The organism is Amycolatopsis sp. NPDC028719, assembly GCF_055565395.1.
On record NZ_JBVHUL010000001.1, the window covers coordinates 1362969 to 1420012 of the forward strand.

General features: G+C 70.6%; 48 protein-coding genes and 1 riboswitch (2 of these 49 cut by a window edge). Of the genes, 24 read left to right on the forward strand and 24 right to left on the reverse strand.

Going from position 1 to position 57044, the window contains the following annotated elements:
* The 6 genes from ACZ4TR_RS06810 to ACZ4TR_RS06835 all read right to left on the reverse strand — a co-directional run.
* Nucleotides 1–198: the 5' portion of a hypothetical protein gene (locus tag ACZ4TR_RS06810; RefSeq protein WP_465286084.1), read on the reverse strand. It extends 51 nt beyond the left edge of the window; 198 of the gene's 249 nt are visible here — the first part of the coding sequence; the start codon lies at nt 196–198; its stop codon lies beyond the left edge, outside the window.
* Nucleotides 195–536, reverse strand: a complete 342-nt coding sequence (locus ACZ4TR_RS06815; protein ID WP_465286085.1) for an ArsR/SmtB family transcription factor — start codon at nt 534–536, stop codon at nt 195–197. Before ACZ4TR_RS06815 ends, ACZ4TR_RS06810 begins: the two co-directional genes overlap by 4 nt.
* A 213-nt stretch (nt 537–749) precedes the next feature.
* Nucleotides 750–1469: a DUF2786 domain-containing protein gene (locus ACZ4TR_RS06820; protein WP_465286086.1), complete on the reverse strand. Its 720-nt coding sequence runs from the start codon at nt 1467–1469 to the stop codon at nt 750–752.
* Nucleotides 1470–1487: 18 nt separating this feature from the next.
* Nucleotides 1488–1622, reverse strand: coding sequence for a hypothetical protein (locus tag ACZ4TR_RS06825; RefSeq protein ID WP_465286318.1), 135 nt, complete (start codon nt 1620–1622; stop codon nt 1488–1490).
* Nucleotides 1623–1709: 87 nt separating this feature from the next.
* On the reverse strand, nt 1710–2267 hold the full coding sequence (locus ACZ4TR_RS06830; protein WP_465286087.1) for a TetR/AcrR family transcriptional regulator: 558 nt from the start codon (nt 2265–2267) through the stop codon (nt 1710–1712).
* The gene (locus ACZ4TR_RS06835) at nt 2246–3043 is read right to left on the reverse strand and encodes an SGNH/GDSL hydrolase family protein (RefSeq protein WP_465286088.1); all 798 of its coding nucleotides are present in this window, start codon (nt 3041–3043) and stop codon (nt 2246–2248) included. The genes ACZ4TR_RS06830 and ACZ4TR_RS06835 overlap by 22 nt, the downstream gene beginning before the upstream one ends.
* 138 nt (nt 3044–3181) lie before the next feature.
* On the opposite strand from ACZ4TR_RS06835, the gene ACZ4TR_RS06840 reads away from it, so the two are divergent.
* Complete coding sequence (locus ACZ4TR_RS06840) at nt 3182–4159, forward strand: NAD(P)H-dependent oxidoreductase (protein ID WP_465286089.1); 978 nt, start codon at nt 3182–3184, stop codon at nt 4157–4159.
* Between the two features lie 4 nt (nt 4160–4163).
* On the opposite strand, the gene ACZ4TR_RS06845 is transcribed toward ACZ4TR_RS06840, so the two are convergent.
* Nucleotides 4164–5636, reverse strand: coding sequence for a helix-turn-helix domain-containing protein (locus ACZ4TR_RS06845; protein WP_465286090.1), 1473 nt, complete (start codon nt 5634–5636; stop codon nt 4164–4166).
* Between the two features lie 112 nt (nt 5637–5748).
* On the opposite strand from ACZ4TR_RS06845, the gene exaC reads away from it, so the two are divergent.
* Nucleotides 5749–7272, forward strand: a complete 1524-nt coding sequence (gene exaC / locus ACZ4TR_RS06850) for an acetaldehyde dehydrogenase ExaC (RefSeq protein WP_465286091.1) — start codon at nt 5749–5751, stop codon at nt 7270–7272.
* Complete coding sequence (locus ACZ4TR_RS06855) at nt 7272–7640, forward strand: DUF779 domain-containing protein (protein ID WP_465286092.1); 369 nt, start codon at nt 7272–7274, stop codon at nt 7638–7640. Before exaC ends, ACZ4TR_RS06855 begins: the two co-directional genes overlap by 1 nt.
* Here the strand turns inward: ACZ4TR_RS06855 and ACZ4TR_RS06860 are convergent.
* Complete coding sequence (locus ACZ4TR_RS06860; RefSeq protein WP_465286093.1) at nt 7609–8985, reverse strand: M20 family metallopeptidase; 1377 nt, start codon at nt 8983–8985, stop codon at nt 7609–7611. The two genes, ACZ4TR_RS06855 and ACZ4TR_RS06860, sit on opposite strands and share 32 nt — an antisense overlap.
* A gap of 54 nt (nt 8986–9039) precedes the next feature.
* Here ACZ4TR_RS06860 and ACZ4TR_RS06865 point away from each other — a divergent pair, with 54 nt between their 5' ends.
* Nucleotides 9040–9723, forward strand: coding sequence for an MOSC domain-containing protein (locus ACZ4TR_RS06865; RefSeq protein WP_465286094.1), 684 nt, complete (start codon nt 9040–9042; stop codon nt 9721–9723).
* Nucleotides 9713–10303: a TetR/AcrR family transcriptional regulator gene (locus ACZ4TR_RS06870; protein WP_465286095.1), complete on the forward strand. Its 591-nt coding sequence runs from the start codon at nt 9713–9715 to the stop codon at nt 10301–10303. The genes ACZ4TR_RS06865 and ACZ4TR_RS06870 overlap by 11 nt, the downstream gene beginning before the upstream one ends.
* A gap of 62 nt (nt 10304–10365) precedes the next feature.
* On the opposite strand, the gene ACZ4TR_RS06875 is transcribed toward ACZ4TR_RS06870, so the two are convergent.
* Together ACZ4TR_RS06875 and ACZ4TR_RS06880 are read right to left on the reverse strand one after the other, a co-directional pair.
* The gene (locus ACZ4TR_RS06875) at nt 10366–11931 is read right to left on the reverse strand and encodes a beta-N-acetylhexosaminidase (protein WP_465286096.1); all 1566 of its coding nucleotides are present in this window, start codon (nt 11929–11931) and stop codon (nt 10366–10368) included.
* Between the two features lie 67 nt (nt 11932–11998).
* The gene (locus tag ACZ4TR_RS06880) at nt 11999–13876 is read right to left on the reverse strand and encodes a propionyl-CoA synthetase (protein ID WP_465286097.1); all 1878 of its coding nucleotides are present in this window, start codon (nt 13874–13876) and stop codon (nt 11999–12001) included.
* A 185-nt stretch (nt 13877–14061) separates the two neighbouring features.
* On the opposite strand from ACZ4TR_RS06880, the gene ACZ4TR_RS06885 reads away from it, so the two are divergent.
* Complete coding sequence (locus ACZ4TR_RS06885; protein ID WP_465286098.1) at nt 14062–15816, forward strand: serine/threonine-protein kinase; 1755 nt, start codon at nt 14062–14064, stop codon at nt 15814–15816.
* A gap of 38 nt (nt 15817–15854) precedes the next feature.
* On the opposite strand, the gene ACZ4TR_RS06890 is transcribed toward ACZ4TR_RS06885, so the two are convergent.
* Nucleotides 15855–16424, reverse strand: coding sequence for a class I SAM-dependent methyltransferase (locus ACZ4TR_RS06890; protein ID WP_465286099.1), 570 nt, complete (start codon nt 16422–16424; stop codon nt 15855–15857).
* 76 nt (nt 16425–16500) lie between these two features.
* Here ACZ4TR_RS06890 and ACZ4TR_RS06895 point away from each other — a divergent pair, with 76 nt between their 5' ends.
* Entirely contained in the window at nt 16501–17214 is a 714-nt protein-coding gene (locus ACZ4TR_RS06895) for an AraC family transcriptional regulator (protein WP_465286309.1), read from the forward strand.
* A 164-nt stretch (nt 17215–17378) separates the two neighbouring features.
* Here the strand turns inward: ACZ4TR_RS06895 and ACZ4TR_RS06900 are convergent, their stop codons facing one another.
* On the reverse strand, nt 17379–18947 hold the full coding sequence (locus tag ACZ4TR_RS06900) for a dolichyl-phosphate-mannose--protein mannosyltransferase (RefSeq protein ID WP_465286100.1): 1569 nt from the start codon (nt 18945–18947) through the stop codon (nt 17379–17381).
* Between the two features lie 67 nt (nt 18948–19014).
* On the opposite strand from ACZ4TR_RS06900, the gene rsmI reads away from it, so the two are divergent.
* The 4 genes from rsmI to ACZ4TR_RS06920 all read left to right on the forward strand — a co-directional run bounded on the left by rsmI (nt 19015) and on the right by ACZ4TR_RS06920 (nt 31539).
* Entirely contained in the window at nt 19015–19866 is an 852-nt protein-coding gene (rsmI, locus tag ACZ4TR_RS06905; RefSeq protein ID WP_364524595.1) for a 16S rRNA (cytidine(1402)-2'-O)-methyltransferase, read from the forward strand.
* 155 nt (nt 19867–20021) lie between these two features.
* The gene (locus ACZ4TR_RS06910) at nt 20022–24197 is read left to right on the forward strand and encodes a LamG-like jellyroll fold domain-containing protein (RefSeq protein WP_465286101.1); all 4176 of its coding nucleotides are present in this window, start codon (nt 20022–20024) and stop codon (nt 24195–24197) included.
* Nucleotides 24198–24232: 35 nt separating this feature from the next.
* Nucleotides 24233–31018, forward strand: coding sequence for an RHS repeat-associated core domain-containing protein (locus ACZ4TR_RS06915; RefSeq protein WP_465286102.1), 6786 nt, complete (start codon nt 24233–24235; stop codon nt 31016–31018).
* Entirely contained in the window at nt 31018–31539 is a 522-nt protein-coding gene (locus ACZ4TR_RS06920; RefSeq protein ID WP_465286103.1) for a hypothetical protein, read from the forward strand. The genes ACZ4TR_RS06915 and ACZ4TR_RS06920 overlap by 1 nt, the downstream gene beginning before the upstream one ends.
* On the opposite strand, the gene ACZ4TR_RS06925 is transcribed toward ACZ4TR_RS06920, so the two are convergent.
* Nucleotides 31540–31803 carry a QsdR family transcriptional regulator gene (locus ACZ4TR_RS06925; RefSeq protein ID WP_465286104.1) on the reverse strand — a complete coding sequence of 88 codons (264 nt, stop codon included), beginning with the start codon at nt 31801–31803 and terminating at the stop codon, nt 31540–31542.
* Here ACZ4TR_RS06925 and ACZ4TR_RS06930 point away from each other — a divergent pair.
* Nucleotides 31715–32278: a hypothetical protein gene (locus tag ACZ4TR_RS06930; protein WP_465286105.1), complete on the forward strand. Its 564-nt coding sequence runs from the start codon at nt 31715–31717 to the stop codon at nt 32276–32278. The two genes, ACZ4TR_RS06925 and ACZ4TR_RS06930, sit on opposite strands and share 89 nt — an antisense overlap.
* Nucleotides 32279–32283: 5 nt before the next feature.
* A complete protein-coding gene (locus ACZ4TR_RS06935) occupies nt 32284–32781 on the forward strand; it encodes an SUKH-3 domain-containing protein (RefSeq protein WP_465286106.1) in 498 nt (165 codons plus the stop codon).
* A 1-nt stretch (nt 32782) separates the two neighbouring features.
* Here ACZ4TR_RS06935 and ACZ4TR_RS06940 read toward each other — a convergent pair whose 3' ends face one another.
* Nucleotides 32783–33322, reverse strand: a complete 540-nt coding sequence (locus ACZ4TR_RS06940) for a QsdR family transcriptional regulator (protein WP_465286107.1) — start codon at nt 33320–33322, stop codon at nt 32783–32785.
* Nucleotides 33323–33378: 56 nt separating this feature from the next.
* Between ACZ4TR_RS06940 and ACZ4TR_RS06945 the strand changes: the two genes are divergently transcribed.
* Nucleotides 33379–34338, forward strand: a complete 960-nt coding sequence (locus tag ACZ4TR_RS06945; protein ID WP_465286108.1) for a quinone oxidoreductase family protein — start codon at nt 33379–33381, stop codon at nt 34336–34338.
* Here the strand turns inward: ACZ4TR_RS06945 and ACZ4TR_RS06950 are convergent.
* Complete coding sequence (locus ACZ4TR_RS06950; RefSeq protein WP_465286109.1) at nt 34315–35562, reverse strand: aminodeoxychorismate synthase component I; 1248 nt, start codon at nt 35560–35562, stop codon at nt 34315–34317. The genes ACZ4TR_RS06945 and ACZ4TR_RS06950 overlap by 24 nt on opposite strands.
* Before the next feature lie 19 nt (nt 35563–35581).
* Entirely contained in the window at nt 35582–36196 is a 615-nt protein-coding gene (locus tag ACZ4TR_RS06955; protein ID WP_465286110.1) for a glycoside hydrolase family 25 protein, read from the reverse strand.
* 244 nt (nt 36197–36440) lie between these two features.
* Here ACZ4TR_RS06955 and metG point away from each other — a divergent pair, with 244 nt between their 5' ends.
* The 8 genes from metG (at nt 36441) to ACZ4TR_RS06995 (ending at nt 47885) form a co-directional block, all read left to right on the forward strand.
* Complete coding sequence (gene metG, locus ACZ4TR_RS06960) at nt 36441–38237, forward strand: methionine--tRNA ligase (RefSeq protein ID WP_465286111.1); 1797 nt, start codon at nt 36441–36443, stop codon at nt 38235–38237.
* 10 nt (nt 38238–38247) lie between these two features.
* On the forward strand, nt 38248–39084 hold the full coding sequence (locus ACZ4TR_RS06965) for a TatD family hydrolase (RefSeq protein ID WP_364524569.1): 837 nt from the start codon (nt 38248–38250) through the stop codon (nt 39082–39084).
* A gap of 288 nt (nt 39085–39372) precedes the next feature.
* Nucleotides 39373–40797, forward strand: a complete 1425-nt coding sequence (locus ACZ4TR_RS06970) for a transglycosylase family protein (protein ID WP_465286112.1) — start codon at nt 39373–39375, stop codon at nt 40795–40797.
* Nucleotides 40798–40978: 181 nt separating this feature from the next.
* Nucleotides 40979–41815: a 16S rRNA (adenine(1518)-N(6)/adenine(1519)-N(6))-dimethyltransferase RsmA gene (gene rsmA, locus ACZ4TR_RS06975; protein ID WP_465286113.1), complete on the forward strand. Its 837-nt coding sequence runs from the start codon at nt 40979–40981 to the stop codon at nt 41813–41815.
* Nucleotides 41816–41952: 137 nt separating this feature from the next.
* Nucleotides 41953–42043, forward strand: a riboswitch (SAM riboswitch).
* A gap of 208 nt (nt 42044–42251) precedes the next feature.
* Nucleotides 42252–43265, forward strand: coding sequence for a methionine ABC transporter ATP-binding protein (locus tag ACZ4TR_RS06980; protein ID WP_465286114.1), 1014 nt, complete (start codon nt 42252–42254; stop codon nt 43263–43265).
* 115 nt (nt 43266–43380) lie between these two features.
* Nucleotides 43381–44343: a 4-(cytidine 5'-diphospho)-2-C-methyl-D-erythritol kinase gene (locus ACZ4TR_RS06985; protein ID WP_364523688.1), complete on the forward strand. Its 963-nt coding sequence runs from the start codon at nt 43381–43383 to the stop codon at nt 44341–44343.
* Between the two features lie 61 nt (nt 44344–44404).
* The gene (locus ACZ4TR_RS06990) at nt 44405–46171 is read left to right on the forward strand and encodes an ABC-F family ATP-binding cassette domain-containing protein (protein WP_465286115.1); all 1767 of its coding nucleotides are present in this window, start codon (nt 44405–44407) and stop codon (nt 46169–46171) included.
* Between the two features lie 25 nt (nt 46172–46196).
* Entirely contained in the window at nt 46197–47885 is a 1689-nt protein-coding gene (locus ACZ4TR_RS06995; protein WP_465286116.1) for a fatty acyl-AMP ligase, read from the forward strand.
* A gap of 105 nt (nt 47886–47990) precedes the next feature.
* On the opposite strand, the gene ACZ4TR_RS07000 is transcribed toward ACZ4TR_RS06995, so the two are convergent.
* The 4 genes from ACZ4TR_RS07000 to ACZ4TR_RS07015 all read right to left on the reverse strand — a co-directional run bounded on the left by ACZ4TR_RS07000 (nt 47991) and on the right by ACZ4TR_RS07015 (nt 50064).
* Nucleotides 47991–48347 (reverse strand): DivIVA domain-containing protein, encoded by a 357-nt coding sequence (locus ACZ4TR_RS07000; RefSeq protein ID WP_364523680.1) that lies wholly within the window; start codon nt 48345–48347, stop codon nt 47991–47993.
* 169 nt (nt 48348–48516) lie between these two features.
* Nucleotides 48517–48834 carry a DivIVA domain-containing protein gene (locus tag ACZ4TR_RS07005; RefSeq protein WP_465286117.1) on the reverse strand — a complete coding sequence of 106 codons (318 nt, stop codon included), beginning with the start codon at nt 48832–48834 and terminating at the stop codon, nt 48517–48519.
* Nucleotides 48835–48855: 21 nt separating this feature from the next.
* Entirely contained in the window at nt 48856–49449 is a 594-nt protein-coding gene (pth, locus tag ACZ4TR_RS07010; protein ID WP_364523676.1) for an aminoacyl-tRNA hydrolase, read from the reverse strand.
* Nucleotides 49450–49458: 9 nt separating this feature from the next.
* Nucleotides 49459–50064, reverse strand: a complete 606-nt coding sequence (locus ACZ4TR_RS07015; RefSeq protein ID WP_465286118.1) for a 50S ribosomal protein L25/general stress protein Ctc — start codon at nt 50062–50064, stop codon at nt 49459–49461.
* A gap of 351 nt (nt 50065–50415) precedes the next feature.
* Here ACZ4TR_RS07015 and ACZ4TR_RS07020 point away from each other — a divergent pair, with 351 nt between their 5' ends.
* Both ACZ4TR_RS07020 and ACZ4TR_RS07025 read left to right on the forward strand, forming a co-directional pair.
* On the forward strand, nt 50416–51531 hold the full coding sequence (locus ACZ4TR_RS07020) for a hypothetical protein (protein WP_465286119.1): 1116 nt from the start codon (nt 50416–50418) through the stop codon (nt 51529–51531).
* Nucleotides 51532–51630: 99 nt separating this feature from the next.
* A complete protein-coding gene (locus tag ACZ4TR_RS07025) occupies nt 51631–52272 on the forward strand; it encodes an NAD(P)-dependent oxidoreductase (protein ID WP_465286120.1) in 642 nt (213 codons plus the stop codon).
* Nucleotides 52273–52344: 72 nt separating this feature from the next.
* Here the strand turns inward: ACZ4TR_RS07025 and ACZ4TR_RS07030 are convergent, their stop codons facing one another.
* The 4 genes from ACZ4TR_RS07030 to ACZ4TR_RS07045 all read right to left on the reverse strand — a co-directional run.
* Nucleotides 52345–53220, reverse strand: coding sequence for a TIGR03621 family F420-dependent LLM class oxidoreductase (locus tag ACZ4TR_RS07030; protein WP_465286121.1), 876 nt, complete (start codon nt 53218–53220; stop codon nt 52345–52347).
* Nucleotides 53221–53281: 61 nt separating this feature from the next.
* Nucleotides 53282–54262, reverse strand: coding sequence for a ribose-phosphate diphosphokinase (locus tag ACZ4TR_RS07035; protein WP_465286122.1), 981 nt, complete (start codon nt 54260–54262; stop codon nt 53282–53284).
* The gene (gene glmU, locus ACZ4TR_RS07040; protein ID WP_465286123.1) at nt 54259–55731 is read right to left on the reverse strand and encodes a bifunctional UDP-N-acetylglucosamine diphosphorylase/glucosamine-1-phosphate N-acetyltransferase GlmU; all 1473 of its coding nucleotides are present in this window, start codon (nt 55729–55731) and stop codon (nt 54259–54261) included. Before glmU ends, ACZ4TR_RS07035 begins: the two co-directional genes overlap by 4 nt.
* Before the next feature lie 107 nt (nt 55732–55838).
* On the reverse strand, nt 55839–57044 hold the 3' portion of the coding sequence (locus ACZ4TR_RS07045; RefSeq protein ID WP_465286124.1) for a GGDEF domain-containing protein. Its footprint extends 549 nt past the window's final position; the window shows 1206 of its 1755 coding nt (coding positions 550–1755); its start codon lies off the right edge, out of view — the gene reads right to left on this strand; it ends in the stop codon at nt 55839–55841.

Consider the following 57044-nt stretch of genomic DNA (forward strand, 5'->3'; position numbering starts at 1 on the left):
GTCCCGCAGCTGCCGTTCGGTTTCTTCCTGCGTCCGCACGGCTTTCTCGGCGAGGCTCCGGTATTCGTCCTCGCGCGCGAGGGTGGCCTTGGCGCGCCAGGTCGAGGCCAGCTGCACGATCGCGATCGACAGCACGACGGTGATCAGGACGAAGACCCCGGTCACGCCGATGATCTCCTGCCACTGGTGCCAGTTCATGTGCGTCCCTCCTCGCCGTCCCCCTGGACGGATTCCGGTGTGGTCAGCGTCGGCACGGCGGCCGCGATGGTTTCGGGCGTCAGGACGACGGAAAACGGCGTGAGCTCGTAGAACCGCAGCGTCTTGCCGTCTTCGCCGACCTCGAAACTGGCCTCGACCAGTCCCGCGGCTTCGAGCTTGCGCAGGTGGACCTGCAGCAGCGCACGGCTGATCCGCAGCTCGCGCGCGAGCTTGCTGACGTAGGTGCGCTCGGCGCGCAGGGCGGCGACGATCCGCAGCCGGTGCGGGTTGCCGAGGGCACCCAGCAGCCGCAGCAGCTCGTCGCCGGTGGTCCACATGCCAACAAAAGTTAGCAGGTCGTGCGCCGAGGGGGTATCAGGGTGATCCCTGAGGGTTGGGGAAGGAGTCGGCCGCGGCTCGGTGGAAACGCAGTGAATGACTCATTCCTGGCGCTGGACGCCAGGAATGAGTCATTCACTGCATTGGAAGCAAGCGGCGCGAGTCGGCGACCGGCTCTGCAGGCGATCACCGGGCATCGGCGCAAGCCGGGCTCAGCGCAAGGCTTTCAGGCGGCGGGTCAACGCCGAGGGGTCGAGGTTGGCTCTCGTGCCGGCGTCGTGGCCGTCGAGGTAGCCGCTGCCGGACAGCCGGCGGGGCGCGGCCGAACGCAAATCGCCGTACTCGGAGTCGAACGCGTGCTGCACCAGCTGCGCGCGGTCGCGGACCACCAGCTCGGCCGACCGCGCGCCGGGTGCCGCCGTGCGGACCGCTTCCTGCTCGGCGTGGGACAGCCGCTCGTGCACCGCGCGGGCGAAGCCGTGCAGCCACGTGCGTCGGTAGGCGGCGAGGGACTCGCCGGGGAAGAAGCCGTCCGGCCGGACGCGGGTCAGCTGCGTGCTCGCCTGCAGCAGCAGGCTGGTGAACAGCAGCTCGACCCGGCCGAGGTCGGACCGGTAGCCGAACACCGTGACGCTCTCGACCTTCTGGCCGTAGCGGTGCAGCAGCGTCCGGCAGCGCAGCGGATAGGCGACCGAGGTCAGCAGGCTCGCCTTGTCGCGGCTGTAGGGGTCGTTCATCGGGATCTTGAGCGTCCCGATCTCGTCGGAGGTCGCCCCCGACTCGGCGAGCATCGCCTGGTCGATCCCGTAGCGCGCGACCAGCTCGGCGGCTTTCTGGTTGTAGGCCTCGGCCTCCGCCTCGGTGACCGCCGGGTCCTCGGCCTTGGCCAGCAGCTTGCGGATGCGCTCGAGCTGCGGGTCTGACTCGGTCATGGGAGGCAGGGTATTCGATCAGGTGTTCGGACGCGTGCACCGGGTGCGCGTGTCGCCCGGCGACACGAGACCGGTTTCGTACGCCACGACCACCGCCTGCGCGCGGCTCGAAATGCCCAGCTCCGCCATCAGGCGGTTGAGGTGCGTCTTCACTGTGCGGAGTTCACCTCGCCCGGCTCGGTGGAGGGGTTCCAACCCAAGGCAAGGGGGAGGGCTTTGGTGCGCTCTCTTCGCCGGGCTCTAACCGAGGTACGCGTCGAGCGTGACGGCCAGCGCCGCCTCCGGTGAAGGCGCGAAGCTCGCGCCGGCCAGGCCGCCCCACAGCCACAGCTGCGCGAGGCCGTGCAGCGCCGCCCAGAGTGACGCGGCGACCAGCCGCAGGTCGGCGCCCGACCGCGCGAGCGGGGTCGGCACCGCCGCCACCAGCACGGCGAAAGTGTCGAACACCGCGCTCGCCGCCGCCGAGAGCGCCGGGTCGTCCGCGTCGACCAGGTCGCGGCGGAACATCAGCTCGAACATCGCCGGGTTGGCCAGCGCGAAGTCGAGGTAGCTGTGGCAGGCGGCGGTCAGCCGCTCTCGCGGCGAGTTCCCCGGCAGCGTCTCCCGGCGGGCGAGCAGGTCGGCGTACCCGCGCGTCGCCACGGCGGACAGCAGTTCGGCGCGGCCGGAGAAGTGCCGCAGCGGGGCGCCGTGCGAAACGCCGGCGGCCTTCGCGATCCCGCGCAGCGTCACCGCGTCGACGCCTTCGCCGGCCAGCAGCTCGGACGCGGTGTCGATCAGGCGTTGCCGGGTGCCCATGCCTCGTCCCGGGTCATGGGGAGCAGGTCCGGGCGCTTCGGGAGGAAGCCGTCGCCGGGCTGGCGGCCGATCAGCCGGTTGCGGGTGCGCGTCACGGCGACCGGCAGGACCTCGCGCAGCAGCCAGTGCACGTCGGCGCGCAGGCTGCCCGGCGCCGCGACGCCGGGCAGCGGATCGAGCCACGCGGGATCGTGGCTGACGCCGAGCCGGCCGAGGACGTACGCGGCGAGCCGGCGGTGGCCGTGGGCGGAGAGGTGGAGCCGGTCGGCGCCGAAGTACCGCGAGTCGGTGACGGCCTGGTCGGGCCAGAGGTCGATGAGCAGCGCGCCGTAGCTGACGGCGGCTTCGCGGATGGCCTCGTTGAGCGCGACGATCCGCGGCCGCATCCGGCGACCGAGCGGCATCCGGTGGGAGATGTCGCTGAGGGTGAAGGTGACGACGACGGGCGAGATTTCGGTGCAGGCCCGGATGGCGGCGTCGACCCGCCGCGCGACGGTCCGCGCGTCCCAGCCGCGGCTCATGACGTCGTTGCCGCCGCCGAAGAGCGCGACGAGATCGGGTTCGAGGCGTGTGGCGGCCGGAATCTGCTCGGGCACGATCTGGTCGAGCCGCCGCCCGCGCACGGCCAGGTTGGCGTAGCGGAAGCCCGGCTCGTCCTGCGCGAGGCGCGCGGCGACGAAGTCGGCCCAGCCCCGGTAGGCGCGCCGGTCCGGGTACGGGTCGTCGAGACCCTCGGCGCAGCTGTCGCCGAGGACGACGAAACGGTGGTGGCTCATGCCCGATCTCCGTAACCCGTGGTTCACCTGGTGGACACTGTCTATCAAACTTCTGTAGACGCTGTCTACATCGGTCCGCCTGACATCTCCCCGGCCTGTTTCGTCGGACTGGGTGAACCGACCGAACAGGGGAGAACGATGATCAAGATCGGAATCGTGCTGGGCAGCACCCGTCCCGGCCGCGTGGGGGACCAGGTGGCCCGCTGGGTCCACGACCGGGCGCGCCTCCGCACCGACGCCGAGTTCGCGGTGATCGACCTGCGCGACCACCCGCTGCCCCACCTCGAAGAGCCGCCCGGCTTCTCGGGCCGCTACGAAGACGAACGCACCCGCGCCTGGGCCGCGACCGTCGCCGCCTGTGACGGGTTCGTCCTGGTCACGCCGGAGTACAACCACTCCGTTCCCGGCGTGCTCAAGAACGCCATGGACCACGTGCACGTCGAGTGGAACACCAAGGCCGCCGGGTTCGTCTCGTACGGGGGCGTCGGCGGTGCCCGCTCGGTCGAGCAGCTGCGGCTGGTCTGCGGCGCGCTGCAGCTGGCCGACGTGGCCCCGCAGGTCACCCTGCCCCTCGCGACCGAGTTCGAGAACCACACCGTCTTCGCGCCCGGCGAGTACCAGCTCACCGCCCTCGACACGCTGTTCGACCACGTCGTCGCCTGGAGCACCGCCCTCGCGCCGTTGCGCGGCGGCGATGCCGAAGCCGAGATCCGGGCGAAGCTCGGGCAGATCATCGAAGGGCTGCGGGCCAAGGATCTGGAGGTCCTCAAGGGGGTCTACGCCGAGGACGTCGTGTCGTTCGACGTCGAGCCGCCGCTGCAGCACACCGGGATCGACGCCAAGCTCGCGAACTGGGCCAAGGTGTTCACCTTCTTCGAGAAGGTGGACTACGAGCTCCGCGACCTGACCCTCACCGTGCGCGCCGACCTCGCCGTCGGGCACGGCTTCGGCCGGGTCAGCGGCATCCTGCGCGACGGGACGGCGGTCGACGGGATGTGGGTCCGGGCCACCTTCTGCCTCCGGAAGCGGGACGGCGCCTGGGTGATCGTCCACGACCAGGCGTCGGTGCCGTTCGACATGGCGACCGGCCGGGGCGTGACCGACCTCGAGCCCTGACGCCTCAGGCGAGCCGGGCGCGGTGGGCCGAGACGGCGGCCCGCCGCGGGTCGGCTGCCGGAAGCGTCTTCAGCAGGGCGTCCAGCACCGCGAAGTCGTCCACTCCGCACGCCGTCTCCCAGAACGCCCACAGCACGCCCGGGTCGCCGCTGTTCAACGCCACCTGGCGGACCTGGGCGGTGAGGGACTCGCGCTCTTCGCGGATCGCGGGCGCTTCCGACTCCGGCAGCAGCGGCCCGCGGAAGACGCGCAGGACGTCGGCCGGGGAACCGGTGCGCAACGACGCTCGCGCCCGGGCGAAGTCCGCGTCGACGTCGGCCGCCAGCCGGTACGGGCGGGTCTGCACGACCTGCGCGCCCAGCTGGGAGCGCAGGCGGTGGATCTCCGCGCGGACCGTCACCGGGTTGCCCGTCTCGCCGTAGAGCTGCAGGGCCAGCCGTTCCGCGGAGAGGCCGCTCGAGTGCAGGGCCAGCAGGGTCAAGATTTCCGCGTGGCGCAACGTAAGCGGCACTTCGCGACTGTCCACAGTGGTCGAATGCGCGCCGTCGGAGAGGTAGTCGAGCCGCAGGCGGGAGCGTCGGCTCACACCGCCGGGCGAAAGCCGGAGCAGGTAGCCCTCGGCCAGGGGTTCCACCGTGGCGAGACGGCCGTCGGGCAGGGCGACCGTCCCGCCGCCGCGCCGGACGTCCACTGTGGACGGCAGCAGGCACTCCTGGGCCGCCAGCACCCGCCCGCCCGCCGAGAGCAGTGCGCCGGGCCGGCCGCGCAGGGCTTCCAGGTGCGGCATGTTGACGCGCCGCAGGCGTTCGTCGCGGACCGCGAGCTGGGCGCGCAGCTGCCCCTCGGCGAGCTGCGCGGTCGCCGTGACCAGCGAAATCATCGCCGGGTGGACCGTGCGCAGCGGCCCGCTGACGTCGACGGAGCCGAGCAGCACGCCGGTCTCGGGGTCGCGCACGGGCGCCGCCGCGCACGTCCACGTGTGGTAGCGCCGGACCAGGTGCTCGGCCGAGTGGATCTGCACCGGCTCGCCGGTCGCGAGCGCCGTGCCCATGGCGTTCGTGCCGATCGCCGCCTCGCTCCAGCACGTGCCCTCGGTGAGGCCGACGCGGTCGCCGCGCAGGAGCTGGGCCGTCTCGCCCTCGCGCCACAGGATCAGGCCGTCCGCGTCGGTCACGATCATCACGTGCTCGGCGTCGTCGGCGATGCTCACCAGCATCTGCCGCAGCACCGGCAGCACCGGCGCCAGCGGATGGGCTTCGCGCAGCGAAGCGAGGGCTTCGGTGTCGAAGACGAACGGTGCCTCGCCCTCGTCCGGGTCGACGCGGGCGGCGAGCGAGCGGTGCCACGAGTCGGAGACGACGGAGCGTGGCGGCCGGGGCCCGGCAACGCCCTGGAGCACCGCTTCGCGGACGTGCTCCAGTAGCCGCGCGGACGACTCGGGATCGCGCGGCAGCTCCGGTTCGGGCGCCTCTGCCACGTCCACCAGCGTAGATAGCCGGCTCGCCGCGGTGCAACGCGCTTGCAACGTTGCCCGGCCTACGTTCGCCGCCACCAGCCCAACCGTCACTCCGAGCAACGAGGCAGGGAAGATGGTCCAGTACGCCGCACCGAACACCGAAGGCAGCGTCGTCAGCTACGAGTCGCGCTACGACCACTACATCGGCGGCGAGTACGTGCCACCGGCCGGCGGCCGGTACTTCGAGAACCCGACCCCCGTCACCGGGAAGACCTTCTGCGAGATCGCCCGCGGCACCGCCGAAGACGTCGAAAAAGCGCTCGACGCGGCCCACGGCGCGGCGCCGGCGTGGGGCCGGACGTCGGTCGAGGAACGGGCGAACATCCTGCTCAAGATCGCCGACCGGATGGAGCGGAACCTCGAGGCGATCGCGGTCGCCGAGGCCTGGGAGAACGGCAAGGCCGTCCGCGAGACCCTCGCCGCCGACATCCCGCTGGCCATCGACCACTTCCGCTACTTCGCCGGCGCGCTGCGCGCCCAGGAGGGCGGCATCTCGCAGATCGACGAGAACACCGTCGCCTACCACTTCCACGAGCCCCTCGGCGTGGTCGCGCAGATCATCCCGTGGAACTTCCCGATCCTGATGGCGGTCTGGAAGCTCGCCCCGGCGCTGGCCGCGGGCAACGCGATCGTGCTCAAGCCGGCCGAGCAGACGCCGGCGTCGATCCACCTGCTGTTCTCGATCATCGGCGACCTGATCCCGCCGGGCGTGGTCAACATCGTCAACGGCTTCGGCGTCGAGGCCGGCAAGCCGCTGGCCTCCAGCAACCGCGTCCGCAAGGTCGCCTTCACCGGCGAGACCACGACCGGCCGGCTGATCCTGCAGTACGCCAGCGAAAACATCATCCCGGTGACCGTCGAGCTGGGTGGCAAGAGCCCGAACATCTTCTTCGACGACGTCGCCGCGCGCAACGACGACTTCTATGACAAGGCGCAGGAAGGCTTCGCGCTCTTCGCGCTCAACCAGGGCGAAGTCTGCACCTGCCCGTCGCGGGCGCTGATCCAGTCGGGCATCTACGACCGGTTCCTCGGCGACGGCGTCGAGCGCGTCCGCAAGATCAAGCAGGGCAACCCGCTCGACACGGACACGATGATCGGCGCCCAGGCGTCGAACGACCAGCTCGAGAAGATCCTTTCCTACATCGACATCGGCAAGCAGGAAGGTGCCGAGATCCTCACCGGCGGGGTCCGCAGCGACCTCGGCGGCGACCTGTCGGGCGGCTTCTACGTCGAGCCGACAGTGTTCGCCGGCGACAACAAGATGCGCATCTTCCAGGAGGAGATCTTCGGCCCGGTCGTGTCCGTGGCGAAGTTCGACGACTACGCCGACGCGATCAAGATCGCCAACGACACGCTGTACGGCCTCGGTGCCGGCGTCTGGTCGCGCGACGGCAACACCGCCTACCGCGCCGGGCGCGACATCCAGGCGGGCCGCGTCTGGGTGAACAACTACCACGCCTACCCGGCGCACGCGGCTTTCGGCGGCTACAAGGCGTCCGGCATCGGCCGCGAGAACCACAAGATGATGCTGGACCACTACCAGCAGACGAAGAACATGCTCGTCTCCTACTCCGACCAGGCGCTCGGGTTCTTCTGATGACCGAGCGCGTCGACCTGACGCCGGCCGCCGCGGACCTGCTGCGGCGGCTGGTGTCACTCCACGGGCCGGTGATGTTCCACCAGTCCGGCGGGTGCTGCGACGGCAGCGCCCCGATGTGTTACCCGGCGGGCGAGTTCAAGACCGGGGTCTCGGACGTTCGCCTCGGCTCGCTCGAAGTCGAGGGCATCGACGACGTGCCGGTCTGGATGTCCGGTCCGCAGTTCGAATACTGGAAGCACACGCACCTGACGATCGACGTCGTGCCCGGCCGCGGTAGCGGATTTTCCTTGGAAGCGCCCGAAGGCGTGCGCTTCCTGATCCGCTCCCGGCTGCTCACCGGCGAAGAGTCGGCGGCGCTGAAGTGAAGGCGCCGAACAACGCCGTGGCGAGCACCAGCCCTTCCCGGGCAACCGGGGCGAGCAGGTGCTCGTCCGGCGCGTGCTGCAGGCAGCCCGGGTAGGAGTGCGGCAGCCACAGCGTCGCCAGCCCGAGGACGTCGGTGAAGACGTGGTTGGGCAGGCCGCCGCCGAAGTTGGGCAGCAGGGCGACCGGCCGGTCCGCGACGGCGTCCAAAGTGGACTTCGCCCAGTGGGCCCACGGGTTGTCGACCGGCGTCCGGCTGGCGCGGAAGCTGGTGTCCGCGGTCACGTCGACCATTGAAAGCCCTTGCGCCGCCAGGTGTTCGCGGATGGCGGGGGCGACGCCGTCGACGTCGGTGCCGGCCACGTACCGCAGCTGCAGCACCGCGCGGGCCCGGCCCGGGATGGCGCTGACCGGGCGGTCGGCGTCGGCCGCGCCGAGCGCGAGGACCTCCAGGGTGTTCCAGCCGTAGAGCCGTTCGGCGGGCGCGAGTCGTTGATCGCCCCAGTTCTCGTCCAGTTCCGGGTCGCCCGGCGTGGTGCCGACGACGACGTCGTTCAGGGCCGCGCGCACGGAGTCCGGCAGCTCGGGTGGCAGCAACGCGGGTACCTGAATGCGACCGTGGCCGTCGACCAGGCTCGCGATCGCCCCGGCGAGCGTCGTCGCCGGGTTGCGCAGGATCCCGCCCCAGTTGCCGGAGTGGTAGGAGCCCGGGCGCAGGTCGGCTTCCAGGGTGATGCGGATGCCGCCGCGCGCGCCGAGGAACAGCGTCGGGGTGGCCGCGTCGAGGCGCGGGCCGTCGGAGGCGATGAGGACGTCGGCGGCGAGCAGGTCTTTCTGCCGCGCGGCGAACTCGTCGAGGCCCGGTGAGCCGATCTCTTCGCCGGTCTCGAAGAGGAACTTGAGGTTGAAGCCGAGCTTGCCTCGTGCTTCGAGGAGCAGGCGCAACGCCGTGAGGTTGACCAGGTGCTGGCCCTTGTTGTCCGCGGTGCCGCGGCCGTACCAGCGGTCGCCGTCCGTGGTGAGCGTCCACGGGTCTCGTCCTTCACTCCACTGCCCGGCTTCCCCGACGACGTCGGCGTGGCCGTAGCAGAGCAGCGTCGGCAGCTCGGGCGCCTCGACGCGGACGCCGACCAGGAACGGGCCGCCCGCCGGGTCGGGGTTGGGGTGCTGGGACACCTCGCAGCCGAGGCCGGTCAGCGCCGGGGTCAGGACCTCGTCGAGGTACGCCTGGATCGCGGCGCGGCCCTCGGGGGCGTCGCTCACCGTGGGGTAGGCGACCAGCTGGGCCAGTTCGGTGAAGAAGGCGCCGGAGTCGACGTGTGCGCGGGCCTGATCGAGCAGCTCCATGATCGCCACTCTAGAGGTGGAAAACAATACGAACGGTCGTGCTATATTCGTCGGATGCACGTCGACAGCGTTTACGTGGGCGAACCGAGCGTCCTGGGGTACCGGCGCGAACTGCCGGTGCTCAGCGGGATCACGAAGGCGCGGGTCACGGCGCCGGAGCTGAAGCTGACCGAGCTGAACCTCGACGGCGACCGGCAGGCCGACCTCACCGTGCACGGCGGGGTCGACAAGGCGGTCTACGTCTACCCGGCCGAGCACTACGCGGCCTGGCGCGAGGACGGCTTCGAGGTGTCGACGGCCGACTTCGGCGAGAACATCTCGCTGAGCGGCGTCACCGAAGACGACGTCCGGATCGGGGACGTCTGGGCCTGGGGTGACGCGCTCGTGCAGGTCTCCCAGCCGCGGTCGCCGTGCTACAAGCTCGCCATGAAGACCGGCCGCAAGGACGTCACCCCGGCGATGATCGACTCCCTGCGCAGCGGGTGGTACCTGCGCGTGCTGCGGCCGGGCACCGTGCCGACGTCCGGCGCCCTCGAGCTGGTCGAACGCGCGGACGCGCCGACGATCGCCGAGCTGTACGTGATCTCGTTCGCGAACTACGGTCAGCTGCCGCCGGACAAGATCGAAGCGGCGCTGGACTTCGCGGACCGCGTGCTGGCGACCCCGGCGCTGGCGGTGTCCTGGAGCGCCGGCATCCAGTCCACTGTGGACCGCTGGCGCGCGCGGCATGCCGGCTGACGGCCGGGTCGCCCGCGGCGACGCGACCCGCCGCGTGGTGCTGCGCCGGGCGGTGGACGTCGCGTCGGTCGACGGCCTGGAGGGGTTGTCGCTCGGCCGGCTGGCCACCGAGCTGGAGCTGAGCAAGAGCGGCGTGTTCGCGCTGTTCGGCTCGAAGGAAGAGCTGCAGCTCGCGACGGTCGAAGCCGCTCTGGAGATCTTCCGTTCGTACGTCGTGACGCCGTCCCTCGACGTCGCGCCGGGGCTGCCGCGGCTGCGGGCGATCTGCGAGAACTGGCTGGACTACTCGGAAAAGCGCGTGTTCCCGGGTGGCTGTTTCTTCTTCAACGTCGGCGCGGAGGTCGACGCCCGCCCGGGTCGCGTGCACGACGCGGTGGCGGCGGCGAGCGGCTCGTTCGCGGAGTTCATCCGCGAGACCTGCCGGGACGCGGTCTCGCTCGGCCACCTGGACACGGACGCGGAGATCCTGGCGTTCGAGCTGCACGCGCTGGGCCGCGCGGCGAACGCCGACTCCGTCCTCACCGGCACCCCCGCGCCCTACGCCCTCGCCCGCCGCGCCATCCACGTCCGCCTCGGCTGAAGTCCGTGAATGTCGCATTGAGGGACTCTAAGTCCCTCAATGCGACATTCACGGACTTGCGCTTACTTCCAGTCGACCTGGGGGCTGTGGTAGAAGTCGATGTTCTGGGTGACCCAGCGCGGGGCCTGCTTCGCCAGGCGTACGCGGTAGGCGTCCCAGTTGTGCGTCGACTTCGGGGACCAGCCGATCTCCGCGATGCCGGGCAGGCGCGGGAACGCCATGTACTCGATGTCGTCGCTCGTCCGGATCGTCTCCGTCCACAGCGGCGCCTCGACGCCCGCGACCTGCTTTTCGCCGACACCCGTCACCAGCGAAGCCGGATCCCAGTTGTACCCGTCGCGCACCTCGACCAGCGCCGCCCAGTCCTGGCCCAGCGGGGTCTCGGGGGTGTACTTCATGTCCAGGTACGCGTAGTTCGCCGGCGACATCAGGATCTTGTTGCCCCGGGCCGCGGCGGCCGCGACCGACTCGTTGTCCCCGCCGAAGTCCCAGTACTGCGGGACGGCCGAGACCGGCAGCGTGGACTTCGCGATCTCGTGCCAGCCGGTGACCTTCTTGCCGTACTTGGCGACGATCGGCTGCACCTTCTGCTGGAAGGTCAGGTAGTCCGCGGGCGGTGTCGCGTGGGCCTCGTCGCCGCCGATGTGCAGGTACTGGCCCGGCGTGATCGCCGCCAGCTCGCGCACGACGTCGTCGACGAACTTGTAGGTGATCGGCGAGGAGATGCACAGCGAGCTGTAGCCGACCTCGGTGTCCGTGCGCACCGGGACGGCCTTGCCGTCGCAGTTCAGCTCCGCGTACGTCGACTGCGCCGCGTTCGTGTGGCCCGGCATGTCGATCTCCGGGATCACGGTGATGTGCCGCGAAGCCGCGTACGCGACGATGTCCTGGTACTGCTTCTGCGTGTAGTAGCCGCCCGGGTCGCCGTACGCGGCGGTCTGGCCGCCGACGGTCGCGAGCTTCGGCCAGCTCTTGATCTCGATGCGCCAGCCCTGGTCGTCGGCGAGGTGCAGGTGCAGCGTGTTGATCTTGTACTGGGCGATCTGGTCGATGTACAGCTTGACCTGGTCCGGCCGGAAGAAGTGCCGGGCGACGTCGAGCATCGCGCCGCGCTCGCCGAAGCGCGGGTAGTCGAGGATCGTGCCGCCGGCGACCGTCCACGTCCGGTGCTGGACGCGCTTCGCGTCGATCGCCGACGGCAGCAGCTGCCGCAGCGACTGGACGCCCTCGAAGAGCCCGTCGGCGGTGTTGGCCTTCAGCGCGACGCCGTCGTGGGCGACCTTCAGCTCGTAACCCTCGGTGCCGATGCGCGAGTCGTGCCCGAGCTGCAGCGAGATCGCGGGCAGGCCCCACGAGCGCGGCACGACGGGCAGCGGGTAGCCGGTGGCCGGGCGCAGCAGGCCGCGCAGGTAGTCCGCGACCTGGCCGGCGCCGCGGTCGGCGCTGATCACGGTGAACGGCGTCAGCTTGAAGTCGCCGCGCGGGTCGGCCTTCGCCGACACGGGCGCCGGGACGACGTCCGTCACGCTGCGTTCCGGCGCGGCTGGGGAAGCCGCCGCGGCAGCGGGCAGGCCGACTGCCGTCAGACTCACGATCGCCGCGGTCGAGACGGCTCTGGACAAGCGCATCAGGGCACCTCCGGTCGGGGACTCCCTCACAAAGGTACAGACCAGCCGGTGCATTTGGAACAATACTTTACGAAGTGCGCAGCGCCGCCCGGATCGCGTCGAGGACGCTCGAGTCCTCGATGGTGGAGGGCACCGCTTCGTCGCGGCCGTCGGCGATCGCGCGCATGGTCTTGCGCAGGATCTTCCCGGACCGCGTCTTCGGCAGCGCGTCCACAATGGACACATCGCGGAACGCGGCCACCGGCCCGATGTCCCGGCGGACCATCGCCACGAGCTCGTCGCGCAGCTCGTCCTCGGCGATGTCCGCGCCCGCCTTGAGCACGACGAACCCGCGCGGCAGCTGGCCCTTGAGCTGGTCGGCGACCCCGATGACGGCGCACTCGGCGACGGCGGGGTGCGCCGCCAGCACGGCCTCCATGGACCCGGTCGACAGGCGGTGCCCGGCGACGTTGATGACGTCGTCGGTGCGGCCCATGACGAACAGGTAGCCGTCTTCGTCGAGGTAGCCGGAGTCGCCGGTCAGGTAGAAGCCTTCGTAGCGCGAGAGGTAGGCCTCGCGGTAGCGCTCGTCGTCGCCCCACAGCGTCGGCAGCGAGCCCGGCGGCAGCGGCAGCTTCACCGTGATGGCGCCTTCACGCCCGGCCGGCAGCTCGTCGCCGGCCTGGTCGAGGATCCGCACGTCCCAGCCGGGAACGGGCTTGGTCGCCGAGCCCGGCTTGACGTCCATCGGCTCGAGGCCGCGGAGGTTGGCGGCGATCGGCCAGCCGGTCTCGGTCTGCCACCAGTGGTCGATGACCGGCGTGCCGAGCTTCTCGTGCGCCCAGTGGTAGGTCTCCGGGTCCAGCCGCTCGCCGGCCATGAACAGCGTCTTGAACGCCTCGAGGTCGTACTTCTCCAGCTCCCGGGCGTCCGGATCGAGCTTCTTGATCGCCCGCAGCGCGGTCGGCGCGGTGAACAGCGCTTGGACGCCGTGCTCGGCGATGACCCGCCAGAACGCGCCCGCGTCCGGCGTCCCGACCGGCTTGCCCTCGTAGAGCACGGTCGTCGCGCCGGTCAGCAGCGGCGCGTACACGATGTAGGAATGCCCGACGACCCAGCCGACGTCGGAGGCCGTCCACCAGACGTCGCCCGCGTGGACGTCGTAGATCGCGTCCATCGAATAGGCGAGCGCGACCGCGTGGCCGCCGGTGTCGCGCACGACGCCCTTGGGCTTCCCGGTGGTCCCGGAGGTGTAGAGGATGTAGAGCGGGTCGGTGGCCGCGACCGGCACCGGCTCGGCCGGGGTGGCGTTCGCCGCGAGCTCGCGCCAGTCGAGGCCGCCGCCGGTCAGCTCGGCGCGGGCCTGCTCGCGCTGCAGCACGACGACGTGGTCGGGCTGGTGCTCGGTCATCGCCAGCGCGTCGTCGATGATCGGCTTGTACTCGACGACCCGCGTCGGCTCGATGCCGCAGGACGCCGCCAGGATCACCTTGGGCTTCGCGTCCTCGATCCGCGCCGCGAGCTCCTTGGGCGCGAACCCGCCGAAGACCACGGAGTGCACCGCGCCGATCCGCGCGCAGGCCAGCATCGCGATCGCGGCCTCGGGCACCATCGGCAGGTAGACGATGACGCGGTCCCCCTTCGTGACCCCCAGGGAGCTGAGCGCGCCGGCGAACCGGGCGACGGTGTCCCGCAGCTCCTCGTAGGTGTAGGCGCGTTGCCGCCCGGTCACGGGAGAGTCCCAGATCAGCGCGGCCTGACCGCCGCGGCCGGCCTCGACGTGCCGGTCGAGCGCGTTGTACGAGGTGTTCAGCTCGGCGTCCGGGAACCACCGGTAGAACGGCGGCCGGGAGTCGTCCAGTGCCCGCTCCGGCGGCTTCGTCCAGCTGATCGACCTGGCCGCGGCCAGCCAGAACGCCTCCGGATCGGCCAGGCTCCGCCGGTAGGCTTCGGAGTACGCGCCCATGCCCCGCTCCTTCGCGTCGAACGTTCCCGCCGGCCCCATCATGGCGCGGGAGCGGCGGGCCCGCCGGATTCCGGGCACGCTGAAGACCCGGCAACCTCAAGGCGGCCGGCTGCGTCCTAAGCTGGACCGCGGGGAAACGCCGCGTGACGGTACGAAGTGAACACGGACAGTGAGGGGATCCGGCGGTGAACGGACTCGCGAGCGCGTTGCTCTCGCTAGCCCATTCCTTGTTCGGCCCGGGCTTCTGCCCCGGCGACTGGGTGTGGGCCACGAGTGCGGCCGGCGCGCTCGTCGCGCTGATCCCGCCGGCCGGCGCGCTGGCCGTGTCGATCATCCGGAAGGGCACCGGCAACCGGTACGACGCGACGACGCTGGGCGTCTTCGGCGCGATCGGCCTGGTCAGCGCGCTGGTGCTGCCGTGGCTGCTGTCCAACGGCGTGTCGGGCGTCTTCCGGGCGGAGTTCGCGGGCCAGAAGTCCGGACTGTCCAAGGCCGAGACGGCCACGCTGACCAGCGGCTTCTGCTGGGTGGAAGACCAGAAGCGGTACCTGGGCGGCGGCCAGACCGTCTACGACGTGCTGGTCTCCCGGAACGGCAGCGACATCCCGTTCTTCGTGTACCTGCTGGGGTTCGTCGTGCTGGGGGCCGGCTCGCTGCTGTTCGTCATGCTGCAGGCCCGCACGGCCTTCCGCCGCGGCCCGAAGTGGCCGTCGCGGTTCATCTGGATCCCGTTCGCCGCGATGCTCGTGTTCAGCGTCGGCATGGAAGCGAACACCGCGCTGCACTTCTGGCTCGGCTTCCTGCCGTTCAGCGTGCTGGGCCTGATCCCGGTCGCGATGGTCGGGCCGCCGCCGTGGGCGGTGATCAACCGGCCGGACGTGCCGCCGCGCCGCGACCAGGAGCCGCAGGGCCCGCCGCCGTCGCAGGTCCAGCCGCGCCCGACTCCGCCGCCGCCACCCCCGCCTCCGGTCAACCGGCCGTATCCCAAGACGGCCCTGGCGGCCGCGCCCGAGCCCCCGCCGATGGCCGGCGCGCTGGCCGCCGCGCCGGGCCCGGTCCCGCCGCCGCCCGGCTCGCGCAACGCCGGCGGCAGCCGCTACCGGCGCGTCAAGCAGCTCGGCGCGGGCGGGTTCGGCACGGTCTGGCAGGCCGTCGACACCCAGCTCAACCGCACGGTCGCGCTGAAGATCGCGCACGCGCCGGACCGCGACACCGCCGAGCGCATGCAGCGCGAGGCCCGCGCGCTGGCCGTGGTCAGCCACCCGAACTGCGTCAAGGTGTACGACCTGGCCGAGGAGCCGGACGGGCTCGCGCTGGTCATGGAGTACCTCGAAGGCCGTCCGCTGGCCGAGCTGGTCGACGGCCAGGGCCCGCTCGACGACGTCGCGGCCGGCCGGCTCTGGGCGACGATGGCGGGCGCGCTGGCGGCGGCGCACGACAAGGGCGTCCTGCACCGCGACATCAAGCCGTCGAACGTCATCCTCGACCCGAGCGGCCTGGCCCACCTGATCGACTTCGGCATCGCCCGCAGCCAGGGCGACTCGAAGATGACGGCCACCGGCATGATGATCGGCACACCCGACTTCGTGGCCCCGGAGCAGGCGATGGGCGCGACGGCGTCCCCGGCGTCGGACGCGTGGCAGCTGGCGGCGACGATCAGCTACGCCCTGTCCGGCCAGCCCCCGCGCGGCACCCGCGAGACCCCGATGGCGGCCCTGATGGCCGCGGCCCGGGCGGAACCGGTTTCCCGGCTCCCGCAGCGCAGCGCCCACGCGCGGCTGCTGGCGGCTTCGCTGGACCCGGAGCCCCGGCGCCGTCCGACGTTGAACGCGGTGCGGCGTGAGGTCGAGGGTTGGCTGTCGCGGGCGGGCAAGTCGGCCGACGGCCCGGTGACGCGGGTCGTGCCGCGCCAGCCGGGGAACCAGCTGCCGCGCCGCTAGCGTCGCGCTGCATCGGCGCGGCCGGGAGACGCGCGCCGCTAACCGGGCTTCACGGCCGAGAAGATCACCAGCTCCTTCGGCCTCAGGTCTACCTTGACCTGCTCGAACCCCGCCTTCTCGAGCCGTTCCGGGAAGGTCGCCGCGTCGATGACGTTCATCGTGTCGCCGATGTGCAGGAGGCGGAAGCGGAAGTTGAGCTGGCCGTCGCTGCCGCAGTACGTGCCGCCCGGGCGCAGGACCCGCGCGGCTTCCGCGAAGATCGCGTCCTGTAGCTGCCGGGTCGGCACGTGGTGGAGCATCGTGAAGCACACGACGGCCGAGAACCGGCCGTCCTCGAAGGGCATCTCCGCGCCGCTGCCCTCGACGACCTCGGCACGGGCGCCGAACTTCGCCCGCAGCAGCTCGCTCGACGCGGGGTCGATCTCCAGCACCGTCAGCTTCGGGACGGCGCCGAGCAGCACGTTCGTGGTGGCGCCGAACCCCGGCCCGATCTCGAGCACGTCGTCACCCAGGTCGCGAGCCGCGAGCCACGGCGTCAGGCGTTCCTCGACGGTGGCCGCCCACTTCTCCGAGCTGCAGATCTTGCGGTGGATCAGGTTCATCGGCATGCGTCCGACGCTATTTCGGCGCGGGACTGGCCGGTAGCCGATACCCTGACAAATGATGTCGCCAAACAGCCAAGCCATGCTGCTCGGCGAGGTCGACCTGCCCGCCGGCACCTGGTTCCCCGAGCACGAGCACCCGGTGCACCAGCTGGTCTGGTCGGCCCGCGGGGTCGTCGCGGTCAAGGCGGGCGACGCCGGCTGGGTCCTCCCGCCGACCCGGGCGTTGTGGATCCCCGCCGGTGTCCAGCACCGCACGGGCGCGCTCGGCCGGGCGGCGCTGCGCGGCATCTACGCCGATCCCGCGCTGTCCCCGGTGTCGTGGCCGGTGCCGCGGATGGTGGTCGTCCGCCCGCTGCTGCGCGAACTGCTCGAGTACCTGACCGGCGACAGCGTGGCCCCGGCGGCGCGGCTGCGGGCCGAGGCGGTGGCGTTCGACCTGCTGGAACCTCTGGACGTGATCCCGATCGTGGTGCCGTCCCCGGCCGACCCACGAGCCCGCGACGTCGAGACGGCGGTGGTGGCGAACCCAGCCGACCCGCGCAGCCTGGCGGAGTTCGGGCGCGACGTCGGAGCCGCCGAGCGAACGTTGGCACGCCTCTTCGTCCGGGAGTGCCGGATGCCGTTCGGGACGTGGCGCACGCAGGTGCGGCTGCGGGCGTCGCTGCCCCTGCTGGCGCAGGGCTCGCCGCTGGAGGCGGTGGCCCACCGGGTGGGGTACAGCTCGGCGAGCGCGTTCGCCGCCGCCTTCCGGCGGGCCGTCGGGGTCACCCCGGGGGCGTACTTCGCGGGCTGAGCGACACCAGTACCGCAGCCGCCCGGCGGAACTGGTGTCCGCCAGGACGCCGCCGTTGCGTTCGATCACCCGGCGCGACGCGTGGTTCTCGGGAGCGCAGGTCAGCAGGACGTTGTCGATGCGGGCGACCCGCAAGCTCGCCCGCAGCAGCGCGGTGGCGTGTCCTACCGCCAGGACGGCAGCCACCGTTCGGCTTCCCACTGGCCGGTGGTGATCGCGACGCCGTTCAGGATCGGCCACAGCCAGGCGAAGTTCGCCACCACCAGGCCCACGTACAACGACACCACGAGCAGGCCGGTCCCGCGCCGTTCGAACCCGCGCCGGGCGCTGCCCAGGACCTGGCCCAGGCACAACGTCAACCCCAGCACCAGGAACGCCGCCAGCGGGGTCGCGTAGAAGAAGTACATCTGGCGGTCGATGTTGGTGAACCAGAAGACGTACCCGCCGAGGTAGCCCACCAGCACGGCCGCGTAGCGCCAGTCCGCGCGGAAGATCGAGCGCCACACCGACCAGCCCAGCATCGGGATCGCCAGCCACCACATCGCCGGCGTGCCGATGAGCATCGTCGCGCTGACGCAGCGGGACTCGCCGCAGCCGGTGACGTCGCCGTCGTAGCTGTAGAGCATCGGGCGCAGCCCCATCGGCCACGTCCACGGTTTCGACTCCCACGGGTGCGGGTTGTCCTTGGGCGTGACCAGCGTTTCGTGGAAGTGCAGGACGTTGCCGGTGTAGTCGGCGAGCGAGCGCAGCGACGACGGCACCCACGACCAGAAGCCCGGCGCGATGTCCTTGATCTCGGTGTAGTGCCGGTCGGTCGCGGTCTCGCTCGCGAACCACGCCCAGTACGCGGCAAGGTACATCAGGAACGGGACGAGCAGGATCGCCCACAGCGCGGGCAGCACGTCCCGGCGGATCGTGCCCAGCCACGGCCGTTCGACGCCGGCCGCGCGCCGCGCCGCGACGTCGAAGAACACGCACAGCAGCCCGAACGCGACGATGTAGTACAGCGCCGACCACTTGACGCCGAAGGTGAGCCCGATCATCAGCCCGGTCGCGAACCGCCACCAGCGGAAGCCCAGCTTGGGGCCCCACACGGACTCGTTGACCCAGCCCTCGCGGACCGCCGTCGCGAGCCGGGTGCGCACCTGGTCGCGGTCCACCAGCAGGCAGGAGAACGCGGCGAGCACGAACAGCGCGATGAAGATGTCGAGCATGCCCATGCGCGACTGCAGGTGCAGCACGCCGTCGCTGATCACGAGGATGCCCGCGATGCCGCCGAGCAACGTCGAGCGGGTCAGGCGGCGGGCGATACGGATGGTCAGGAAGACGATGAGCGTGCCGGCCAGCGCGGGCATGATCCGCCAGCCCCAGCCGTTGTAGCCGAACAGCCATTCGCCGATCGCGATCAGCTGCTTGGCCAGCGGCGGGTGGACGACCAGCTCGTAGCCGTAGTTGTCCTCGTAGCCGCCGTTGCGGAGCATTTGCCACGCCTGCGGCACGTAGTGCTTCTCGTCGAAGACCGGGCTGCCCTTGTCCGTCGGCACGCCGAGGTTCTGCAGCCGGACGATGCCGCCGATCGCGGTCAGCACGAGGGTGACGACCCAGCCGCGCAGCCGGTCGGCGGGCATGCCGCGGCCGAGCAGGGTCACTTCGCGGTCGGTCGGCGGCCGGAGCGCCTCGACCGGGTCCGGCCGGACGCTTTCGTCGTCGGGACGGGTCAGCACGGCGGTCACGGGGCGATCCTACGGGCGGGACAGGGCGTGCGTCGTCCGGATCCGCTGATCAGCCTAGGCTGGACCGGTGAGTCCCTCGGTCCTTCCCGGTCGCCTCGTCCTGGCCGCCACCCCGCTCGGCGACGTCCGCGACGCCTCACCCCGCCTGGCCGAAGCGCTGGCGGAAGCCGACGTCATCGCGGCCGAGGACACCCGCCGGTTCCGCACGCTGGCCTCGGCGCTGGAGGTGACCCCCCGTGGCCGGGTGGTGAGCTTCTACGAAGACGTCGAGACGGCCCGCCTGCCCAAGTTGCTCGAATCGTTACGCGCGGGCGAGTCGGTGGTGCTGGTGACGGACGCCGGTATGCCCAGTGTGTCCGACCCAGGGTTCCGGTTGGTGGCGGCGTGCGTCTCGGCGGACATCCCGGTCACGTGCCTGCCCGGTCCGTCCGCGGTGACGACGGCGCTCGCTTTGTCCGGTTTGCCGTGTGACCGGTTCTGTTTCGAGGGCTTCGCGCCGCGCAAGCCCGGGGAGCGGTCCAAGTGGCTTTCGTCCTTGCGCGACGAGCCCCGGACGGCGGTGTTCTTCGAGTCCCCGCACCGGCTGGCGTCGTTGCTGGCGGACGCGGTCGCGGTGCTGGGCCCGGACCGGCCCGCCGCGGTGTGCCGCGAGCTGACCAAGACGTACGAAGAGGTGAAGCGGGGACCTCTGTCGTTCTTGGCGGAGTGGGCCGCGGACGGGGTCCGCGGCGAGATCACGGTGGTGCTGTCCGGGGCCGAGCCGCGGGAGGTGTCGGTGGCGGACCTGGTCTCGGAGGTCGCGGACCGCGTCTCGGCGGGCGAGCGCTTGAAGACCGCGGCGGCGGAGGTCGCCGAGGCCGCGGGGGTGTCCAAAAAGGAGCTTTACGACGCGGTGCTCGCGGCGCGCACCGCGAAGTAACAACGCTCACAACGAGAAGCTGTCCGTTTTGCCGCAAGTGATCGATGTGAGATCCGAATTAATCCGTTCGGCCGCTACCGCGGCAGTCGATCATCGGTGAAGGTACTCCCTGGGCGCGGTCCGGGTTGTCCGGCCGCGGAGTGAGGGGAATCTTCGTGGCTGTCGACGTGCGTTCTTCGCGGCTGAGATCCAGACGTGGCGTGCTCTTCGTGGTGCTGGCCGTGGCTTTCGGGATCCTCCCCGCCACGGCTTTTTTGCGCCCGCCGCCCGCCGCGGCCGACACCGTCGCGCAGGTCCCGGACACCGCGCCGGACCAGGCGACCGCCGCCCGGTACTCCGGGCAGGCCGGAAAGCGCGTTCAGGTCATGGACCAGACCACCGAGACGACGGAGACGTTCGCCGACCCGGACGGCACCGTCACGACCACCCGCCACCTGCGGCCCGTGCGGGTCAAGCAGGGCGGGAAGTGGACCACGCCCGATTCGACACTGGCGCCGAAGGACGGCGTGCTCGCCCCCAAGGCCGCGACCACCGGGATCACCCTCTCCGCCGGCGCGGGGCGCTCCGCGAAGTCCGTCGGCGCGCAGCCCCTGCTGCGGTTGACCCGTGACGGCACCACGGCCGGGTTCGACTGGCCCGGCACCTTGCCCGAGCCGGTCGTCACCGGCTCGACCGCGACCTATCCGGAGGTCCTGCCCGGCGTCGACCTGCGGGTCGAGGTGGACGTCGACACCGTGCACGAGGTCGTCGTCGTCAAGACGCCCGAGGCGGCCGCCAACGTGGCGAAGCTGGGCTTCGGCGTGCCGGTGCAGAACGGCGCCGTGACGAAGGACGCCGACGGCTCGCTGCACGTCCGGAACGCCGCGGGCGACGAGAAGTTCACGGCTCCGCCCGCGGCGATGTGGGACTCGTCGGGCGTCGAGACGGTCACCCAGGACTTCACGCGCGGCCCGGCCCCGGCCGGGCACCGCGCCGCCGTCGGCGTCGGGCTCGACGGGGCGAAGCTGACCCTCACCCCGGACCCGAAGCTCCTGGCCGCCGCGGACACCGTCTACCCGGTCTACATCGACCCGACCTGGCACGACAACTACTGCGCCGCGTGCGGCCGCAACCACTACCTGGTCCAGTACGCCTGCGGCACGGGCAAGACGCCGGGTGACGCGGTGTGGGACAGCGACGACAGCCTCCGCGCCGGTTACTACAACGACCCCAATTCGAGCTGCAGCGGGCACCTGGTCACCGCGCGGTCCTTCGTCGAGATGAACCTCGGCGGCCTGGGCGGGAAGACCATCTACAGCGCGAAACTGACCATGGGCCTGACCCAGCCCGGCAACTGCTCGGGCAGCAACAACATCGTCTGGGCGGGCGGCATCAGCCCCGGGCTGCGGTTCAACAGCGGACCGGCCTGGTGGCAGACGGTCGCGACGGTCTCGGGCTGCCCGACCAACGTCGGCTTCGACATCACCTCGACCATCGCGACCGCGGTCAGCGGCAACTCGCCGAGCTGGACGTTCGGCATCGTCTCGCCGAACGAAAACGACCAGGCGACCTGGAAGCGCTACTCGCCCCAGGTCGGGTTCGAGGTCAAGTACAACTCCCCGCCGAACCAGCCGAAGAACCTCGCGATCTTCAACGGCACGCAGTCCTACCCCTGCGTCCAGGGCGCTTCCCGGCCGGTCCTCGGCCCGACCGCCACCGGCTACGTCACCCGGGCCAACGTCTCCGACCCGGACGGCTACCAGCTGGACGCGCGGTTCCGCGTCTACAAGGGACTGGTCAGCACCAACACCCACGTCTGGGACGGCCGGGAGTTCGGCTCGGACAACATCCTGAGCGACGCGAACCAGGCGAACCGGAACGCGGTCGCGACCCTGCCCACGACCGAGATGAACGCCGACGGCCTCTACTCCTGGGACGTCCATTCGACGGACGGCCGGGAAACCTCCTGGGCCGTGCCCTGCGAGGCCGAAGTCGAGCTGACCCCGCCCGCGGCGCCCGGCGTCGCGTCGCAGACCTATCCCTCCGGCGCGTACGGCGGTGGCCCCGGCCGTCCTGGTGACTTCACGTTCACCGCGGCCCCGGTCGACCACTACGTCTGGCGGATGGACAACACGGCCGCGCCGAGCTGCGACGGCACCGAGGCCGGCACCGTGAAGCCGAAGGCGCTCAACGGGCCCGGCACCACGGCGGTCGCGCCCGGCAGCTCGGGTCCGCACGTGCTCAGCGCGTGGTCGTGCAACCGCGCGAAGACCCCGTCGACCCGGATCGACTACGCGTTCACGGTGAAGGACGCCGCAGCGCCGGTCGCGTCCTGGCAGTTCGAGGGCGACGGCCGATCCCAGGTCACCGGTCTGCGCTACGCGGGTGCCGGCACCGGCAACTTCGCCGCGGGCAAGGTCGGCCAGGCCGCGGCGCTCAGCGGCCAGGCGGGCGACTACTTCGCGACGCCGGCCCGGATCGTCGACACCACCAAGTCGTTCTCCGCCTCGGCCTGGGTCAACGCCGCCGACCTGAACGGCCAGCGGGCCGTGCTCTCCCAGGACGGGGACCAGGCCAGCGGGTTCGCCCTGCAGTACCTGAGCACCGGCAAGTGGGCGTTCAGCCTGAGCGGCTCGGACGTCGCGAACCCGATCGTCACGTCGGCGGTGTCGACGGCCACGCCGTCGGCCGGGACCTGGGCGCACCTCACCGGGGTCTACGACGCGAGCGCGCACACCGCGGCGCTGTACGTCGACGGCAGTCTCCAGCAGACGGTCTCGGCGACCGCGCCGAACGTGAGTGGTCCGCTCGTCCTCGGCGGCGCGAAGTCGGGCGGTGTCCGCACCTACCTGACCAAGGGCTCGATCGACGAGGCAGCGGTGTTCGGCCGCGCGCTGTCCGCGGCGGAGGTCGGCACCCTCTACGGCGCCAACGGCGTTCCCACGGGATTGACCGCCGCCCGTGAGTACACTTTGGACGGTGGCACGCAGGACGCCACGGGAACCGAGAACACCCTCGCGTTCACCACCCTTCCCTTCGGCCCGGGGTATTCGGACTCGGCGGGCCAGTCGGCGACCGACGACTCGACCGGCCACGGCAGCGGCCGGGGCCTGGTGGGCTCGGGCCCGGGCTACGCGGCGACGTCGTCCCCGGTGGTGGACACCGCGCAGAGCTTCTCGGTGTCGGCCTGGGTCAAGCTCGACAAGCCGGACTTCTACACCCTCGCGGCGCAGGAAGGCACCGCCGGCGACTCGTTCATGCTCAGCTCCTCGACCGACAACGTCGCGTTCGGGATGAGCACCACGGACGCGGCCGGTGACGCCGGCAACTGGCGGTGGGCGGGGACGTCCGTCACCCCGTACGCCGGGAAGTGGACGCACCTGACCGGGGTGTACGACGCGGTCGCGGCCAAGGAACGGCTGTACGTCAACGGCGCGCTCGCCTCGGAGACGGTGATCCCCGCGGGCACCGTGTGGCGGTCGACCGGGCCCTTCGGGATCGCGAAGCAGCCCGGCCGGTCGGTGGGGGCCTTCGCCGGCTCGATCGACCAGGTCCAGGTCTGGGATCGCGCGCTGCCCGCCGCCGAGGTGTCCGGCCTGGCCAACACCGCGGTGCTCCGGGCGAACTACCAGCTCGACGGCAGCACGACGGACTCCGTCAGCGGCGTCACGGGCACGCCGTCCGGGAGCTTCCAGATGACGACGGACGAGAACGGCTCGAACGTCGCCCGGTTCCCGTTCGAGTGGGGTTCCCAGGTCGAAGGGCCGCGCCCGCAGAACTTCCGCAGCGACCGCAGTTTCACGGTCGAGGCCTGGGTCAAGCACACCTGGACCGAGGCGGACGCGGCGCGGGAGAAGCAGCGCGACCCGTCCGATCCCGGCGGCGTGGACAAGCCCGGCCGCACGGCGCTCGGGGCGAACGGCGCGAACTTCTCGCCGTACCTCCTCGGCTACCGCGGCGTGCAGGACGCGAACGGCGTCTGGCACCCCCGCTGGAGCTGGGCGATGTGGATGGCGGAGTCGACCCCGGCGACGCCGGTGGCCATCCTGGCGACGCCGGACGCGGACGCCCAGTCCGGCGTCTGGACCCACCTCGCCGGGACGTACGACGCCGTGGCGCACCGGGCCTGCCTGTACGCGACGACGGACGCGTACCGATACAGCACGAAGTGCGTCGACAACGTGATCGGCTGGAACGGTGCGAGCGACCTCGAGGACCTCTTCCTCGGGCGCGGCCGTTTCAAGGGCCAGGACAGTGACTACTGGTACGGCGACCTGCGCGGTATCCGGGTCTACAGCGGTGTGCTCGACCAGCAGCACATCAACGCCGACGCCGTCCTCGACCACCCCTAGTCCTGCCCGACCTTCCCAGAATGGGTGGATCTTCCATGCGCAGAAGTGCCAGCCGGGCCCGGTCGGGCCGGCTTTCCCGGGCCACGGCGGTGGTGCTCGCGGTCGTCATGCTCGGCTCCGGCGGGACGGCGGTCGCCGCACCCGGCCGGCCCGGCAGCGACTGGACGGTCCCGCCGGGGCAGAAGGAGAAGAGCGTCCCGGTGAGCCCGGTGGCCACCGGGAAGCTGCCGGACATCAAGATCGGCACGCCACCCGTCACCCCACCGGTCTGGCCCGCCGAGAAGGATTCCGACGTCGACCTGGCCCCGGCGGCCACGCAGCAGCTCCGTGCCGCCGACACTCCGGTGCGGCTCGGGCGCGCCGCGGCCGCCGCGAAGCCGGCCAAGGTGCACGTCAAGGTCGCCGGCCACCAGGCCGCCGAAGCACTGGGCCTCGACGGCGTCGTCCTCGCGGTCACCGGAGCCGCCGACGGCCCGCTCCGCGTCGGACTGGACTACAGCGGCTTCGCGAACGCCTTCGGCGGCGGCTGGAGCGACCGGCTCCGGCTGTTCACGCTGCCGGCCTGCGCACTGTCCACACCGGACAAGGCGGAGTGCCGCACGCGGACGCCGATCGCGGGCTCGGCCAACGACGCCAAGACGAAGCAGGTCACCGCCGACGTCGTGACCGGTGGCCGGACGCAGGTGCTGGCCGCCGCGGCGACGGCCAGTGGCTCCGCGGGCTCGACCACCGCGATGCCGCTGTCGGCCGCCGGCGACTGGTCCGGCGGCGGGTCGGGTGGCGACTTCTCCTACAGCTACCCGTTCGCGGCGCCGAAGGCCCCGAACGGCGCGGCGCCGAACCTCTCGCTGTCCTACTCCTCGGGCAGCATCGACGGCCTGACGTCGGCGACGAACAACCAGGCGTCGTGGATCGGCGACGGCTGGGACTTCACGCCCGGCGGGTTCATCGAGCGCCACTACAAGGGCTGCAGCGAGGACCTGGGTGGCAACAACGGCCAGACGAAGACCGGCGACCAGTGCTGGGGTCCCGACAACGCGTCACTGGTCCTCGGCGGCCGCTCGACCCAGCTGATCAAGATCAACGACACGCTGTGGCGGCCCAAGTCCGACGACGGCTCCAAGGTCGAGCTCCTGACCGGGGCGGCGAACGGCGTCTCGCGCGGCCAGCACTGGCGCGTCACCACCGGCGACGGCACCCAGTACTACTTCGGCCTCAACCACCTCCCCGGCTGGACCGGCGGCAAGCCGGAGACGCAGTCCGCGTGGACCGTGCCGGTCTTCGGCAACAACGACGGCGAGGACTGCTACAAGGCGAACGACTTCGCGCATTCCTGGTGCCAGCAGGGGTGGCGCTGGAATCTCGACTACACCGTCGACCCGCACGGCAACGTCAGCACCTTTTACTACCAGCCGGAGAAGAACTCCTACGGCCTGAACCTGAACGTCACCTCGGCCGGTACCTCGTACGTGGCGGGCGGCTACCCGCTGCGCGTCGAGTACGGCCTGCGCCTGGCGAGCGGCAGCGTCTACGGCAGCGGCCCGACGAACCAGGTCGTGTTCGACACGGCCGAGCGGTGCATCCCGGACTCCTCCTTCGACTGCGCCCCGGCGAAGCTCACGGCCGCGAACGCGGCCCACTGGCCGGACGTCCCGTTCGACCAGATCTGTGCCGAGGGCGCGACCTGCGACTACGGTGCTCCCGCTTTCTTCACCCGCAAGCGCCTGACCGCGGTGCGCACGCAGTACTTCACCGGCACGACCCCGCACGACATCGACCAGTGGGACCTCGTCCAGTCCTACCCGGGGTCGGGGGACAACGCGCCGCCCGCGCCGTGGCTGAACTCGATCACCCACACGGGGAAGGCGGGGACCGCGCCGATCACCCTGCCGCCGACGGAGTTCGACCGCTACATCTTCCCGAACCGCGTCGACACGCTCGGCGACAAGTACGCGGCGATCACCCGCAGCCGGCTCAAGGAGATCCGGACCGAGACCGGCGGGCGCATCTCCGTCAACTACTCGGCGCAAGACTGCGTGCCGGGCACGAAGATGCCCGCGTCACCGCAGACGGACAAGTACCGCTGTTTCGCTTCGTACTGGAGCCCGCCCGAGTCGAAGGACCCGGTGCTCGACTGGTTCCACAAGTACGTCGTCACCGATGTCGCGGAGGACGACGGGCCAGGTGACTCGGTCCCGGTCGAGACGCACTACTCCTACCCGGTCGACAGCGCGGCCTGGCACTACGACGACAGCCAGTTCACACCGGACGACCGCCGCACCTGGAACCAGTGGCGCGGCTACAACGTGGTGACGACGTCCATCGGCGCGCCGGGGACGGTGCAGACCGTCACCGAATCCCTGTACCTGCGCGGGATGGACGGCGAGGTGGTCACCGACTCCGGCAAGGGGACCATCACCGACAAGGACCCGCTGCAGGGCTTCGTGCGCGAGTCCCGGACGTACCTGGCCGACGGCAAGACCGTCGACTCGGCATCGATCAACGACCCGTGGGTGCGCGGCCCGACCGCGACCAGCGCCGACGGGCGGCTCAAGGCGTACATGATCGACACCCAGTCGGTCCGCGGCCGCATGCTGCTGTCGGACGGGGCGACCTACCGCCGGACTCAGGTGAACAAGGAGTTCGACGACAACGGGATGACAACCCAGGTCGAAGACCTGGGCGACACCTCGACGCCGGCGGATGACACCTGCACCAACACGGCCTACCTCGCCAACACCGCCGGTATGTTCGACCGGTCGAGCACGGTGGTCATGTTCGGCGGGAACTGCGACGGGACGCAGACCGCGGCGAACAGCATCACCGACGTCCAGGTGGCCTACGACCACCAGGCGGTCGGGGTGCCGCCGACCAAGGGTGACATCACCGAGCAGGACACTCTCGACACGTGGGACGCGGCCGGCAAGCACTACGTCGCCACGACCAAGAACACCTACGACGACCTCGGCCGCGAGACCGAGGCGCAAGACGTGTTCGGCGCCCTGACCAAAACCGAGTTCGCGCCGGCCGCGGGCGGCCCGGTCACCCAGATCAAGACGACCAACCCGGCCGGCTGGACCTCGACGACGACGCTCGAGCCGGCCCGCGGCAACCCGACGACTTCGGCCGACGTAAACAGCGTCACGACGGACATCGACTACGACGCGCTGGGCCGGAAGACCGCGGTCTGGAACCCGGGCCGGACCCGGAGCCAGGCGGCGAGCGCGACCTTCGAGTACGGCGTGAGCAAGACCAGTCCGGTCTACGTGCGCACGAGGACGCTGCAGGACACGAACGCCTACACCGACGCCTACACGATCTACGACCACCTCGGCCGGACCCGGCAGACCCAGGTCCCGGCGCAGGGTGGCGGCCGGATCATCGCCGACACGCTGTACGACTCCCGCGGCCTCCGGTTCAAGACGAACGCGCCTTTCTACAACGACGCGTCCGGCCCGAACCCGACGCTGGTCGGGGCGGCCGACAACGTCGTGATGGCGCAGACGGTCACGGAGTACGACCGCCGGGCGCGGCCCACGGCGTCGATCCTGATGTCGAAGAGCGTCGAGCAGTGGCGGACCACGACCCGGTACGACGGCGAGAAGACGACGACGATCCCGCCCGCCGGCGGCTCACCGTCCACAGTGGTCACCGACGCGCAGGGGCAGACCGTCCAGCGGTTGCAGTACACCAACGGCTACACGCCGGGCGCCGCGAATCCGGCCGACGTCACGACGTACACGTACAACGCGGCCGGCGCGCAGACGTCGGTGCAGGACTCCTCGGGCAACGTCTGGTCGACCAAGTACGACCTGCGCGGCCGGAAGACCGAGCAGAACGACCCGGACGCGGGGCGCTCGACGTTCACCTACGACCAGGCCGGGCAGCTCAAGACGACCACGGACGCCCGGAACCAGACGCTGGCCTACACCTACGACACGCTCGGCCGGAAGGTCCGCGAGAACAAGGACTCCGACACCGGCCCGCTGCTGGCGACGTGGACCTACGACACGGTGCTGCACGGCCTGGGCCTGCCGGCGTCCTCGACCCGCTGGGACGGCGCGGACGGCTACACGAACCGCGTCGTCGCCTACGACGCGTTCAGCAGGCCGACCAAGACGGCCGTCGACATCCCGGCCAAGGAGGACGCGCTCAAGGGCACCTACGAGTTCTCGACGAAGTACACGGCGACGGGCGCGGTCGCGGAGACCGTGAGCCCGGCGGCGGGAAACCTGCACCAGGAGCACGTCGTCCACGGTTATACGGACCTGGGCCTGGCCTCGACGACCTACGCGCTCGACTCGACGACCGGCGCGCGCACGGACCTCGTGTCCGCCACCGGGTACACCTCGCTCAACGAGATGTCGACGCTGCAGCTGGACGGCGCCACCTCGGTGTCGAACGTCGGCGTGACGCAGACGTACGACGAGGTGACCCGGCGAGCGCAGACCACGACGGTCAGCCGCGAGACGCAGGTCGGGGCCGAGCTGACGAAGCGGACCTACAGCTACGACCCGGCGGGCAACGTCCGGAAGATCGCGGACACCCCGGCGGGGGCGGCGGCCGACATCCAGTGCTTCGACTACGACTACCTGCAGCGGATGACGGACGCGTGGACGCCGTCGTCGGGTGACTGCGCGACGGCGAAGTCGGCGTCGGCCCTGAACGGGGCGGCTCCCTACTGGAACACCTACACCTACGACAAGACGGGCAACCGCAAGACGCAGGTCGAGCACAAGCCGGCCGGCGACGTGACGACGAACTACGCGTACCCGGCTTCGGGTGCCACGGCGGTCCGGCCGCACGCGCTGCAGGGCACGAACGCGGCCGGCCCGAACGGCACGTCGACCACGAGCTACACCTACGACGAGGCCGGTTCGGTCAAGACCCGCGATGTCGGCGGCAACACGCAGACGTACACGTACGACGCCGAAGGCCACACGGCGACCGAAACGGATCAGGCAGGGGCCAGCTCGTACGTCTACGACGCGGACGGCAACCGCCTGATCGCCCACGACCCGACCGGCGCGACGCTGTCGATCGGCGATCTGGAGATCATCCAGGCCGCGGGCACGCACGCGGCGACGGCGATCCGCTACTACTCCCACGGCGGCACGCAGGTGGCCGAGCGCGCGGGGTCGGCGGGGCTGAAGTGGATGCTGGGCGACCTGCACGGCACCAACGGCCTGTCGATCACGCAGGGGACACTGCAGCCCAACCAGCGCTACACGGATCCGTTCGGCAACGTGCGGGCGCAGACGTCGACGTGGCCGGACAAGCACGGTTTCGTCGGCGGCTACCAGGACACGACGGGCCTGACCCACCTCGGCGCGCGCGACTACGACCCGACGACGGGGCGGTTCACGAAGGTCGACCCGGTGCTGACGCCGGATCTGCCGCAGACGTTGAACGCGTACGCGTACGCGAACAATTCGCCGGCGACGGAGTCGGACCCGTCGGGGTTGTCGGCGTGCTACAGCATGGGATCGGACGGGTTGCTGTGCAACCCGGGCACACCGCAGGCCGAGGGCTGCTCGTGGAACCCGAGTTGCAACGTGGTGGGCCACCACACGCAGCAGGAGATTGACAAGCACAACGGCAAGAACGCCCGCGACAAGGCGATCCGCGACTCCGGCATCAGCCAAGCCGCGTACGAGGACGCGCAGGCGGTGGTGAAGAAGTCCAAGTGGGACGTCTTCGTCGAGGCGGCGGGCGAGCTGATCAAGGGCCTGATCGGCTGGGACGACATCAAGGACTGCGTGACGCAGGGAGCGTTCGGCGCGTGCGTCCGGACGGTCATCAACTTCATCCCGTGGGGCAAGATCCTCAAGGCCGGCGAGATCATCGCGGACTTCTGGAAGGGCGCGAAGGCGCTCATCACCTTCGGCAAGGAGGTGGAGAAGGCCGAGAAGGTCATCGTCGACACGGAGAAGGTCCTGGCCGACGCGGACCGCGCGGCGAACGCGGCGGCGGACGCGGAGCGAGCTGCCTCGGAGGTGGCCCACGGGGCTCAGGAGGCGAAGGGTGCCGAGGCTGCGGAATCAGCCGCCTCCTGCCCGTTGCACAGCTTCGTCGCCGGAACTCGGGTCTTGCTGGCGGACGGATCGACGAAGCCGATCGAGCAGGTTCACACCGGCGACGTGGTCGAGACGACGGACACGTCGACGGGCGCGGTCGAGCAGCACGAGGTGGTGGGCACACTCGTCCACGACGACGAGCAGGAGCGCACCGAGGTCACGCTGGAATCGGGCGACTCCATCGTGGCCACGGACTGGCACCCCGTCTGGGTGGAAGAGACGGGCGCCTGGGTCGAGATCGGTGACTTGACCGCGGGTGAGCACCTACACTCCGCTGATGGGCGGTCGGTCGCGGTCACGGATGTCCGCCACTTCAGCCAGCAGACGCCGGTCTACGACCTCACTGTGGACTCGGTCCACGACTTCTACGTACAAAGTGGTCCGACGACGATCCTCGTGCACAACAGCAGCGCGTGCCTCGGTCGCAACCTCAAAGCCGCGGGCGAACAGCCTGCCACGCCGAGACCCGAGGCACACCACATCGTGCCGGAGAACCACCGGCTCGCCGGGCCGGCGCGCGACGTCTTGTCGAATCACAACATCAGCATCGATTCGGCGGAGAACGGCGTCTGGCTGGGACACGACACGCACCGCGGCACGTTCCCCAACTCCTACGTGCGCTGGATCAACGAATCGGTCGTCAACGCCAACAAGGGTGGTGGCCGGAGTGCGGTTCTGTCGGTGTTGTCCGACGCCAAGCAGATACTGAAGAGCCTTGATCAGAACTTCGGAAACGGCCTGTGATGGATCTCGTTCCTTGCCTCGTCGACGGCGATGTCGACACGTACGGCTTTCTGTTCGGCGGTGTGGACTCCACGCCTTCCGCTTCCGAGGTCTGGGATGCGCTCGAAGTAGAGTGGGAGCCGGGAAGCACGGGGCGGCAGCCGAACATCTTCTGCCACAACTTCATCCGGGACTTCGTCTTCGACGACGTGGCCCTGCGTTCTCTCCGATCGATCGCCGGAGACGACTTGAAAGTCAACGGCACGCTGCGGCTGGGGCAGCAGATCCTGACCGTGGTCGAAGCGGCGCCCGTCTTGTCCGTGGTCGATGAAGCGCGGTCTCGCCCCTCCGAATTCAGCTGGGCGAAGATCGGGTTTCCGCACGTCGAGACCGACCTTCGGGAAAGCGTGAGCGACCGGATTTTCCACCTCCCGTACCCCGAATTGTCTACGAGCGTCGTCGTGGGTGCGAAGGTGCGTGAAGCTTACGAGCGAGCGGGCCTGACGGGGTGGGTGTTCGAGCCTGCCGCAGTCGACGACTAGTCAGGTCGGCAAAGCGGTCACCGCGGCATGCGCCTTCTCCGCATCGGGCGCATCCCCGGTGATCACGTCCGTGTACACAAAAGACTCCCCGATCCGCACCAGCAGGTAAGCCAGATCCGGTACCGGCAACGGCGGCACCAACCGCCCGGCCGCTACTTCCCGAGTCAGCAGTGTGATGGGCGAGGCGGGCGACGGGGTCGAGATCGGCTCGCTGGTCGCGGGGGAGCACCTGCACTCGGCGGATGGTCGGTCGGTCGAGGTCAAGTCGGTCCGCCACTTCGAGCAGCAGGCCCCGGTCTACGACCTCACGGTGGATGAGGTCCACGACTACTTCGTGGGCGCCGGTGCGGTCGCGGTCCTGGTCCACAACTGTGGAAGCCTTGAAGGATTCGCGGACACTCAGCGAGAGGTGCCCGGAACCAAGTTCGCCTCCGAGTACACCTCGCCTTCCGGCAAGACGTACCGCAGCACCAACCGGCACGGAAACTCCGGCGCACTCGAACGAATGCCCGCATTGAAGTCTGCGGTGGGAGAGGCGGGGCACCACGGCGGTTGCGCCGAGGTAGGCTGCTTGATCAAGGCGTTCGAAGCCGAGGGGCCCGAGGCGATCTCCGGCGGTTCGATGAGGACGGTGCACGTGAGAAATCCAAGGTCGTCCCGTGCGGCTGAGCAAGGTACACCGGCCATACCCTGCGGAAGGTGTCAGCGACTTCTCGGCATACTCGGAATATCCTGGTGAACGCAATGGTTTTCGAATTCGATTTTCCCGAGAAGGTCGCGCGTGAGTTGTCGCGCTCGGGGTGGACCCAAGACCGTTCCGTCGACATCTCCGAGTGGGAAGAGGAGCTGGGTGCGCAGGGATATCACCTCACTCCGATCGCCGCGATGGCCTTGCGCTCCTTTGGTGGGCTTGCTTTCAGTCCGGTGAATGCGCAAGGTCCGAACTTCAGCAACGACGAACCGCTGACCGTCGACCCGGTTCTCGCGGGATCCGGACATTTCGAACTCGCGACTGAACTCACTGCCGAGCTTGGCGGGAACTGGTACCCGTTCGGTGAGTGGTTGAGTTTTTCCAGTGTCTTCGTCGAGGACAGCGGACGAGTCGTGGCCACGGGGCTCGGCTGGATATGGGAGCTCGGTGAATCGGTGGGTGACGCCATCGCCTTCGCGTTGGCTCCTGACCGACCCTTGAAATGTCTGCGGGTGCTCACTCCGGGCGCGAAGCCCTGGCCTGCTGACTGAATCAGGTCAGCAACGCGGTCACCGCGGCATGCGCCTTCTCCGCATCCGGCGCATCCCCGGTGATCACGTCCGTGTACACGAAAGATTCCCCGATCCGCACCAGCAGATAAGCCAGATCCGGCACCGGCAACGGCGGCACCAGCCGCCCGGCGGCCACCTCCGAAGCCAGCAGTGACTCCACCTCCGCGGTAGTCCGCTGCTGGCAAACACTCGCGCGCGTCGTCAGCAACCGCAATGCCCGCTCCGGCTCCCGGCGCAGAAAGTCCCGAAAAGGCGGCGACTCGTTCGCGAACCGGACATACCCGCTCACGAAGTCCGCCACCCCGGCGGCCCCACGCTCCGCGCACGAAGGCAGCAGCCGGGCGATCGAAGCCGACGACAGCGACCACAGGATCTCGCCCAGCAGACGATCCCGCGATCCCACCCGCCGGTGCAGCGTCGCCCGGCTGATCGACAGCGCCTCCGCCAGCTCGCCCATGTCCACGCGCCGGCCGGCCAGGAACCAGTCGCGGGCCACGTCGTACGCCGTCGAGTGAGACATATGCCAGAATGTCTCACATCGAGCGGCGAACAGCCAACGGCGAGAGGGACAGCGACATGCGCGCAGTGCAGGTGACCGAGTTCGGCGGACCCGAGGTGCTCACGCCGGTCGAGCTGCCCGATCCCGTGGCCGGCCCCGGCGAGGTCCTCATCGACGTCGATCGCATCGGCGTCAACTACGCCGACACCCACCAGGCCGAGAACTCCTACCTCGCGCCGTCCAAGCTGCCGCTCGTCCCCGGTGGCGAGGTGGTCGGACGGACGCAGAACCGAGAGCGCGTCGTCGCCCTCCTGAACGGTGGGGGCGGGTACGCCGAGAAGGCCGTCGCGCCCCAGGCGACCACCTTCCCCGTGCCCGAGGGCATCGACGACCTCACCGCCCTGTCCATGCTGGTCCAGGGCGCCACCGCCTGGGTCCTGCTCCGCAAGAACGCCCACCTGGCCGAAGGCGAGTCCGTCGTCGTGCACGCCGCCGCCGGTGGGGTCGGGACCATCGCCGTGCAGCTCGCCAAGGCCTGGGGCGCCGGCCGCGTCATCGCCACCGCCAGCAGCGACGAGAAGCGCGCCCTCGCCCTCGAACTCGGGGCCGACGTCGCCGTCGACTCGCGGGCCGAGGACATGACCGCCACCCTGATCGAGGCGAACGAGGGCCGCCGCGTCGACGTCGTGCTCGACATGGTCGGCGGCACCACCACCGACCAGAGCATCGCCGCACTCGCGCCGTTCGGCCGGCTCGCCTTCTACGGCATGGCCGGGCGCGACAACCCGAAGCCGGTCGAGCTGCGCAACCTCCTCGGCCACAGCACGACGATCAGCGGCATGTGGCTGCCGCACGTCTTCCGCCTGCCGGGCAACGTCTTCGGGACCGCCCTCGCCGACCTGTTCGAGCTCGTCGGAGAGGGCAAGCTCAAGGCGATCCCGGGCGGCGAGTTCGCCCTGTCGGACGCGCGCGGCGCGCACGAGGCCCTGCGCTCCCGCAAGACCGTCGGCAAGCTACTGCTCGACCCCGGCGAGTAGGCGTTCCAGGGGGGCCGCCTTGTGCAGGCACTCCTGCCACTCCGCCTCCGGGTCCGAATCCGCCGTGATCCCGCCGCCGACACCGAGTTCGATCCGGCCGGCGGAGATCTCGAACGTCCGGATCGCGACGTTCAGCTCCAGCCCCGCCGCCGGTGACACCAGCCCGATCGCACCCGTGTAGACCCCCCGCCCGCAAGGTTCCAGGTCCGCGATCAGGTCCAGCGCGCGGATCTTCGGCGCGCCGGTCACCGAGCCGGGCGGGAACGTCGCGTCGAGCAGTTCGGCGTCGGACACCGACGGGCGCAGCACCCCCGTCACCGTCGAGTCCAGGTGCCAGACCCCCGGCGCCGGGCGGACCCGCAGCAGCGAGGGCACGATCACCGACCCCACCTCGCACACCCGGCCCAGGTCGTTGCGCACCAGGTCGGTGATCATCACGTTCTCCGCGACGTCCTTGGCGGACCGGCGCAGCAGCATCGCGTTCCCGTCGTCACGAGGTCCACGCCGGGGGAGCGTTCCCTTGATCGGCGTCGAGCGCACCGCCCGGCCGTGCCGCGCGAGGAACAGCTCCGGCGAGAACGAGACCACCGACCCCCGCGGACCCGAGACGAACGCCGCCCGGCGGGGATTCAGCGAAGACACGCCGGCGGCGAACAGCGCGGCGGGCGAGCCGGAGAACGCACCCGTGAACCGGCTGCAGATGTTCGCTTGGAACAGTTCCCCGGCTTCGATCGCGTGGACGCACGCCTTCACCGCGTCCCGGTGCTCCGACGGCAGCGGACGCCGCAGCGGCCCGGCCGTCCAGGAAAGGTCCGGAACGTCAGCGGCCAGCAGCGACTCCATTGTGGACGCCGACGGGCCGCCGCCGTCGAGGGATTCCAGGTGGCACGTGCCCGCGGAAGACCACCGCAGCACGTGGTCCGCCCAGCCCCACGCGGACGCCGGCAGGGCACCGGAGCGCCCGGACGGATCCGCGGCGTCGTACGACAGGTAGCCGAACCAGCCGCCGCCGATCACGCCCGGCGGTGCGGGCACCGGCGAAACCGGCGGCAGCGCGCCGGGAGCGACGGCGAGCGAGGGGGCGATCACCGCCTGGGCGCCGAACCACTCACCCGACAGCATCGCGGGCGGCGGCAGCCCGCGGGCGGCGTTGTGGTGAGCGAGCACCGAAAAGGCGCGCGACGGCGTGACCTTCGTCCGAAGTGTCCTGCTCGTCACGCGCATGGCGACATATCACCACACGTCAGAGCAGAAGGTCACCCAATGTGAACGGGTACACGACGGCGTTCTGCTCCACCGGCCCGTCGATGCCCGGCACGTCCGCCGCGCACGCGTGCTGGTGCACGCCGAGCCGCGCGTGGAACCAGCCGGCCCGGCCCGGGATGCCGTTGTGCCGGATCAGCCACAGCACCACTTCGGAGTCGGCCCAGCGGTCCGGGTGCAGCCGGTGCTGCCAGCAGTCGTAGTCGGCGTAGACCAGCACGCGCTCGATGCGCGCCGCGTGCCGGACGTGCTTGATCCACGCCTTGACGAACCGGTCGTCGACGCTCGGTGCCGCCACCTCCAGTGCCGGCGCCAGCGATCCGGGCGCGAAGGCGCCGAGCCGGCTGGCCGTCCGGACGAAATGGTCGGCCTGGTCGTGCACGGCGCCCGGACGCGCGTAGTGCCGGCCGCCGACGTGCAGCCCGGCCTCCTGCGCCCCGGCCAGGTTGCGCTCCGCGGCGGAGCTGCTCCAGTTGACGTTCTCGCTGATCGTCACCGAGACGAACCGGGTCTGCGCGGCGCGCACGGCCTGCCAGTCGGACACGCGCTCGCGGTGGGACAGCGAGATGCCGAGTTCGGCTTCCGGCTCCGTCACAGTCCGCCCCCGGCGCGTCGATGAAGAGCACACCATACGTCGCGTGGAGCGGACCCGCAGTGACCCACGCGCGGTTGATCAGGCGTTTCTTTCCCCCGGCGTCGATCACCGGGTCGAGCCGCACCCCGGAGAGCCCTGCACGACCTCCGGGGCGCGGCCGTCGCCGCGCGCCGGAGGCCCGGTCGCCGGCGACCGGGCCTCCCTCTCGACAAAGCGTGTGACGCCCTCCGTAGGCTAATAAGGTATGAGCACCCCTGTGTTGACCGCGGTGGCCTGGCCCTACGCCAACGGCCCCCGCCACATCGGCCACGTGTCCGGATTCGGCGTCCCGTCCGACGTCTTCTCCCGCTACCAGCGAATGGCCGGCAACCGGGTGCTCATGGTCTCCGGCACCGACGAGCACGGCACCCCGATCACGGTCCAGGCCGACAAGGAAGACTCCACCCCGCAGCTGACGGCGGACAAGTACACCCGCCAGATCGGCACCGACCTGCAGGGCCTCGGCCTCTCCTACGACCTGTTCACCCGGACCACGACCGGCAACCACGCCGAGGTGACGCAGCAGATCTTCCTGGCGCTGCACCGCAACGGCTACGTCGTGCCGAAGACCACGCGTGGCGCGATCAGCCCGTCCACCGGCCGCACGCTGCCCGACCGCTACGTCGAGGGCACCTGCCCGATCTGCGGGTACGACGGCGCGCGCGGCGACCAGTGCGACAACTGCGGCAACCAGCTCGACGCCGCGGAGCTGATCAACCCGAAGTCGCGGATCAACGGCGAGACGCCGAAGTTCGTCGAGACCGAGCACTACTTCCTCGACCTGCCGGCGTTCACCAAGACCCTCGGCGACTGGCTGGGCACCAAGACCGACTGGCGCCCGAACGTCCTCAACTTCACCAAGAACCTGATCGACGACATGCGGCCGCGGCCGATCACCCGCGACCTCGACTGGGGCGTCAAGATCCCGCTCGACGGCTGGCGCGACCAGCCGCTGAAGCGGTTCTACGTCTGGTTCGACGCCGTGATCGGGTACTTCTCGGCCAGCGTCGAGTGGGCGCGGCGCTCCGGCAACCCGGACGCGTGGCAGGAGTGGTGGAACAACGCCGACGCCCGGTCGTACTACTTCATGGGCAAGGACAACATCACCTTCCACGCCCAGATCTGGCCGGCGCTGCTGTTCGGCCACAACGGCGAGGGCGACAAGGGCGGCGAGCCCGGCAAGTACGGCCGCCTGCACCTGCCGGACGAGATCGTCTCCAGCGAGTTCCTCACCATGAGCGGCTCGAAGTTCTCGACCTCGCGCGGGCGCGTGATCTACGTCGAGGACTTCCTGCGCGACTTCGGCCCGGACACGCTGCGGTACTTCATCTCGGTCGCCGGCCCGGAGACCCAGGACACCGACTTCACCTGGGACGAGTTCGTCCGCCGGACCAACTTCGAGCTGGCCAACGAGTGGGGCAACCTGGTCAACCGGTCCATCTCGATGGCGCACAAGAACGTCGGTGCCATCCCGCGCCCGGAGGCCCCGACGGCGGCCGACGAGGACCTGAAGGCGCTCTCACGCAAGGCTTTCGATACCGCGGGCGCGCACCTGGCCCGGTCCCGGTTCAAGCTGGCGGCGAGCGAGGCGATGAAGGTCGTCACGGCGGCGAACAAGTACATCTCCGACCAGGAGCCGTGGAAGCTCAAGGACGACCCCACGCGGCGCGACACCGTGCTGCACACCGCGCTGCAGGTCGTCTCCGACGCCAACACGCTGCTGACGCCGTTCCTGCCGCACTCCGCCCAGAAGGTCCACGAGGCCCTCGGCGGCACCGGCGTCTGGGCCGCCCAGCCGGAGCTCAAGGAGGTCGACGACCTCGACATCGCCGGCCGGGTCAACCCGATCCTCACCGGCGACTACGCGGGCGAGCAGGCGAAGTGGGAGTCGCAGCCGATCGAGGTCGGCAAGCCGCTCGCCAAGCCGAGCCCGCTGTTCACGAAGCTCGACCCGGCGCTCGGCGAGACCGGCCCGGAGTGGGCGCCGATCACCAAGGATTAAGAGGTAATGCATGGGTGACGAGAAGCGCGAGCTGCCGCCGGTCCCGGACCGGCTCCCGGTGTCGGTGGTGGACGCGCACACCCATCTCGACGCGTGCGGCGCGGTCACCGCGGCCGAGGTCACGGCCATGGTCGACCGCGCCGAGCGTGCCGGCGTCGCCCGCGTCGTCACGGTCGCCGACGACCTCGCCTCGGCCCGCTGGGCCGCGGAGGCGGCCACCTGGGACAGCCGGGTCTGGGCCGCCGTGGCGATCCACCCGACGCGCACCAAGGCCTTCGGCGAGGCCGAGAAGTCCGAAGTGGAGCGCTTGGCGGCCCAGGAGCGCGTCGTCGCGGTCGGGGAGACCGGCCTCGACTACTACTGGGACTACTCGCCGCACGACGCCCAGCAGGAGGCGTTCCGCTGGCACATCGACCTCGCCAAGCGGCTGGACAAGCCGCTGATGATCCACGATCGCGAGGCCCACGACGACGTGCTGCGCATCCTGGCCGAAGAGAATGCGCCGAATGCCGTAATCTTCCATTGTTTTTCCGGAGACGCGGAAATGGCCCGCAAGTGCGTCGACGCGGGATACGTCCTTTCCTTCGCGGGCACGGTCACTTTCAAGAACGCGAAGGGACTCCACGAGGCCGCCCGGCTCTGCCCGCCGGACCAGTACCTCGTCGAGACCGACGCGCCGTTTCTGACCCCCCACCCGTTCCGTGGGCGGCCGAACGAGCCGTTCGGCGCCGCCTACACCGTCCGTCACCTGGCGGCGCTCAGGGGCGAAGCTGTCCACGAGGTCGCCGAATCGGTCCGGACCACTGCCGAGCGCGTGTACCGACTCCCCAGTGTCACAACGGGTTGAACGCATTGCGACATCGGGGTTGCTTGATCGTCCACCTGATGGAGTGACGGGGATCACGACACTCCGGGGGGTGTTTGCGCAACCCGGCGGGACCCGTTACTGTCCCGTGATCGTGCCGGTCGGTACTGCAGACTGCAGTTGCCGACTGTTACGCCCTCAGTCACGTCAGTGCACGTCGGGGAAGCGGAACCGGGTAGGTACGACCGGGACCGTGACGATGGCGCCGACTGCGGGCCCAGACGTAAAGACGCTGCCCCGAACGGCGTCTTGGGAAAGGGAACGACAGCGGTGACAGGTAGCAGACAGGCTGGAGCGCGCTCCGCGGCCGTCCTCGAGCGTCATTACGAGGACACCGCCTACGGCCAGCTCGACTTCTCCGACGACCCGAACATCACGCAGCAGGACATCCTCGCCGCGCTCGGCCCCGACGCCGACGCGATGATGGCCGAGATCGACGTCGACGTCGACGAACTGATCCGCCTCATCAACGCGGAGACGACCTTCCTGCCGCCGATCGTCATCCCGGACGAGATCGAGGCGGACCGGACCGCGTCCCCGCAGGCCAAGCGGGCCGCGATGGACGAGAGCATCCGCCAGACCAGCAAGGTCTGGAAGCGCCGCTTCCTCAAGGGTGCCGTCCTCAGCGTCATGATCAGCGTCGCCGGCGGCGGCGCGGCCGCGCTGGCGATGAACAAGAGCATCACCGTCGACGTCGACGGCCAGCAGCAGACCATCCACTCCTTCGGCGACACCGTCGGCGAGGTGCTGGAGGACGCGGGCCTGTCCGTCGGCGCGCACGACTCGCTCTCCCCGTCCCCCCAGGCGGAGGTCGGCGACGGCGGGGTCATCAAGCTCGAGCGCGGCCGTCAGCTGAAGCTGATCGTCGACGGCACGGAGCACACCTCCTGGGTCCGCGCGACCCACCTCGGCGACGCGCTCGGCCAGCTCGGCATGACGGGCATGGACAAGCCCGGCACCTGGATGTCGATGCCGAAGGACGGCGAGCTGCCCCTGGAGGGCGCCACCGTCCAGATCAAGACCCTCAAGAACATCACCCTGTACGACGGCGCCAACGCGCCGAAGCAGGTGAAGACGACCGCGGTCACGACGAAGGAGTTCCTGGGCGAGTACAAGCTCACCCTGGGCCCGGAGGACCAGGCCGAGGGCGGGCTGGACGTCAAGCTGACCGACGGCGCCGAGGTGCACATCAGCCGCACCGGCGTCTCGACGGTCGTCCAGAAGGAGAGCATCGACCCGCCCGAGCAGCGCGTCGACGACCCGGACCTCGCCAAGGGCAAGACCTCGGTCGAGGACCCGGGCACCCCCGGTGAAAAGGAAGTGACCTACAAGGTCACGCAGAAGAACGGCAAAGAGGTCGGCCGGGAGAGCATCTCCGAGAAGGTCATCACCCAGCCGAAGCCGAAGATCGTCCACGTCGGCACCAAGCAGGCCCCGACGCCGGCCATCGGCGACGGTTCCTCGTGGGATCGCATCGCGCAGTGCGAGTCGGGTGGCAACTGGGCCATCAACACGGGCAACGGCTACTACGGCGGCCTCCAGTTCGACAAGCGCACGTGGGACGCCTACGGCGGCGACGAGTACGCGAACCTCCCGAACCAGGCTTCGCGCGAGCAGCAGATCGCGGTCGCGGAGAAGGTCCGCGACGCCCGCGGCGGCTACAGTGCCTGGCCGGTCTGCGGCAAGAAGGCCTGACGCTCCTTTCGAAACGGCCCCCGTCCCTCGTGGACGGGGGCCGTTTCGTGTTCGCAAGGAGGCATCACGCGTGACCCGAGGGGCATCACCCGTGATTGAGGGGGCATCACCCGCGATGCCCCTTCGGACACGCGTGATGCCTGCCCAATCACGCGAGAAGCCCCATCGGTAGGCTCGTCCGGTGGTTGAACTGCTGGGACCTGCCGAGATCCGGGGGCTGGCGGCCGAGCTGGACGTGCGGCCGACCAAGAAGCTCGGGCAGAACTTCGTGCACGATCCCAACACCGTCCGCCGGATCGTCGAGCTGGCGAACGTGGGCCCGGACGACGTCGTCCTCGAGGTCGGGCCCGGGCTCGGGTCGCTGACCCTCGGGCTGCTCGCCACCGGCGCGCGCGTCGTCGCCGTCGAGATCGATCCCAAGCTCGCCGAACGGCTGCCCGAGACCGTCGCCGACCGGGGGCCCGAGGTCGCCGGCCGGCTCCAGGTCGTCACGGCCGACGCGCTGCGCGTCACCAAAGAGGAGCTGCCCGAGCCGACCGCGCTCGTCGCCAACCTGCCCTACAACGTCGCCGTCCCGGTCGTGCTGCATCTGCTCGCCGAGGTGCCGTCCCTGAGGTCCGGTCTCGTCATGGTCCAGACGGAGGTCGCCGAGCGGATGGCGGCCGGCCCCGGCAGCCGGATCTACGGCGTGCCGAGCGTCAAGCTCGCCTGGTACGGCCCGGCGCGCAAGGTCGCCGCCGTGCCGCGCTCGGTGTTCTGGCCGGTGCCGAACGTCGACTCCGCGCTCGTCGCCTTCGAACGCGGTGACACTCCGGCGTCGGACGACCGCGATCGGCTCTTCGGTCTCGTCGACGCCGCCTTCTCACAACGCAGGAAGACGCTCCGCGCCGCGCTCGCGGGCTGGGCGGGCTCGGCCGAGCGGGCCGGGGAACTGCTCACGGCCGCCGGGATCGACCCGAAGACCCGGGGCGAGCAGCTCGACGTGCACGACTTCGCCCGGTTGGCTGCTGTCCGTTAGCACGTCCACAGTGGAAGTCAACGCGGTCGGGCGAAAATACGCCTCTTGCCGTGCGATCCCGCGATTCGGACACCTCCACTCGTGTGATCTGGGCCAACGGGCTTGCTTTAGCTCCTCGGGATCGGTTTTACTCAGTACGTCCATCCCGAGCGACTGAGAGACCTGGCTCGCCGAAGTCGCAGCAACCACCCCCCACGGGGCAGGTGCTACCGCCAGGACCGATGGAGGCCGTTTCCGATGAAGAGGGTTGCTCGCCCCCTGCTCCTGACCAAGCGTCGCGTCGTCGACGAAGGCCGCCGCTCCGTGACCGCATGTCGGCGCTCCCACTGAGCTTGCCCGACCCGTCACACCTCTTCTTCATGCACCGTCCATAGAGGACGGATACTCGCTTGCGGCCGGACGCGCATCTCTGCGCGCCCCGTTTTCTGGAGCCTTCGTGATCACCGTCGAAAACCTGTCCAAAACCTTTGCCACCAACGGAAATTCGGTCGTCGCCCTGCGCGACGTGAGCGTCGACGTTCAGGCCGGCTCGCTCTTCGGCGTGGTCGGCCCGGCCGGGTCCGGCAAGTCCGTCCTCGCCCGGTGCATCGCGCTCCAGGAGCGGCCCGACCGCGGCGTCGTCCGCCTCGACGGCCTCAACACCGGCACCCTCGACGGCCGCCGCCTGCGCGAGATCCGCCGCCAGCTGGGTGTCGTCTCGACGAAGCCGGAGCTGATCGCCGAGCGCACGATCGCCGGCAACATCGCCTCCCCGCTCGAGCAGCTCGGTGTCGACGGCCCGCAGCGCCGCAGCCGGGTCGGCTCGCTGCTCGACCTCGTCGGCCTGACGCAGCGCGCCACGCAGCGTCCCGGCGAGCTGACCGAGGGTCAGCTCCGCCGCGTCGCGGTCGCGAAGGCGCTGGCGGCGGCGCCCGCGGTGCTGCTCGCCGACGACCCGACCGCCGGCATCGACCCGGAGGAGGCCGGCGCGGTGCTCACCGTGCTCGACCGCGCCCGCGCCGAGCTGGGCACCACCGTCGTGATCACGACGCCGGACGCCGGCGTGGTCCGCCGGGTCTGCGACGACGTCGCGGTGCTCGAAGACGGCACGGTCATCGAGCGCGGCACCGTCCTCGACCTGGTCTCGAACCCGGCCAGCCGCACCGCGCAGGCGCTGCTGCCGGCCATCGAGACCACCCGCGCGCAGTCGGCGCGCTACGACCGCTCGGTCGACGTCGTGCTGGTCGGCTTCGCTTCGGTCGGTGCGCTGCTGCCCGAGGCCGCGGGCCGCTTCGACGTCGAGTTCGCCACCATCGGCGGCGGCCTGACCCGGATCGGCGACACCCCGGTCGGCCGGTTCCGCCTCGGCGTCCGCGGCGAGCGGGCCGACGCGGCGCTGGCGTGGGTCGCCGAGCGCGGCGGCCACGTGACGCACACCGCGCGCGGCCCCCAGGGTGTCGCGGCAGCCTGACCCGAGCGCCCCAATGTGGCCTTCGGTGCGTTCAACGCACCGAAGGCCGCCTTGGGTGCGTTGAACGCAACCAAGGCCACATTGGGGCGTTTTCGCGGGCACGTAGGCTGGTCGGGTGCTCGCCGTAGTTCCGCCCCCAGTCACCGTCCGGGTCCCGGCCAAGGTCAACCTGCACCTCGCGGTCGGCGACCTGCGCGAAGACGGTTACCACGACCTCGTGACCGTGTTCCAGGCCCTGTCGCTGACCGACGAGGTGACCGTCGCGGTCACCGAGGAGCCGGGGCTGGAGCTCTACGGCGAGGGCGAGGGATCGGTGCCCGCCGACCACACCAACCTGGCCTGGCGCGCGGTCGAAGCGCTTTCCGCGCACGTCGGCCGCACCGGAGAGCCGAACGTCCGGGTGGTGCTGCGCAAGGGCATCCCGGCCGCGGGCGGCATGGCCGGCGGCAGCGCCGACGCGGCGGCGACCCTGGTCGGGCTGGCGAGCCTCTGGAACCTCGACGTCACGCGCGACGAGCTGGCCGAAATCGCCGCCGGGCTGGGCAGCGACGTCCCGTTCGCGCTCTACGGCGGCACCGCGCTGGGCACCGGGCGGGGCGAGCAGCTCGTCCCGGTGCTGTCGCGGCACACCTTCCACTGGGTGCTGGCCTTCGACTCCGAAGGGCTGTCGACGCCGAAGGTGTTCAAGGAGCTGGACCGCCTCCGCGCCGGCGGCAAGTCGCCGCGGATCGGCTCGCACACCCCGGTCGTCGAGGCGCTGGCTTCGGGCGACCCGCGGCAGCTGGCGCTGTTGCTGGGCAACGACCTCCAGGCGGCGGCGGTTTCGCTGCGGCCCGGGTTGCGCCGGACGCTGCGGGCCGGCGTCAACGCGGGCGCGCTCGCCGGCACGGTTTCCGGCTCCGGCCCGACGTGCGCGTTCCTCTGCGAGGACGCGCAGTCGGCGGTCGAGGTCGCCGCGGAGCTCTCGGGCGCGGGGGTGTGCCGCACGGTCCGCGTGGCGCACGGCCCGGTTCCCGGCGCCCGCGTGGTCGGCGGGGACGACGCGCCGCGCCCGGCCCCGCCGCGGGTGCACGCCTGACCCTCCACTGTGGATGGTCGGATACCACTTCTTCTTCTCTCGGAAAGGATCGGCTGAGCGCATGGCCAACCTGGTCAACCTGGAAGCGGTGAGCAAGTCCTACGGGGTTCGCCCGCTCCTGGACGGTGTGTCGCTCGGCGTCGCGGCCGGGCAGCGCATCGGCGTCGTCGGCCTCAACGGCGGGGGCAAGACCACCCTTCTGGAAGTCCTTTCCGGACTCGCCGAGCCGGATTCCGGGCGGGTGAGCCATGTCGGCGGCCTGCGGATGGCCGTGGTCACCCAGCGGACCGAGCTCCCGGACGGCAGCACGGTCGGCGAAGTCGTGCTCGAACGCTACGGCGCCGAGCACGAATGGGCCGCCGACGCGCGCGTCCGGTCCATTGTGGACGGCTTGGGCATCACCGCGATCGGGCTCGAAACGCCCACCGCGAACCTCTCCGGCGGGGAGCGGCGGCGGGTTTCGCTGGCGGCCGCGCTGACCGGCGAGCTCGACCTCGTCGTGCTCGACGAACCGACCAACCACCTGGACGTCGAAGGCGTCCAGTGGCTCGCCGACCACCTGCTGACCCGGCGGATCGCGGTCGTGGTCGTCACGCACGACCGGTGGTTCCTCGACACCGTCGCGAGTGTGACCTGGGAGGTCGCCAACGGCCGCGTCGAGAGTTACGAAGGCGGTTACGCAGACTGGATCTTCGCGCGCGCCGAGCGGGCGCGGCTGGCGGCGACGGCCGAGGAGAAGCGGCAGAACCTGGCCCGCAAGGAGCTGGCGTGGCTGCGCCGCGGCCCGCAGGCGCGCTCGTCGAAGCCGCGCTACCGCATCGACGCGGCCGAGGCGCTGATCGCGGACGTGCCGCCGCCGCGCGACTCCGTCGAGCTGATGGCGTTCGCGAAGCGGCGCCTGGGCAAGACCGTGCTGGAGCTGGAAGACACGACGTACCAGGTCGGCGACCGGACGCTGCTCGACCACGTCACCTGGCGGGTCGGGCCGGGCGACCGGATCGGCCTGGTCGGGGTCAACGGCTCCGGCAAGACGTCGCTGCTGAAGCTGCTGGGCGGTGACGTCGAAGGGTCGACCGGGCGCCGGATCGAGGGCAAGACGGTCGCGCTCGCGCACCTGCGCCAGGAGCTCGACGACCTGCCCGCCGACCTGCGCGTGCTGCAGGCGATCGAGCAGGTGGCCGGGCGCGTGGTGTTCGGCAAGCAGGAGATGACGGCGTCGCAGCTGGGCGAGAAGCTCGGCTTCCCGCAGGCGCGCCAGTGGACCCCGGTCGGCGACCTCTCCGGCGGCGAGCGGCGCCGGCTGCAGCTGTGCCGGCTGCTGATGGCCGAGCCGAACGTGCTGCTGCTCGACGAGCCGACGAACGACCTGGACATCGACACGCTGCAGCAGCTGGAGGACCTCCTCGACGGCTGGCCGGGCACGATGGTCGTCGTCTCGCACGACCGCTACCTGGTCGAACGCGTCTGCGACACGATCGTCGCCCTCTTCGGCGACGGCCGCATCACCCACCTGCCGGGCGGCATCGAGGAGTACCTGAACCGCCGCGCCCTCGCCAAGGAACCGGCGGCCGCGGTGGCCCCGACGGCGGCGAAGGCCGAGGCGAAGAAGTCCGCGGCGGATCTCCGGGCGGCGCAGAAGGAACTGGGCCGGCTGGAGCGCAAGCTGGACCAGCTGCACGCGAAGGAGGAGAAGCTCCACGCGTCCCTCCTGGAGGCGGCGACCGACCCGGCGAAGCTGATGGAGCTCAACTCGCAGCTGAAGGGCGTCCAGGGCGAGATCCAGGACGTCGAGGGCCGCTGGCTGGAGACGTCCGAACTGCTGGAGTGACACGGCTGCCAGTAATGTCTGCCTCATGAGCAGGTTCGTGGACACGCTCGTCGCCACCGCGGCGGGGCGGGGTCAGCAGCGTGGCATGGTCACCGGGGAGCCCAAGGAGCCGGTCCGGCGGACCTGGGCCGAAGTGCACCAGGAAGCCCGGCGGATCGCCGGTGGGCTCGTCGCCGGCGGGTTCCGGCGGGGCACGGCGGTCGGGGTGCTGGCCGCGGCACCGGCGTTGATCGCGCCGACCGTGCAGGCCGTCTGGCTGGCCGGGGGCAGCGTAACCATGCTGCACCAGCCCACTCCGCGCACCGACCTCGCCGAGTGGGCCGAGGACACCGTGCGGGTGCTCGGGATGATCGGCTCGGACCTCGTGCTGCTGGGCGAGCCGTTCGACCAGCTGGCGCCGGTGCTGGAGCAGAAGGGCATCGGCTTCAAGCTGATCACCGAGCTCGCCGGAGCCGAACCCCTGGACGACGTCGTCGTCACCGACGAGGGCGAGACCGCGCTCCTGCAGCTGACCAGCGGGTCCACCGCCGACCCCAAGGCCGTGCGGATCACCTACGGGAACCTGTACTCCAACGTCAAGGCCATGGTCGACCGCGCGGAGTTCGACTTCGACACCGACGTGATGGTGTCCTGGCTGCCGACGTTCCACGACATGGGCATGGTCGGCTTCCTGACCGTGCCGATGACCTTCGGCGTCGAGCTCGTCAAGATCACGCCGGTCGAGTTCCTGTCGGGGCCGTTGATCTGGCCCGAGCTGATCACCAAGTACGGCGGCACGACGACGGCGGCCCCGAACTTCGCGTACGCGATCGTCGGACGCCGGATGGCGCGCGTCGATGAGGACGACGCCTACGACCTCTCGAAGCTGCGGATCGCCCTGAACGGCGCCGAGCCCATCGACGAGACCGCCGTCCAGACCTTCGTGGACGCCGGTGCCCGGTTCAAGATGCCGGCGGAATGCGTTTTCCCGGCCTACGGCATGGCGGAGGCGACGCTCGCGGTGTCGTTCGCGCCGCTGTTCACCGGGCTCACCCTCGACGTCGTCGAAGCCGACGCGCTGGAGGCGGACAACCGCGCGGTGCCGGTCCCCGAGGGCGACCCGCGGCGCGGCACCGACAGCGTCCGGTCGTTCGCGCTGCTCGGCCGTCCGCTGGACGGGCTCGAGGCGGAGATCGTCAACGACGCGGGCGAGCGCGTCGGCGAGCGTGAGGTCGGCGAGATCCGGCTGCGCGGCGAGGCCGTGACGCCGGGCTACCTGACCATGGAGGGCCCGGTCGCCACCCAGGACGACGCGGGGTGGCTGAACACCGGCGACCTCGGGTACCTGGTGGACGGCCAGATCGTCATCTGCGGCCGCCGTAAGGACGTCATCATCATGGGCGGCCGCAACCTGTACCCGACGGACATCGAGCGCGCGGCGACGTCGGTCGAAGGTGTGCGGGCGGGCAACGCGGTGGCGGTGCGGCTGGACGCGGGCAGCCGTCGTGAACGCTTCGCGGTGGTCGTCGAGTCGAAGCTGGCGGGCGACGCCGAGGCCGAGAAGAACCTGATGAAGCAGGTCTCGGCGCGGGTGCGCGACGCGGTCGACATGCGGCCGTACGCGGTGGTCGTGCTGCCGGCGGGGAGCCTGCCGAAGACCCCGTCGGGCAAGGTCAAGCGCGCGGCGACGGCGCAGCAGTTCGCGGACAAGATCAAGAAGAACGCCGACTCCTGACCGGCCCGGTCCCAGCGCCCCAATGTGGCCTTCGGTGCGTCTGACGCACCCAAGGCGGCCTTGGGTGCGTCTGACGCAACCAAGGCCGCCTTGGGGCGCTAGGGGCTAGCGCTGTTGGACGCGGGTGGCGCGGATCGTCGGCGGGGTCGCGCGTTCGGCCGTGGCTTCCGCCGGCGTGCGGGCGCCCGGGAGGTCCGGGGCGTGGCCGGTGCGGGTGGCGAGCTGGTCTTCCACCGCGTCGAGGAAGTCGTCCACCTCGCGCTCGTCGTAGCCGCGCTTGCCGATCAGCGGCTTCGCGAAGATCACGTGGTGCACTTCGGCGGCGGTCAGGTCGTCCTCCTCGGCGAACGTCTTGGCGATGCGCCGGACGAACTCGTCGACCTCGTGCTTGGCGTAGCCACGGCGGCCGATCGGGGCGTTACCGAAGGTGACCTCGGCGAGGTCTTCGGCGGTGAACGACATGCAACTCTCCGATTCGGGGGTTGGGCGGTGCGAACTGCCGTACACCGTCCTAACCCGCGGACGGGCTCCCCGGAAGGGGTGGACCTCGAAGCTCACCCCGACGGGCGGCCGCCATCCGCCTGTGAGTGAGCCGGGACTACGCAGCGCTGTGTGGCCGGGCTCACACTCGTCAGCCTCGGCCGAACCACTTCCGCAGCCCCTGCGGGCGCTGCTCGTCGACCACCACCGGCCGCGGGTTCCGCAGCTCGATGAGCGCCGCCTCGGCCTCGTCCAGGAACAGGTCGACCTGAGCCTGGTCGTAGCTGCGCATGCCGACCGGCATGATCGTGAACTCGACGTAGTGGATGTCGTCGGCGGTCAGGATGTTCCGGCCGGCCAGCGCCTCGGCGATCAGGTCGAGGAAGGCGTCGACCTCGTCCTCGTTGTAGCCGCGCCGGCCGAAGCGGGGTTTGCCGAACGCGATCGCCCGGACTTCGTCAGGGGTCATGGGCTCACCTTGCCACTGTTGTCAGCCGGCATGGAAGGCGTTTTGCGCGGCCGCGAGACCCGTGCCGACCAGTGCTTCGGTCGCGTCCGCGCACCTGTCCACCTCGAACGGGAGCTCCTTGCGCTCCACCGTCGAGAAGTCCTTCAGCACGAAGTCCGCGGGGTCCTGGCGGCCGGGCGGGCGGCCGATGCCGAACCGGACCCGGTAGTAGTCGCGGGTGCCGAGCGACTTCGTGATCGAGCGGAGTCCGTTGTGGCCGTTGTCGCCGCCGCCGAACTTGAGCTTCAGCGCGCCGAAGTCGACGTCCAGCTCGTCGTGCACCACGACCACGCCGGTCGGCGGCACCTTGTAGAACCGCGCCGCGCCGACCACCGGGCCGCCGGAGAGGTTCATGTACGTGCGCGGCTTCACGAGCACGACGCGGCGGCCGGCCAGCCGGCCTTCGAGCACCTCGCCACCGCTCTTGTGCGTCTTGAACTTGCCGCCGACCCGGGCGGCGAGCTCGTCCAGCACCATGAAACCGACGTTGTGCCGGTTTCCGGCGTACTGGGGTCCGGGATTGCCGAGGCCGGCGAGCAGGATCAGCTCGCCGGCCCCGGGCAGGTCTTCGGTCATGCGGAAAGACTATTCGGCGGATTCGGCCGACTCGCCGCCCGCTTCGGTGGCGTCTTCGTCGTCGGCCTCTTCACGCTGCGGCTCGTTGACGGCGACGACCAGCGACTCGGGGTCGGTGACGAGGGTGGCGCCCTGCGGCAGCTCGATCTGGCCGGCCAGGACCTGGCTGCCGACCTCGAGGCCCTCGATGGAGACCTCGAACTGCTCCGGGATGTGCAGCGCCTCGACCTCGACCTGCAGGGTGTCGACGTCCTGGTTGACCAGGCCGCCGGGGCCGGGGTTGCCGGTGACGACGACGGGGACGTCGACGACGATCTTCTCGCCGCGCTTCACGACCAGCAGGTCGACGTGCTCGATGTAGTTCTTGAGCGGGTGCACGACGATGGTCTTCGTCAGCGCGAGCTCGTCGGAGCCCTCGATGGCGAGGGTGATGACGGCGTTGGAGCCGTTCTCACGGACGACGCGGGCGAACTCGATGGCCGGCAGCGCAAAGTGCCGCGGGTCCGAGCCGTGGCCGTACAGCACGGCGGGGATCTTGCCGGCGCGACGCGTGCGGCGCGCGGCGCCCTTGCCGAACTCGGTGCGCGGCTCGACGGACAGACGTACCTCGGACACGGTGTGGCACTCCTTCAAATCACGAACATGGTGCGGGAGACAGCATGCTGCGGCGGGGGATGCGGGCGTTGTTCTGTTCAGGCGGTTGCGTTCGGCGGCGAGTTTCCGGGCGTGCACGACAGCCGGGGGCTACTCCGAGCCGCCGCGTCGATCACGCCGGGCACCCAGAAGGGCCCCGCCTCGCCGAGACAACCTCGAGAGTGTAAACCAACCTCATCACGGTGGGTTGCGGCGGGGGCCCGGGCCAGGCTAGAACCCTCCTGAACCCCGGTGCGTGACGACACAAATCCGGTGGCGCGACTTCACCGGCCGAGGTGTGCTCGGACGCGGCGGCAGAGCAGGGGGCGGAAGATGCGGGCTCGACGGGGCATGGCGGCGGCGGTGCTGCTGCTGGGCGGAGTGCTGGCGGGCTGCCAGGCGGCGATCCCGGGCACCGCCGGGGTCTCGGCCGCCGGCCAGCAGACGGCCGACCGGCGCGCGGAGCAGCGTGCCGCGGTCGACGCCGCCCTCACCGCGCTGGGCCAGACGCCCGCGCTCTCCCTGAAGTCGGCGACCAAGGGGGCCGAGCAGCAGTTCCGGGTCACCCGCGGTGGCAACGCGTTCGGCGGGCTGCCGCTCGACGGCCGCGTCGTCCAGGTGACCTCGGTCGCGGGCCAGTTCTACCTGCAGGCCGACGCCGACTACTGGAAGGCGCACGCCATCGACGAGGGCACGCAGTTCGGCACCAGCTGGGTGCGTTCGCTCGGCTCCGAGCTGCCCTTCGACCCCGCCGCCAAGTTCGCCCCGCAGGCGCTGGCCGACGGGCTGCGCAAGGCGCTGACCGGCCTCGACCGGCTGGGCGATCCGGTCAAGGCGAAGCTCCCGGACGGCACCGAGGTCTACCAGCTCGGCGCCGCGCCCAGCGTCCTGCGCGTCACCACGGCCAAGCCGAACCGGGTCGTCAGCTTCGCCCCCGCGCTGCTCGACCCGCAGGCCGGCCCGAAGTTCGGCGGCGAGTTCCGCGTCGACCCGATCGCCGGCGACGCGCTGAAGACGTTCCACACCGACCTGGACAACGCCGTCGGCGCGCTGGGCCAGCCGTTCGAAGGCCTGGTCCAGGCCAGCGCCGTCGTCACGAACGACACCCTCGACTGCAAGGACTTCGTCGGCTCCTGCACGACGACCGTCGACGTCTCCACCAGCGTGGTCGGCTCGCCGGCCGCGGGCGGCAAGAGCGTCGTGCACATCAACCTTTCGGTCGAGGTCAGCGCCGACTCGCTCGGCGCGCAGACCTGCACGACGGCGGCCGACGCCGAGCCGTACGCGACGGTGAAGATGTCCTGCACGGTCAAGTTCAAGCTGCCGAACCGCACCGCCAGCTACCAGGTGCTGTCCAAGCCGAACGCGACGGCGGAGGTGCGCGCGGCGCTCGACGCCAACGCCGTGAAGCAGAAGGTCGCCGCCGAGTTCGCGAGCCTGGGCGGCTGAGCTGGACACCTACCCGGGAGTGCGTTGCTTCCGTTGAAGTAGGTGATCTTCCGTTCTTAGCATCGGCTGCGTACAGCCGATTCGAACGGGAGAAATGACATGGCCAAGCTGGTGGTTTTCGGGGGGACCGGGTACGCCGGGGGCAAGATCGGCGCCGAGGCGCTGCGGCGCGGGCACGAGGTCGTCGGCGTCGCGCGGAACCCCGGTGCGGCGCCCGAAGGCGTCGACGAGCGGCAGGGCTCGCTCCACGACGAGGAGTTGGTGGCGGGACTGGCGAAGGACGCCGACGTCTTCGTGGTCGCCACCCCGGCGCGCGCGATCGACGGCAAGAAGCTCATCGACGCCGTGCCGTCGCTCGCCCGGATCGCGCGTGAGAACGGCGTCCGGCTGTCGTTCGTCGGTGGCGCGGCGAGCCTGCTCGTCGCCGAGGGCGGCCCGCGGCTGTTCGACACCCCGGAGTTCCCGGCCGAGTACAAGGAAGAGGCCGGCAACCACGCCGAGGTGCTCGGCCTGCTGCGCGAACAGCCCGAGGACCTCGACTGGTTCTACGTCAGCCCGGCCGCCGAATTCGGGGCCTGGACCCCCGGCGAGCGCAAGGGCGAGTTCCGGATCGGCGGCGACGTCCTGCTGACCGACGAGAACGGCAAGTCGCACATCGGTGGCGACGACTTCGCGACCGCGTACGTCGACGAGATCGAGCAGCCGAAGCACCGCCGCGCGCGCTTCACCGTCGCTTACTGACGTCACTTTCCCTAGGAAAGTGATGTGGAGGGCCTACCTCCGCAACACTTTCACGGCGAAAGTGACGTGCGATTACGTGCGGGTGGCGAGTTCTTTCAGGACGGGTGCGAAGGTCTCGAAAAACGGCTCGAAGACCGTGATGTACGAGAAGCCGTAGCGCTCGCGCCGGGTTTCCAGCTGTCCGGCGATCTCCTCGACCGTGCCCAGCAGCAGCTGGGGCGCGTCGAGGAGCTCCCGGGCGTCCGGCACGGCGCTGCGCTCGGTCAGCTCGTGCCAGGCCTCCGCCGCGGCCGGCCGGTCGTCGGTGACCTCGACGTGCTGGACCAGCATGTTGTACTCGGGGTCGCGGCCGGTCCGGGCACGGAAGAACGCGACGCGCTCGTCCATCGCCTCGGCGTTGTCGAGCTTGAAGGTGCCCGGCGGCTTCCCGGGCTGCTGCCTCAAGCCCCCGAAGCCGACGATGTCGGCGTACTCCGCGGCCAGCTCCAGGACGCCGTCGCTGTTGCCCGCGATGAGCAGCCGCGGGTGGTCGATGCCTTCGTCCTCGAAGTGTTTTCGCAGGTAGCCGAGGCTCTCGCGGAGGTAGCCGATCCGCTCGGACGCCTTGTGCCACGGCAGGCCGGCGTTGTCGAACTCGGCCTTCATGTGCCCGGCGCCGAGGCCGAGATCGAGGCGCCCGTCGAGCAGCGCGGCCGTCGAGGAGGCTTCGCGGGCGAAAAGCGCGAGGTTGTAGAAGGGCACGTTGGAGACGAGGGTGCCGAGCCGCGGCCGTTCGGTGACGGCGGCGGCCATGGCGAGCACGGGGAACGGCGCGAACCGCCCGGTGCCGAGGTGGTCGGGCACGGTGATGACGTCGTAGCCGAGTTCCTCGGCCCGGCGGCACTTGGCGATCCACGCGTCCCGGCTGCCGATTTCACGGAAGCTGACGCCGAACTTGAAGTTCCCCATGTCCGGCACGCTAGCGCCGGAAACCGCCGCCGGGCGCGGAGTTCGCGCCCGGCGGACGGGATCAGGCGTTGCCGTCGAAGAGGGACGTCACCGAGCCGTCTTCGAAGACCTGCTGGATGGCCTCGGCGAGCATCGGGGCGATCGACAGGACCGTCAGCCCCTCGAACCGCTTCTCCTCGGGGATCGGCAGCGAGTTCGTCACGATCACCTCGCGCGCCTTGCACTGCGAAAGCCGCTCGGTCGCCGGGTCCGACAGGATGCCGTGGGTCGTCGCGATGACGACGTCCGCCGCGCCCTCGTCGATCAGGGCCTCCGTCGCCTTCACGATCGTGCCGCCGGTGTCGATCATGTCGTCGATCAGGACGCAGAGCTTGCCCTCGACCTTGCCGACCACGCGGTTGGCCACGGCCTGGTTCGGCTTGTCCGGGTCGCGGGTCTTGTGGATGAACGCGATCGGCCGGTCGCCCAGCGTCTGCGCCCACTTCTCGGCCAGGCGCACGCGGCCCGAGTCCGGCGAGACGACGGTGATGTCGGCGTTGCCGTAGGTCTTCTTGATGTGCTCGGCCAGCACGGTCTGCGCCATCAGGTGGTCGACGGGGCCGTCGAAGAAGCCCTGGATCTGCGCGGTGTGCAGGTCGACCGTCATGATCCGGTCGGCGCCCGCGGTCTTGAACAGGTCCGCGATCAGCCGCGCCGAGATCGGCTCGCGGCCCTTGTGCTTCTTGTCCTGGCGCGCGTACGGGTAGAACGGCATCACCACGGTGATCCGCTTCGCGCTCGCCCGCTTGAGCGCGTCCACCATGATCAGCTGCTCCATCACGTACTCGTTGATGGGCGTGGTGTGGGCCTGGATGACGAAGGCGTCGGTGCCGCGCACGGACTCCTCGAACCGGACGAACAGCTCGCCGTTGGCGAACGTGTGCGCCGTCTGCGGGGTGATCGTCACGTTGAGGTGCTCGGCGACCTCTTCGGCGAGCTCCCGGTGCGCCCGTCCGGAGAAGAGCATCAAGTTCTTCTTCGGTGTGCCTGACTTCGGACTCATGCTGGCGACTCCCCGTCGGTTCCTGCTGCTGGCTCGGCGTCGAGGGCGGCCTGGGCCGCCTCCGCCGCGGGCGTACCCGGCCGGCGACGGATCGCCCAGCCTTCGATGTTCCGCTGCGGCGGCGCCGACACCGCGAGTGTGCCCGGCGGGACGTCTTCGCGGATCACGGCACCCGCCCCACTGTAAGCGCCGTCACCGATGTGCACCGGGGCGACGAAGGTGTTGTCCGCGCCCAACCGGACATGCGACCCGATAACGGTCTTGTGCTTGTGGACACCGTCGTAGTTCACGAAGACGCTCGAGCAGCCGATGTTGCTGTTCTCGCCGATCGTGGCGTCGCCGACGTAGGTCAGGTGCGGCACCTTCGTGCCGGCGCCGATGTCGGCGGCCTTCGTCTCGACGAACGCGCCGAGCTTGCCCTTCTCGCCCAGCTTCGTGCCCGGCCGCAGGTAGGTGAACGGGCCGACGTTCACGCGGTCGCCCAGCTCGGAGTCGGAGCCGTGCACCCGCACCACCGAGGCACCCGCCCCGACCTTGACGTTCGTCAGCGTGCTGTCCGGGCCGACCGTGCTGCCCTCGCCGACCGAAGTGCTGCCCTTGAGCTGGACGCCGGGCTCGATGACGACGTCCCGCGCCAGCGTCACGCCGGCGTCGATCCAGGTCGACGCGGGGTCGACGACCGTGACGCCCTCGCGCTGCCAGCGCTGCACGATCCGGCGGTTGAGCTCGGCGCCGAGCACCGAGAGCTGGACGCGGTCGTTGACGCCCTCGGTCAGCCACGGGTCGTCGACGACGAGCGCGCCGACTCCCACGCCGTCGCCGTTCGCGATGCCCAGGACGTCGGTGAGGTAGAGCTCGCCCTGCGCGTTGTCGGTCGACAGCCGCGAAAGGCCGTCGCGCAGCACGGCGGCGTCGAAGGCGTACACACCGGAGTTGATCTCGGTGATCTCCGCCTGCTCCGGGGTCGCGTCCTTGTGCTCGACGATCCCGGTGACCTTGCCGGCGTCGTCGCGCGTGATGCGGCCGTAGCCGGTCGGGTCGTCGACGACCGAGGTGAGCACGGTGACCGCGTTCTTCGCCTCGGTGTGCTCGTCGAGCAGCGCGCCCAGGGTCGTGGTGTCGAGCAGCGGGACGTCGCCGTAGCTGACGAGCACGGTGCCGGTGAGGTCGGCGGGCAGCGTCGCGAGCGCGCACGACACGGCGTGGCCGGTGCCTTTCTGCTGGTCCTGCACCGCGGTGCCGACCGGGCGGCCGAGGGCGTCCCCGACCCGCGCGAGGTGCTCGCCGACCAGTTCGCGGCCGTGGCCGACGACCACGACGAGGTGCTCGGGGTCCAGGCCGGCGGCGGCCCGGACGGCATGCTCGACGAGGGGCCGCCCGGCGATCGGGTGCAGCACCTTGGGCGTCGAGGAACGCATGCGGGTGCCCTCACCCGCGGCGAGGATCAACGTGCTCAGCGGGCCGGTCAACGGCGCTCCCAACGATGGCTCCGGTTGTCACTTTCACGTGAAAGTGATCCGGAGGCGCCCTCCAGGTCACTTTCACGTGAAAGTGGCGCTTTGGTCGGGGACCGATCCTAACTGGGCTCTTCGGGCTCCCACGCGGGGTCGGTGGGAAGGCCTTCGCCCGACCACGCGGCGGCCGGGTCGGCGGCCATCGAGTTGGCCGACGCCACCTGGTTGCCGCCGCCGCGTTTGGCCTGGTACATGGCCGCGTCCGCGCGGGCGAGGACCTGCTCGCCGCGCTCCTGCGGCCGCAGCGAAACGAGCCCGATGGACAGCGTGACGCCGTGCGAAAGGTGGTGCGGCAGGCCCGCGACGGACTTCACCGCGCGGCCGAGCGCCATCTTCGCCGCGGACGCCGGCGTGCCCGGGAGCAGGACGATGAACTCGTCGCCGCCGTAGCGCGCCACGAGGTCGTCGCCGCGCAGCGCGTCACGCAGTGTGCTCGCGACGACACGAAGCACGTTGTCGCCTTCGGCGTGGGACTGCTTGTCGTTGACGCCCTTGAAGCCGTCGAGGTCGACCAGCGCGACGGCGAGGGGCTGCGCGTCGGCCGACGAGGCGAGCTGGCGCAGCTTCTCGTCCAGCGCGCGCCGGTTCGGCAGGCCGGTGAGCGGGTCCTGGAGGGCCTGCTGGGTGATCGCGCCGTGCTCGGCGGAGAGCCGTTCGTGTTCGCGACGCGCGTTCAGCGTGGCGATCTGCGACTCGCGCAGGCTCCACATCTCGCTCTCGAGGCGCCTCGCGTAGTCGATCAGCGACTCGCTGGCCCCGGACGCGTAGTCCGGCGTGGTGTCGAGGCGGGCCAGCTCGCGGACGATGTTCAGCCGCATCGACGGCTGGGAGGTGTCTTCGGTCAGCGACTCGCGGGCGTGCCGCAGCACGTCGAGGGCCTCTTCGCGGCGGCCGGCCTGGTCGAGGCAGCGGGCCAGCGCGATCGCGACGATCTCGCGTTCGCCCGGGTAGCCGGTGCCTTCGTGCAGTGCGCGGAGCCGGTCGATCTGGTCGGCGCTCGGGCTGTGCAGCGCTTGCGCCGAGGCGAGGACGCCGACTTGGTCGACGGCCGCGACGCCGGCCCGGCGCGGGAACAGCGACTCGGTGAACGGGCCTTCGGCGGCCGTCGCCATGGAGGCGGCGGTGCGGAACTTCTCGGCGCTCTCGTCGTACTCGTCGATGCGCTCGAGCCGCAGGCCCCAGCCGAGCAGCATCTTGACCCGGTTCATCAGCTGCAGCGTGATCTCGTGCGGGCTGGCGCTCTCGCGGATCGCGGAGGCGGCGCGGCC

What these genes read in the sequence shown, in the direction of transcription:
- ACZ4TR_RS06815 (WP_465286085.1), bottom strand. Translation starts at nt 536, where the DNA reads ATGTGGACCACCGGCGACGAGCTGCTGCGGCTGCTGGGTGCCCTCGGC.
- ACZ4TR_RS06820 (WP_465286086.1), bottom strand. Translation starts at nt 1,469, where the DNA reads ATGACCGAGTCAGACCCGCAGCTCGAGCGCATCCGCAAGCTGCTGGCC.
- ACZ4TR_RS06830 (WP_465286087.1), bottom strand. Translation starts at nt 2,267, where the DNA reads ATGGGCACCCGGCAACGCCTGATCGACACCGCGTCCGAGCTGCTGGCC.
- ACZ4TR_RS06835 (WP_465286088.1), bottom strand. Translation starts at nt 3,043, where the DNA reads ATGAGCCACCACCGTTTCGTCGTCCTCGGCGACAGCTGCGCCGAGGGT.
- ACZ4TR_RS06840 (WP_465286089.1), top strand. Translation starts at nt 3,182, where the DNA reads ATGATCAAGATCGGAATCGTGCTGGGCAGCACCCGTCCCGGCCGCGTG.
- exaC (WP_465286091.1), top strand. Translation starts at nt 5,749, where the DNA reads ATGGTCCAGTACGCCGCACCGAACACCGAAGGCAGCGTCGTCAGCTAC.
- ACZ4TR_RS06855 (WP_465286092.1), top strand. Translation starts at nt 7,272, where the DNA reads ATGACCGAGCGCGTCGACCTGACGCCGGCCGCCGCGGACCTGCTGCGG.
- ACZ4TR_RS06860 (WP_465286093.1), bottom strand. Translation starts at nt 8,985, where the DNA reads ATGGAGCTGCTCGATCAGGCCCGCGCACACGTCGACTCCGGCGCCTTC.
- ACZ4TR_RS06865 (WP_465286094.1), top strand. Translation starts at nt 9,040, where the DNA reads ATGCACGTCGACAGCGTTTACGTGGGCGAACCGAGCGTCCTGGGGTAC.
- ACZ4TR_RS06870 (WP_465286095.1), top strand. Translation starts at nt 9,713, where the DNA reads ATGCCGGCTGACGGCCGGGTCGCCCGCGGCGACGCGACCCGCCGCGTG.
- ACZ4TR_RS06875 (WP_465286096.1), bottom strand. Translation starts at nt 11,931, where the DNA reads ATGCGCTTGTCCAGAGCCGTCTCGACCGCGGCGATCGTGAGTCTGACG.
- ACZ4TR_RS06880 (WP_465286097.1), bottom strand. Translation starts at nt 13,876, where the DNA reads ATGGGCGCGTACTCCGAAGCCTACCGGCGGAGCCTGGCCGATCCGGAG.
- ACZ4TR_RS06890 (WP_465286099.1), bottom strand. Translation starts at nt 16,424, where the DNA reads ATGCCGATGAACCTGATCCACCGCAAGATCTGCAGCTCGGAGAAGTGG.
- ACZ4TR_RS06895 (WP_465286309.1), top strand. Translation starts at nt 16,501, where the DNA reads ATGCTGCTCGGCGAGGTCGACCTGCCCGCCGGCACCTGGTTCCCCGAG.
- ACZ4TR_RS06915 (WP_465286102.1), top strand. Translation starts at nt 24,233, where the DNA reads ATGCGCAGAAGTGCCAGCCGGGCCCGGTCGGGCCGGCTTTCCCGGGCC.
- ACZ4TR_RS06920 (WP_465286103.1), top strand. Translation starts at nt 31,018, where the DNA reads ATGGATCTCGTTCCTTGCCTCGTCGACGGCGATGTCGACACGTACGGC.
- ACZ4TR_RS06930 (WP_465286105.1), top strand. Translation starts at nt 31,715, where the DNA reads ATGGGCGAGGCGGGCGACGGGGTCGAGATCGGCTCGCTGGTCGCGGGG.
- ACZ4TR_RS06935 (WP_465286106.1), top strand. Translation starts at nt 32,284, where the DNA reads ATGGTTTTCGAATTCGATTTTCCCGAGAAGGTCGCGCGTGAGTTGTCG.
- ACZ4TR_RS06940 (WP_465286107.1), bottom strand. Translation starts at nt 33,322, where the DNA reads ATGTCTCACTCGACGGCGTACGACGTGGCCCGCGACTGGTTCCTGGCC.
- ACZ4TR_RS06945 (WP_465286108.1), top strand. Translation starts at nt 33,379, where the DNA reads ATGCGCGCAGTGCAGGTGACCGAGTTCGGCGGACCCGAGGTGCTCACG.
- ACZ4TR_RS06950 (WP_465286109.1), bottom strand. Translation starts at nt 35,562, where the DNA reads ATGCGCGTGACGAGCAGGACACTTCGGACGAAGGTCACGCCGTCGCGC.
- metG (WP_465286111.1), top strand. Translation starts at nt 36,441, where the DNA reads ATGAGCACCCCTGTGTTGACCGCGGTGGCCTGGCCCTACGCCAACGGC.
- ACZ4TR_RS06965 (WP_364524569.1), top strand. Translation starts at nt 38,248, where the DNA reads ATGGGTGACGAGAAGCGCGAGCTGCCGCCGGTCCCGGACCGGCTCCCG.
- ACZ4TR_RS06990 (WP_465286115.1), top strand. Translation starts at nt 44,405, where the DNA reads ATGGCCAACCTGGTCAACCTGGAAGCGGTGAGCAAGTCCTACGGGGTT.
- ACZ4TR_RS06995 (WP_465286116.1), top strand. Translation starts at nt 46,197, where the DNA reads ATGAGCAGGTTCGTGGACACGCTCGTCGCCACCGCGGCGGGGCGGGGT.
- ACZ4TR_RS07000 (WP_364523680.1), bottom strand. Translation starts at nt 48,347, where the DNA reads ATGTCGTTCACCGCCGAAGACCTCGCCGAGGTCACCTTCGGTAACGCC.
- ACZ4TR_RS07005 (WP_465286117.1), bottom strand. Translation starts at nt 48,834, where the DNA reads ATGACCCCTGACGAAGTCCGGGCGATCGCGTTCGGCAAACCCCGCTTC.
- pth (WP_364523676.1), bottom strand. Translation starts at nt 49,449, where the DNA reads ATGACCGAAGACCTGCCCGGGGCCGGCGAGCTGATCCTGCTCGCCGGC.
- ACZ4TR_RS07020 (WP_465286119.1), top strand. Translation starts at nt 50,416, where the DNA reads ATGCGGGCTCGACGGGGCATGGCGGCGGCGGTGCTGCTGCTGGGCGGA.
- ACZ4TR_RS07025 (WP_465286120.1), top strand. Translation starts at nt 51,631, where the DNA reads ATGGCCAAGCTGGTGGTTTTCGGGGGGACCGGGTACGCCGGGGGCAAG.
- ACZ4TR_RS07030 (WP_465286121.1), bottom strand. Translation starts at nt 53,220, where the DNA reads ATGGGGAACTTCAAGTTCGGCGTCAGCTTCCGTGAAATCGGCAGCCGG.
- ACZ4TR_RS07035 (WP_465286122.1), bottom strand. Translation starts at nt 54,262, where the DNA reads ATGAGTCCGAAGTCAGGCACACCGAAGAAGAACTTGATGCTCTTCTCC.